This window comes from Lentzea sp. NBRC 105346, from assembly GCF_030269605.1.
Taxonomy (GTDB): Bacteria; Actinomycetota; Actinomycetes; order Mycobacteriales; family Pseudonocardiaceae; genus Lentzea.
In genome coordinates this window covers 113133-169428 of record NZ_BSTQ01000018.1, presented here as the reverse complement: position 1 = coordinate 169428, position 56296 = coordinate 113133, and the positions used below count along the sequence as shown (strand labels likewise).

Annotated in this window: 58 protein-coding genes and 2 tRNA genes (2 of these 60 only partly in view); 21 read left to right on the top strand and 39 right to left on the bottom strand. The window is 68.3% G+C overall.

What is annotated here, in order from left to right:
- The 12 genes from QSK35_RS33080 to QSK35_RS33025 form a co-directional block, all read right to left on the bottom strand.
- Positions 1-118, bottom strand: the start of a protein-coding gene (locus QSK35_RS33080; RefSeq protein ID WP_285751583.1) for a DUF4407 domain-containing protein. The gene continues 1175 nt to the left of window position 1, outside the view; the window shows 118 of its 1293 coding nt (coding positions 1-118); the start codon lies at positions 116-118; the stop codon falls past the left edge of the window.
- On the bottom strand, positions 115-2445 hold the full coding sequence (locus QSK35_RS33075) for a hypothetical protein (protein ID WP_285751581.1): 2331 nt from the start codon (positions 2443-2445) through the stop codon (positions 115-117). The genes QSK35_RS33080 and QSK35_RS33075 overlap by 4 nt, the downstream gene beginning before the upstream one ends.
- Positions 2432-3124 (bottom strand): nucleotidyl cyclase domain-containing protein, encoded by a 693-nt coding sequence (locus QSK35_RS33070; RefSeq protein WP_285751580.1) that lies wholly within the window; start codon positions 3122-3124, stop codon positions 2432-2434. Before QSK35_RS33070 ends, QSK35_RS33075 begins: the two co-directional genes overlap by 14 nt.
- Before the next feature lie 64 nt (positions 3125-3188).
- Positions 3189-3896, bottom strand: a complete 708-nt coding sequence (locus tag QSK35_RS33065) for a Crp/Fnr family transcriptional regulator (protein ID WP_285751579.1) — start codon at positions 3894-3896, stop codon at positions 3189-3191.
- A 97-nt stretch (positions 3897-3993) separates the two neighbouring features.
- On the bottom strand, positions 3994-4695 hold the full coding sequence (locus QSK35_RS33060) for a Crp/Fnr family transcriptional regulator (RefSeq protein ID WP_285751578.1): 702 nt from the start codon (positions 4693-4695) through the stop codon (positions 3994-3996).
- Between the two features lie 115 nt (positions 4696-4810).
- The gene (locus QSK35_RS33055) at positions 4811-7654 is read right to left on the bottom strand and encodes a UvrD-helicase domain-containing protein (protein WP_285751577.1); all 2844 of its coding nucleotides are present in this window, start codon (positions 7652-7654) and stop codon (positions 4811-4813) included.
- A 37-nt stretch (positions 7655-7691) separates the two neighbouring features.
- On the bottom strand, positions 7692-8030 hold the full coding sequence (locus QSK35_RS33050) for an SH3 domain-containing protein (protein ID WP_285751576.1): 339 nt from the start codon (positions 8028-8030) through the stop codon (positions 7692-7694).
- A 280-nt stretch (positions 8031-8310) separates the two neighbouring features.
- Positions 8311-8383 (bottom strand) — tRNA-Ala (locus tag QSK35_RS33045).
- 58 nt (positions 8384-8441) lie between these two features.
- The gene (sepX, locus tag QSK35_RS33040; protein WP_285751575.1) at positions 8442-9119 is read right to left on the bottom strand and encodes a divisome protein SepX/GlpR; all 678 of its coding nucleotides are present in this window, start codon (positions 9117-9119) and stop codon (positions 8442-8444) included.
- Positions 9120-9261: 142 nt separating this feature from the next.
- Positions 9262-9918 (bottom strand): GNAT family N-acetyltransferase, encoded by a 657-nt coding sequence (locus tag QSK35_RS33035; RefSeq protein WP_285751574.1) that lies wholly within the window; start codon positions 9916-9918, stop codon positions 9262-9264.
- Positions 9915-11138 (bottom strand): molybdotransferase-like divisome protein Glp, encoded by a 1224-nt coding sequence (glp, locus tag QSK35_RS33030; protein ID WP_285751573.1) that lies wholly within the window; start codon positions 11136-11138, stop codon positions 9915-9917. Before glp ends, QSK35_RS33035 begins: the two co-directional genes overlap by 4 nt.
- A 17-nt stretch (positions 11139-11155) precedes the next feature.
- Entirely contained in the window at positions 11156-12040 is an 885-nt protein-coding gene (locus QSK35_RS33025) for a UTP--glucose-1-phosphate uridylyltransferase (RefSeq protein ID WP_285751572.1), read from the bottom strand.
- Positions 12041-12078: 38 nt separating this feature from the next.
- Between QSK35_RS33025 and QSK35_RS33020 the strand changes: the two genes are divergently transcribed.
- The 4 genes from QSK35_RS33020 (at position 12079) to mscL (ending at position 14075) form a co-directional block, all read left to right on the top strand.
- On the top strand, positions 12079-12645 hold the full coding sequence (locus QSK35_RS33020; RefSeq protein ID WP_285751571.1) for a 5-formyltetrahydrofolate cyclo-ligase: 567 nt from the start codon (positions 12079-12081) through the stop codon (positions 12643-12645).
- A 94-nt stretch (positions 12646-12739) separates the two neighbouring features.
- Complete coding sequence (locus QSK35_RS33015; RefSeq protein ID WP_285751570.1) at positions 12740-13015, top strand: FmdB family zinc ribbon protein; 276 nt, start codon at positions 12740-12742, stop codon at positions 13013-13015.
- A 63-nt stretch (positions 13016-13078) separates the two neighbouring features.
- Positions 13079-13639, top strand: a complete 561-nt coding sequence (locus QSK35_RS33010; RefSeq protein WP_285751569.1) for an SAF domain-containing protein — start codon at positions 13079-13081, stop codon at positions 13637-13639.
- Between the two features lie 34 nt (positions 13640-13673).
- Complete coding sequence (gene mscL, locus QSK35_RS33005) at positions 13674-14075, top strand: large-conductance mechanosensitive channel protein MscL (RefSeq protein WP_285751568.1); 402 nt, start codon at positions 13674-13676, stop codon at positions 14073-14075.
- A gap of 157 nt (positions 14076-14232) precedes the next feature.
- On the opposite strand, the gene QSK35_RS33000 is transcribed toward mscL, so the two are convergent.
- The 5 genes from QSK35_RS33000 to QSK35_RS32980 form a co-directional block, all read right to left on the bottom strand.
- Positions 14233-14733, bottom strand: a complete 501-nt coding sequence (locus tag QSK35_RS33000) for a MogA/MoaB family molybdenum cofactor biosynthesis protein (RefSeq protein ID WP_285751567.1) — start codon at positions 14731-14733, stop codon at positions 14233-14235.
- A 154-nt stretch (positions 14734-14887) separates the two neighbouring features.
- Positions 14888-16285 carry a S1C family serine protease gene (locus QSK35_RS32995; RefSeq protein WP_285751566.1) on the bottom strand — a complete coding sequence of 466 codons (1398 nt, stop codon included), beginning with the start codon at positions 16283-16285 and terminating at the stop codon, positions 14888-14890.
- A gap of 51 nt (positions 16286-16336) precedes the next feature.
- Positions 16337-17422: a galactose-1-phosphate uridylyltransferase gene (gene galT / locus QSK35_RS32990; protein WP_285751565.1), complete on the bottom strand. Its 1086-nt coding sequence runs from the start codon at positions 17420-17422 to the stop codon at positions 16337-16339.
- Entirely contained in the window at positions 17419-18216 is a 798-nt protein-coding gene (locus QSK35_RS32985) for a DeoR/GlpR family DNA-binding transcription regulator (RefSeq protein WP_285751564.1), read from the bottom strand. The genes galT and QSK35_RS32985 overlap by 4 nt, the downstream gene beginning before the upstream one ends.
- Position 18217: 1 nt before the next feature.
- A complete protein-coding gene (locus tag QSK35_RS32980) occupies positions 18218-20212 on the bottom strand; it encodes a beta-galactosidase (protein ID WP_285751563.1) in 1995 nt (664 codons plus the stop codon).
- A 241-nt stretch (positions 20213-20453) separates the two neighbouring features.
- Here QSK35_RS32980 and QSK35_RS32975 point away from each other — a divergent pair, with 241 nt between their 5' ends.
- Genes QSK35_RS32975 through QSK35_RS32960 form a run of 4 tightly spaced genes read left to right on the top strand, consistent with a single transcriptional unit; the run spans position 20454 to position 24942 of the window.
- Complete coding sequence (locus tag QSK35_RS32975) at positions 20454-21764, top strand: ABC transporter substrate-binding protein (protein WP_285751562.1); 1311 nt, start codon at positions 20454-20456, stop codon at positions 21762-21764.
- On the top strand, positions 21761-22726 hold the full coding sequence (locus QSK35_RS32970; protein WP_285751560.1) for a carbohydrate ABC transporter permease: 966 nt from the start codon (positions 21761-21763) through the stop codon (positions 22724-22726). The genes QSK35_RS32975 and QSK35_RS32970 overlap by 4 nt, the downstream gene beginning before the upstream one ends.
- Positions 22723-23610, top strand: a complete 888-nt coding sequence (locus QSK35_RS32965) for a carbohydrate ABC transporter permease (RefSeq protein ID WP_285751559.1) — start codon at positions 22723-22725, stop codon at positions 23608-23610. The genes QSK35_RS32970 and QSK35_RS32965 overlap by 4 nt, the downstream gene beginning before the upstream one ends.
- Before the next feature lie 3 nt (positions 23611-23613).
- On the top strand, positions 23614-24942 hold the full coding sequence (locus tag QSK35_RS32960; RefSeq protein ID WP_285751558.1) for a glycoside hydrolase family 36 protein: 1329 nt from the start codon (positions 23614-23616) through the stop codon (positions 24940-24942).
- Positions 24943-25416: 474 nt separating this feature from the next.
- Here QSK35_RS32960 and lepB read toward each other — a convergent pair whose 3' ends face one another.
- The 8 genes from lepB to QSK35_RS32920 form a co-directional block, all read right to left on the bottom strand.
- A complete protein-coding gene (gene lepB / locus QSK35_RS32955) occupies positions 25417-26250 on the bottom strand; it encodes a signal peptidase I (RefSeq protein ID WP_285751557.1) in 834 nt (277 codons plus the stop codon).
- Positions 26251-26260: 10 nt separating this feature from the next.
- Entirely contained in the window at positions 26261-27637 is a 1377-nt protein-coding gene (locus QSK35_RS32950; RefSeq protein WP_285751556.1) for a sensor histidine kinase, read from the bottom strand.
- On the bottom strand, positions 27634-28332 hold the full coding sequence (locus QSK35_RS32945) for a response regulator transcription factor (protein ID WP_285751555.1): 699 nt from the start codon (positions 28330-28332) through the stop codon (positions 27634-27636). The genes QSK35_RS32950 and QSK35_RS32945 overlap by 4 nt, the downstream gene beginning before the upstream one ends.
- A gap of 95 nt (positions 28333-28427) precedes the next feature.
- On the bottom strand, positions 28428-29039 hold the full coding sequence (locus QSK35_RS32940) for a trimeric intracellular cation channel family protein (RefSeq protein WP_285751554.1): 612 nt from the start codon (positions 29037-29039) through the stop codon (positions 28428-28430).
- Between the two features lie 11 nt (positions 29040-29050).
- Entirely contained in the window at positions 29051-31060 is a 2010-nt protein-coding gene (locus QSK35_RS32935; RefSeq protein WP_285751553.1) for a cytochrome P450, read from the bottom strand.
- 82 nt (positions 31061-31142) lie between these two features.
- Positions 31143-32297, bottom strand: coding sequence for a GNAT family N-acetyltransferase (locus QSK35_RS32930; protein ID WP_285751552.1), 1155 nt, complete (start codon positions 32295-32297; stop codon positions 31143-31145).
- Positions 32291-33103 (bottom strand): 3-hydroxyacyl-CoA dehydrogenase family protein, encoded by an 813-nt coding sequence (locus QSK35_RS32925; protein ID WP_285751551.1) that lies wholly within the window; start codon positions 33101-33103, stop codon positions 32291-32293. The genes QSK35_RS32930 and QSK35_RS32925 overlap by 7 nt, the downstream gene beginning before the upstream one ends.
- Entirely contained in the window at positions 33100-33417 is a 318-nt protein-coding gene (locus QSK35_RS32920) for an EthD family reductase (RefSeq protein ID WP_285751550.1), read from the bottom strand. Before QSK35_RS32920 ends, QSK35_RS32925 begins: the two co-directional genes overlap by 4 nt.
- 74 nt (positions 33418-33491) lie before the next feature.
- Here QSK35_RS32920 and QSK35_RS32915 point away from each other — a divergent pair, with 74 nt between their 5' ends.
- Positions 33492-34148 carry a histidine phosphatase family protein gene (locus QSK35_RS32915; RefSeq protein WP_285751549.1) on the top strand — a complete coding sequence of 219 codons (657 nt, stop codon included), beginning with the start codon at positions 33492-33494 and terminating at the stop codon, positions 34146-34148.
- 252 nt (positions 34149-34400) lie between these two features.
- Here the strand turns inward: QSK35_RS32915 and rpmF are convergent, their stop codons facing one another.
- The 3 genes from rpmF to QSK35_RS32900 are packed head-to-tail and all read right to left on the bottom strand — an operon-like array spanning position 34401 to position 35685.
- Positions 34401-34562, bottom strand: coding sequence for a 50S ribosomal protein L32 (gene rpmF / locus QSK35_RS32910; RefSeq protein ID WP_285751548.1), 162 nt, complete (start codon positions 34560-34562; stop codon positions 34401-34403).
- Positions 34562-34813 carry a type B 50S ribosomal protein L31 gene (locus QSK35_RS32905; protein WP_285751547.1) on the bottom strand — a complete coding sequence of 84 codons (252 nt, stop codon included), beginning with the start codon at positions 34811-34813 and terminating at the stop codon, positions 34562-34564. Before QSK35_RS32905 ends, rpmF begins: the two co-directional genes overlap by 1 nt.
- Positions 34810-35685 (bottom strand): GTP-binding protein, encoded by an 876-nt coding sequence (locus QSK35_RS32900; RefSeq protein ID WP_285751546.1) that lies wholly within the window; start codon positions 35683-35685, stop codon positions 34810-34812. Before QSK35_RS32900 ends, QSK35_RS32905 begins: the two co-directional genes overlap by 4 nt.
- Positions 35686-35731: 46 nt before the next feature.
- On the opposite strand from QSK35_RS32900, the gene rpmB reads away from it, so the two are divergent.
- Together rpmB and rpsR are read left to right on the top strand one after the other, a co-directional pair.
- Positions 35732-35965, top strand: coding sequence for a 50S ribosomal protein L28 (gene rpmB, locus QSK35_RS32895; protein WP_502881754.1), 234 nt, complete (start codon positions 35732-35734; stop codon positions 35963-35965).
- Complete coding sequence (gene rpsR / locus QSK35_RS32890) at positions 35962-36189, top strand: 30S ribosomal protein S18 (RefSeq protein WP_285751544.1); 228 nt, start codon at positions 35962-35964, stop codon at positions 36187-36189. The genes rpmB and rpsR overlap by 4 nt, the downstream gene beginning before the upstream one ends.
- Positions 36190-36320: 131 nt before the next feature.
- Here rpsR and QSK35_RS32885 read toward each other — a convergent pair whose 3' ends face one another.
- On the bottom strand, positions 36321-36671 hold the full coding sequence (locus QSK35_RS32885; protein ID WP_285751543.1) for a hypothetical protein: 351 nt from the start codon (positions 36669-36671) through the stop codon (positions 36321-36323).
- An 84-nt stretch (positions 36672-36755) separates the two neighbouring features.
- Here QSK35_RS32885 and bluB point away from each other — a divergent pair, with 84 nt between their 5' ends.
- Positions 36756-37394 carry a 5,6-dimethylbenzimidazole synthase gene (bluB, locus tag QSK35_RS32880; RefSeq protein WP_285751542.1) on the top strand — a complete coding sequence of 213 codons (639 nt, stop codon included), beginning with the start codon at positions 36756-36758 and terminating at the stop codon, positions 37392-37394.
- A 53-nt stretch (positions 37395-37447) separates the two neighbouring features.
- On the top strand, positions 37448-38947 hold the full coding sequence (locus QSK35_RS32875) for a tetratricopeptide repeat-containing diguanylate cyclase (protein ID WP_285751541.1): 1500 nt from the start codon (positions 37448-37450) through the stop codon (positions 38945-38947).
- Between the two features lie 162 nt (positions 38948-39109).
- Here QSK35_RS32875 and QSK35_RS32870 read toward each other — a convergent pair whose 3' ends face one another.
- Positions 39110-39757 (bottom strand): response regulator, encoded by a 648-nt coding sequence (locus tag QSK35_RS32870; RefSeq protein WP_285751654.1) that lies wholly within the window; start codon positions 39755-39757, stop codon positions 39110-39112.
- Between the two features lie 132 nt (positions 39758-39889).
- Complete coding sequence (locus tag QSK35_RS32865; RefSeq protein WP_285751540.1) at positions 39890-40486, bottom strand: peptidoglycan recognition protein family protein; 597 nt, start codon at positions 40484-40486, stop codon at positions 39890-39892.
- 131 nt (positions 40487-40617) lie between these two features.
- Between QSK35_RS32865 and QSK35_RS32860 the strand changes: the two genes are divergently transcribed.
- The gene (locus tag QSK35_RS32860) at positions 40618-43818 is read left to right on the top strand and encodes a penicillin acylase family protein (protein WP_502881753.1); all 3201 of its coding nucleotides are present in this window, start codon (positions 40618-40620) and stop codon (positions 43816-43818) included.
- A gap of 58 nt (positions 43819-43876) precedes the next feature.
- Here QSK35_RS32860 and QSK35_RS32855 read toward each other — a convergent pair whose 3' ends face one another.
- The 4 genes from QSK35_RS32855 to QSK35_RS32840 all read right to left on the bottom strand — a co-directional run bounded on the left by QSK35_RS32855 (position 43877) and on the right by QSK35_RS32840 (position 46919).
- Complete coding sequence (locus tag QSK35_RS32855; protein WP_285751539.1) at positions 43877-44650, bottom strand: hypothetical protein; 774 nt, start codon at positions 44648-44650, stop codon at positions 43877-43879.
- A 62-nt stretch (positions 44651-44712) separates the two neighbouring features.
- Positions 44713-45309 (bottom strand): Crp/Fnr family transcriptional regulator, encoded by a 597-nt coding sequence (locus QSK35_RS32850; protein WP_285751538.1) that lies wholly within the window; start codon positions 45307-45309, stop codon positions 44713-44715.
- A gap of 20 nt (positions 45310-45329) precedes the next feature.
- Positions 45330-46064 (bottom strand): FkbM family methyltransferase, encoded by a 735-nt coding sequence (locus QSK35_RS32845; RefSeq protein ID WP_285751537.1) that lies wholly within the window; start codon positions 46062-46064, stop codon positions 45330-45332.
- A gap of 9 nt (positions 46065-46073) precedes the next feature.
- Positions 46074-46919, bottom strand: a complete 846-nt coding sequence (locus tag QSK35_RS32840) for a hypothetical protein (protein WP_285751536.1) — start codon at positions 46917-46919, stop codon at positions 46074-46076.
- Positions 46920-47069: 150 nt separating this feature from the next.
- On the opposite strand from QSK35_RS32840, the gene QSK35_RS32835 reads away from it, so the two are divergent.
- From QSK35_RS32835 to QSK35_RS32825, 3 genes are all read left to right on the top strand, one after another.
- A tRNA-Arg gene (locus QSK35_RS32835) sits at positions 47070-47145 on the top strand.
- Between the two features lie 87 nt (positions 47146-47232).
- Complete coding sequence (locus tag QSK35_RS32830) at positions 47233-47541, top strand: hypothetical protein (protein WP_285751535.1); 309 nt, start codon at positions 47233-47235, stop codon at positions 47539-47541.
- A 190-nt stretch (positions 47542-47731) separates the two neighbouring features.
- On the top strand, positions 47732-48526 hold the full coding sequence (locus QSK35_RS32825; protein ID WP_285751534.1) for a hypothetical protein: 795 nt from the start codon (positions 47732-47734) through the stop codon (positions 48524-48526).
- Positions 48527-48588: 62 nt separating this feature from the next.
- Here QSK35_RS32825 and QSK35_RS32820 read toward each other — a convergent pair whose 3' ends face one another.
- Entirely contained in the window at positions 48589-49650 is a 1062-nt protein-coding gene (locus tag QSK35_RS32820) for a glycosyltransferase (RefSeq protein WP_285751533.1), read from the bottom strand.
- Positions 49651-49794: 144 nt separating this feature from the next.
- Here QSK35_RS32820 and QSK35_RS32815 point away from each other — a divergent pair, with 144 nt between their 5' ends.
- Complete coding sequence (locus tag QSK35_RS32815) at positions 49795-50316, top strand: dihydrofolate reductase family protein (RefSeq protein ID WP_285751532.1); 522 nt, start codon at positions 49795-49797, stop codon at positions 50314-50316.
- A gap of 126 nt (positions 50317-50442) precedes the next feature.
- On the top strand, positions 50443-52686 hold the full coding sequence (locus tag QSK35_RS32810; protein ID WP_285751531.1) for an SdrD B-like domain-containing protein: 2244 nt from the start codon (positions 50443-50445) through the stop codon (positions 52684-52686).
- Positions 52687-52712: 26 nt separating this feature from the next.
- Here QSK35_RS32810 and QSK35_RS32805 read toward each other — a convergent pair whose 3' ends face one another.
- From QSK35_RS32805 to QSK35_RS32795, 3 genes are read right to left on the bottom strand one after another with little or no spacing between them, the layout of a single operon-like run.
- Positions 52713-53213, bottom strand: a complete 501-nt coding sequence (locus QSK35_RS32805) for a GNAT family N-acetyltransferase (protein WP_285751530.1) — start codon at positions 53211-53213, stop codon at positions 52713-52715.
- A 45-nt stretch (positions 53214-53258) separates the two neighbouring features.
- Entirely contained in the window at positions 53259-54065 is an 807-nt protein-coding gene (locus tag QSK35_RS32800) for a S1 family peptidase (protein ID WP_285751529.1), read from the bottom strand.
- A complete protein-coding gene (locus tag QSK35_RS32795; protein ID WP_285751528.1) occupies positions 54062-54835 on the bottom strand; it encodes a zinc-dependent metalloprotease family protein in 774 nt (257 codons plus the stop codon). Before QSK35_RS32795 ends, QSK35_RS32800 begins: the two co-directional genes overlap by 4 nt.
- Before the next feature lie 134 nt (positions 54836-54969).
- On the opposite strand from QSK35_RS32795, the gene QSK35_RS32790 reads away from it, so the two are divergent.
- Positions 54970-55935, top strand: a complete 966-nt coding sequence (locus QSK35_RS32790) for a nucleoside hydrolase (RefSeq protein ID WP_285751527.1) — start codon at positions 54970-54972, stop codon at positions 55933-55935.
- 46 nt (positions 55936-55981) lie between these two features.
- Positions 55982-56296, top strand: the beginning of a protein-coding gene (locus QSK35_RS32785; RefSeq protein WP_285751526.1) for an LCP family protein. The gene runs 603 nt beyond the window's last position; only the first 315 of its 918 coding nucleotides appear in the window; its start codon is at positions 55982-55984; its stop codon lies beyond the right edge, outside the window.

The following is a 56296-nucleotide window of genomic DNA, read 5'->3' as shown; positions in this document are numbered from 1 at the left end:
GCACCCAGTCGAGAACGTCCTCCCGGACGCCGATGACCCTGCGGGCTCGCCGTCCGAGGACGCTGTCGGGCCGAGCGGGGCGGGATGGTTCGAGGTCGGGCTGCAGCGTGCGGGTCATTCGTTTTCCTTGAGTTGAACGCTCGGTGTCACCAGCTCGACGCCCGCCAGGGCGGCCCGCATGCCGGGCAGCACGACCGGGCTGACCTCGAACAGGGCCCGAAGCTGGGCGGACACGGCCCGGCGCACCTCGGCGCGACGCGACAGCGGGTGGCAGAGCCCGAGCTCGAACAGGGGCTGATGGTGGGAGATGCCGGCGTGCAGGCGTTTCCGCGCGTCGAGCCCGTCCTTCACGACGAGGGCCGGGTCTTCGACGGAGCACGTGAACCGGATGAGGGCGATGAACGGATCGGCCTGTGCGGACCTGATCGCGACCCGCACCTCGATCGGCGTGTCCGGCCGCACGTCCACGACGCTGACGTGCGTGGCGCGCACGACCACGTCGTCGTCCGGACCGAGCCGCCCGGTGTCGGCCACGTGGTCGCCGTCCACGTGGAAGACGAGTGCCTCGTGCGCCGCGGGCCGCGGCAGCTCGTCCCGGACACGACGGCCTTTGCCGAACCGGAACCGGCGCGGCCGCACGGGATCGAGCGTCCGCTGGGTGACGACCGGGTACGGTCGCGGTTCCTCCTCGGGCGGAGGCGGGGGGACGTCCCGCGGGACGTCCGGCGCACGTCCCACGACCGAATCCGGGGTGGCGAGCCCGCCCTGGACCCGTCCCTTCTGCTCCGGCGTCAGCGGACCGAGGCCGTCCAGCAACGCGTTCATGGCTTCGTGCCGGAACCGGTCGTCGTCCATCAGCTCGCGCCACAGACCGCCGACCAGGTCGGCGTGCTCGGGCTGGTCCCGCAGGAGCCCGCTGATCGACGGCTCGCCGTCCGGTCCATTGTGGATGTTCAGCACGGCCAGCGCGCACCGCAGCGCCTGATCCCGATCGCCCTGCTCGGCCAGGTCCCGCAACTGGCCGAACACGATCGCACCGTCTTCGTTCTCCTGCTGGAGCACGGCGAACAAGGCCGCCAGCGCGTCCGCGTAGGTCTTCTCGTCGGCCTCGGGTCCCTGCTCGAGCAACGCCAGGATGCCGCGCACGGCCTCGCCGGGAAACCGCACGCCCAGCTCACCGCTCAGCGCGAGTGCGGCGGTCCGGCGCTGCTCCCTCGACCCGTGGCTCGCCCAGCCGCGGACGACGCGCAGCGCGACCGGCACCAAGGCGGGGGTGAAACACATGTGCCACAACGTGAACACGGCGGTGACCTGCCCGCTGCGGCCGAGCGTGCCTTGAGACCAGGGCTCCAGGTACGACCGTTCGACGACCGCCACGTCGCTCTCCGCGAGCAGGGCGAGTGCGCCCGCGATCGAGAGGTTCTCCTCCTGGCGCACGGTGTCCGCGAGCCACGCACGCACGTCTCGCCACCAGACCTCGGGCTGCCGGTCGTTCAGTTCGGCGAGTACCCGCTTGCGGTACTTGGCCTCGATCAGCAGGTGGGTCCCGGTCTCTGGGTCCATCACGACGATGTCCGGACCGGGGCCGCGCTGCATGTCCGCGGCACCGGGGAACCGGGCCAGGAGGCCGGCCGTCACCGAGTCGAACTCGATCCGCGTGCAGCCCGAGTGGAAGGCCGCCGCGGTGATCTCCAGGATCTCCCGCTCCGAGGGACCGGTGTCGAACCAGGCGCGCACGCGGTCCGCCGGCGCGATGCCCAGGTACTGCAGGGCGACCGCCACGGGGTCACCCGCCACGATCCGTTCGGCCAGCCGCGCGATGTCGCGCAGGGCGCAGTCGGCGGGCAGCGCGGCGAGGAGCTCGTCCACCGCCTGCTCCGCGCCGGCCAGGTGTGCCCGCACGACCTCGTCCAGCGGCGGTCGTTCCCACCGCACCGACGGAATGTCCTCGACCCGTGCGCCCGTTGGGCGAGTGACGACGAGGTACGCCCCGGCATCCCGCACCGCGTTGCGTACGACGAGCCAGCCGTGCTCGGTGCCCGGCTCGCGGCCCGTGTCCACGTGGCCGCTCACCAGATATCCGGTGCCCGCCTGGTACTCGTGCGTGGCCAGGTCCCTCGGCGTGCACATCGGGTCCAGCACGACGAGCGGTCCCGTCGTCCGGTCGCGCAGGGCCACCACCGCCCCGGCGCGTTTACCGATGCCGCGCGGCCCTTCGATGATGATGACGTGGTGGATGGCGAGTGCCTGCACGGCCTCCGCCTGACAGGCGGGCGCCACGTTGTGCTCGCGGATCCGCTCGATGTCGGGTTCGGTCAGCCGGCCGGTGATCCGGCGCGGACGTTCGGGACCACCTGTCCCGCCGGCACCGAACCCGGCGTGGTTCGCGTGAACATCCGCGTGGAACTCGTTGTGGACGGTGATGCAGTGGTTAGTGTCGGCCACTTTGCACGACTCCGAACACCGCGTGATTGGCGTGGACCTCGGCGTGGAACGTGTTGTGCACCGTCGTGTTCCCGGGCTCTGGCGGGTCGGCCGGAGCCGGGGCGGGCGGAGGCGCCGGCTCACCCTCCGGAACGTGGATCCAGCCCTGTCCGCGGAAGGGCTTGACCGACACCGGAACCGGGTCGAACCGCTTCGCGCCGAGCCCGCGTTCGCCATGACTGACCACGTCCTGGTAGACGCGATCGGACACGATCAGGCCGAGATTTCGCTGTGGGGCAGCGGACATCGCGTCGCGGAGCGCCTGCGAGTCGCGCAGCCGGGCGGCCAGCACCACCGCGTCGCCCGCGACGTGCGGCGGGTCGAGCACGACCTCACCGGCCGCCACCGCCATCCGCAGCCGGAGCCGGTAGCCGGCGGCCCTCGACCGGTTCTCGTCCTCCAGGGCGACGAGAACCTCGCGAAGAATGAAGTCGGCGATGAGCCGCGAGCTCGCCACCGCGGCCTCGGCGACGATCGTCACGCTGTCGCCGTCGACGCGCAGAAACGAGGCCGCCATCGACGGTTCCACGGCGTGGATCGCGTCGAACGCCCTGCGCAGGACTTTGTCGTGGGCTTGGTCGAGGTGCAGCTGGCGGTGCCGGTCACCCGAGCTCGAAGCGACCACATCGGAGCTGATCACGGTACGGAAATGGGCTAGGTTCAAGGGAAACCCCAATGAGTACGGGTTGGTTGGTCGTCAACGATCAGTCCTCGCCTGAACTTCCACCACATCCCAGAACGGCTTCTGTCCCATTTGGCTCAGCCGCGGCCCGGCGCAGGCAGTCGACGCAGTCGACGACGACGCACCCGTACTCCGTCCTCACGAGACGGCGGTCGCGCAACGACCGCAGCGATCGCTGCACCGTGACCTCCGCTGCCCAGACGAGCTGAGCGAGCTCGCGCTGACAGAGCGGGATCACCGCCTCCCCGTCACCGCCGAACCGGCCGGCCAGGCTCACCAACTCGCGCAGCACCCGGACGTCGACGCTGTCGGACGCCGCAGCCTCCTGTTTCGACTCCGCTTCCCGCAGCCGCAGACTCCCCTGCCGGAGGACCTCGTAAGCGACCTTCGAGCGGTCCCGGAGGAACTCGAGGAACGAGTTGCGCGCGATCTTGATCCCGATCACCAGGGTGTGGGCCAGTACCGAGGCCGATCTCGGCCGGTCGTCGATGCACGCCATCTCACCGACCAACTCTCCCGGCCCGCGGATACCCAGCAGCCGCTCGTCACCGGTGTGGTCGGAGCGGACGATCTTCACGAGGCCGCTCACGATCAGCACGATGCAGTCGCCGGGCTCGCCCTGGCGCATCAGGTAGTACCCAGGGCCGATTCGCACCTGCCGCCCGCGGCCCCCCAACTCCGCCAGTTCCGATTCGGACAGTCGAGCCGCGAAGTTCATCTCGTCACTCATGACTCACCTCCGCACGCACCGAATTCCCGGTGAAACGGAATTCGAGGATGCACTGCAGCCTTAGACTCCTACGAACAAAACACGCTCGCGATGTCGGTCAACACGGTTCTTCTGTGTCGAATTGCACGTCCGCGGCCATCGACTCGAGAACGTGCGGAGCGGTGATCACCAGCCGCCGCCTGCGGGTGATCACGACCTCGCGTTCGCGCAGGATGCGCAACCCGCGGGCCACGGCTTCACGGGAGGCACCGATCGCGCCCGCGATCTCCTGCTGCGACAGTCGCACCGAGATCTCCACACCCTCGGCGACCACGGCGCCCTGCTGGTCCGCGAGCCGCAGCAGGAACGCGGCGAGCCGCTCGGTCGCGCTGTGCGCGGCCTGCTCGACTCGCCGGTTGTCCGACCTGCGCAGACGACCGGCCAGGTGGGACAACAACGCGATCGCGATACGAGGCCGCGCCTCGAGCGCGTGGAGGAAGCGATCCGCGGCGAGCAGCACGACCCTGGTCTCGCACAACGTCCGGACGTTGGCCGACCGCGCCCGGCCGTCCAGCACCGCCAGCTCCCCCAGCACGTCGCCGCACCCGCGAATGGCGAGGACGGCCTCGTACCCGGACGGCGCGTTGATCGTGATCTTCACCCAGCCGTCGACGACCAGCAGGACGTGTCCGGCCGGGTCTCCGTGCCGGAACAGCATTTCGTTGGGTTCACACGACCTCGCCACACCGGATTCGACGAGGTATTTCCAGTCATCGGCACCGATGTGGGTGAGGAAGGAGCCCGGTGTTGCTGCGTTCACGGTTATTCCCCAGCGGTTGAGCCTTGAGCGATACAGACACAATGCTCCCGCTGATCACAACGGTGAATGCTTTTCTCGGCGAGCGGTCGTGGTTCATCGTCGAACGGCAGGGCACCTACATGAGGGTGAGCTGCGTGCCCGCCTTCTTCTTTCGCGGCACCGCCGGCCCGATCCGCTCATACCCACTGAGATCCGCGAGGAACGGCGACGGCCGAGCCGACCGCCCGAACCGCTCAGCCGCATGACTGACGTACAGAAACCGCTGCGCCCGCGTAATACCGACGAACATCAGCCTGCGCTCCTCGTCGATCTCATCCGCGTCGGAGGCGCCCCAGTGCATGGGCAGCAGCCCGTCCTCGCAGCCGATGATGAACACCACGGGGAACTCGAGCCCCTTGGCCGCATGCAGCGTGAGCAGCGAAACGCGGTCGGCGCGCGGATCCCACTCGTCCACCTCGACACCCACCGAGAGCTCGGTGAGGAACCGCGCCAGGTCGTCGCCACACCGCGTGGCCAGCGGCATCAGCAGCTCGACGGCCTCGGGTGCGAGTGCGGCCGAAGCGCGCACGCGTTCCGCCACCGAGCCCGGCAGGTGCGGCACCTCGGTCAGGATTCTTTGCACACCAGGACGATCGGCCAGGCGGTCGTGCGACCGCTTCTGCACGGGCAGACCCGCCGCGGTCAGCGCGTCCACGATCGCGCGGGCTTGGCGGTCGGTCCGGTAGAGCACGGCGAAGTCGGAGAAGCCGAGCCCGTGCGCGCCGTCGTCGAGGACGCGGCCGGTGTCGCGGGAGTGGAAGGAAGCGCCGCCGAGGAGTTGCTCGATCGTGCGTGCGACGAACGCCGCCTCCGCCTGTTCGGACGCCGCGTGGTGCACGCCCACGGGTGCTTCGCCGTGGGCGCCCATCGGCTTCAGCTCGCGGCCCGGCACCAGGGTCGACGGCGAGATGGCCTGCAGGGCCGCGTCGACGATTCGCGGGCTCGAGCGGTAGTTGCGGGTGAGCTGCACGGTGCGCGCGGACGGGAAATCCTGTTGGAACCGCAGGAAGAACCGCACATCCGCGCCGCGGAACCGGTAGATCGCCTGGTCCGGGTCACCGATCGCGGTGAGGTTGCCGTCCGGCGGCGCGAGCAGGCGCAGCAGCCGGTACTGCTGCTCGTCGACGTCCTGGTACTCGTCGACCGAGATCCACCGGTACTGACGGCGATAGGCCTCCACCAGCTCCGGGTTCTCCTCCAGCAACCGGACGGGCAGGTTCACCAGGTCGTCGAAGCCGACCTCGCCCGGTCCCGGCTCCTCCGCGACCTGGAAGTCCTTTGAGAGCCCCACTTTCTCGTGGTGCTCGCGCAGAATCCGGACACCGAGCGAGTGGAACGTCGCGACGGTGATCTCGTTGCCGGGCACCAGCGCCGCCAGCCGTTCGGACATCTCCTCGGCGGCGCGGCGCGTGAACGTGATGGCGAGGCAGTGTTCCGCCGCGACACCCCGTTCGGTGATCAGGTGCGCGATGCGGTGCGTCAGCGTGCGCGTCTTCCCGGTCCCCGGCCCCGCGATGATCAGCAGCGGACCCTCGCCGGCCTCCGCCGCCACGCTCTGCTCCGGGTCGAGCCCGGCGACGACCGGAACCTGTTGCGGCTCTTCGGTTTTCACCTCGACCGGCTGGTAGGCAGGCTTCGCGGGCACCGGCGCCTCGACCGCGAACAACGACGGCGCGCTGAGCTCCCCAGGCTCGAACAACCGGATCACGCCGTACTCGCCGTCGTAGCCGGAGTCACGGATCACCTGCCCGCGCCGCAACCGTTCGACCGCCTCGGCGAGCCGGGTGGACTGCGCCCTGATGTCGTCGAGCGGAACATGTTGCAGCACATCGAGTTCCGGCCCGAGCACCGCGGTCAGCCGGTCGATCTCGGTGAGCACCTTCTTGCTCTTCGGCCCGGTGCCGACGATCTCGCTCATGATCTCCGGCAACGGCACGAGGCTCGTGAAGTCCGCGGCGCCGGCGGGCCGGACGGGCTGGTCGCGGTCGGCCAGCTCCTCGACACGGCTGAGCACCCCGACCGTCAACGGCTTGGCGCACTCCGGGCAGATCCCGTTGTGCGCCAGCGTTTCCTTCGGCTCCATCCGCACACCGCACTTGCGGTGCCCGTCGACGTGGTACTTCCCCTCCTCGGGAAAGAACTCGATCGACCCGGCGTGCCCCTCCCGCGTCTCCAGCGCCTTCTTGACGGCGAAGTAGTCGAGCTCCGTGTCGAACACCGTCGCCTCGCGGCCGAGCGCGGGCGGCGAGTGCGCGTCGGAGTTGCTGACGAGCGTGTACTTGTCGAGGCTGGAGACGCGCCAGTTCATCTCGGGATCGCTGGACAACCCGGTCTCCACCGCGAACACGTGGTCGGCGAGATCGGCGTAGCAGTCCTCGATCGCGTCGAAGCCGGACTTCGAGCCCAGCACGGCGAACCACGGCGTCCACACGTGCGCGGGCACCAGATATCCGCCGTGCTCCAGCGTGATCTCCAGCAGGTCGCGGCTGTCGAGGCCGAGAATCGGCCGCCCGTCCGACCCGATGTTGCCGATCTTCGCGAGCGCCCGGTTGATCCCCGCGGCCTTCTCGAGGTCCGGCACGTAGAGCAGGTGGTGCACCTTGCGGGTGGCGCCGTCGCGCTTGTAGATCGTCGAGATCTCCACCGACAGCATGAACCGCACGGGCGCTTCGCGCAGTCGCGGCGGCAACGTGCGGCTGATGTCGCGGTCCAGGTCGTCGCGCAGCCGGTACAGCCCCGGTTCGGCCGGCACGAGGGCGTCGCGCAGGTGTTCGTGCCACGCGGGATGCGTGAAGTCGCCGGTGCCGACCAGCGTGATTCCCTTGCGGCGGGCCCACCACGTCAGGTGCTCGAGGTCGCAGTCCTTGCTACACGCCCTGGAATACTTCGAATGAATGTGCAGATCCGCGATAAAGCGCACCGCGGGATCTTGTCACAAGATCCCGCGGTGCCCGCGATCAGTCGAGCGGCGTCGAGTAGCAACCCGAGATGTAGCCGACCACGCCGGTGCGGTCCAGCCTCATCCGCACCCACGAGGCGGTCCGGGAGCCCCAGTCACACTCGATCATCTGACCCTGGATGTACCCACCGTCCAGCATCACGAAAGAGTCGCCGCCCTGCGCCTGGCCCACGATCGCTCCGCCAAGGTTCGGCTGCGTGCGGATGTTGACCCCGTCGTAGGTGACCACTCCGCAGCACTGCGGCTTCGGGGCGGCCTGTGCGGTCCCCGCCCCCATGACCGCCGTCCCACTGACCAGCGCGGCGGCCGCGAGGCCGGTGCCGATCATCTTGCTCATACCCATCTGGTCTCGTCCTTCCACTGACTCACGCAGTGGAGCCCCCCAGTAGAGCTCCCCCAGTAGAGCCCAGTGGTGATCACTGTATAGAGATCCGGCCAGAGCCTGCGAGCAATTGAGAGGGCAACGACTGATTACCAGTTGTCCGAACAGGACAGAGCAACTTACGGGGTCCGGGGGCTTGCCCCCGGCGCGGGGTCTGGGGGCTCGGCCCCCAGAAAACACTAGGAGCGAGGTAGGTCGGCGCTTTCTGCCGACATACCTCGCTCCTGAGCGGATATGGAGCTGAGGGGAATCGAACCCCTGACCTTCTCGATGCGAACGAGACGCGCTACCAACTGTGCTACAGCCCCTTGCGGTGTTACGGGAGAACTATAGCAGTGCAGAGAGGGGCGGTTTGACCACCCCCCTCTAGGCGCCGACGGCACCCCGGTAGGGCAACTTCTCCGGTCCGTCTAACTCGACGAACATCGGGTCCTCGTCGTCCGCGTCGACCGGGATGGTGCCCGGCCGCACGTAGTGCTCGAACCGCGGCTGCGGCGGCAGCACCGACGCGACCTCCTCCTCGAACACCGGCTCGGGAGCAACGGGAGCAGGAGCGACCTCCTCCTCGACGACACCAGCCTCAGGCTCGGGCCGGCGACGCCGCACCTGCTGCAGGCGGGCCTGCCGCCGGGCGCGGATCTCCTCCTCGATGCGCACCTGGCGGCGCAGGTAGGTCAGGTAGCCGACGAGCAGCACGTCGACGGCCGCGTGACCCCACCACACCACCGGGTACAGGAAGCCCGCGACGAGGCCGGTGGCCAGCGCCGCGACCAGCAGGAACGCGACCACGCGGCGGCGGAACGCGTATCTGGCCTGGGCGATTACGGCCGCGGTCTCCGGGTCGTACCCGCCTCGGCCGGGGCGGTAGGGGCGCTCGTCGAACTCGTCGAAGTCTTCCTCGAAGTCCTCGTACTCGGCGTCAGGCATGGGGTCGTAGTCCTCCTCCACGCTGCGCGCGTTGTCCTGGCGCTTGCGGGCAACCATGGGAACGAGGACGACCAGCCATGCGACGACCAGTGCAACGATGATCAGTGAGCTCGGCATCCCCGTTCACCTCCCCTGAACCAGTGCCACGCTAGTCACAACAGTCACACCAGTGTCGGAGGCACGCCGAACGCGGTGCGTACCAAAGTGTGGTGTATCACCCACTTTCGGGTGAACTGATTACTGCGGCCAGCCGCAGCCGTCAGGGAATCCGGGCCTCTCCGCGAGCGACCAAACGGCGCACTAGGCCGTCCGGTACCTCCTCTGCGGTGAGCGCGAAACAGAGGTGGTCGCGCCACTGTCCGGCAACATCGAGATAACGTTTGAACAGGCCTTCTTCGCGGAACGAAGATTTCTTCAGCACGCGCAGGCTCGCCACGTTCTCCGGCCGGACGGTCGCCTCGACGCGGTGCAGGCCGCCGACCGAAAACGCGTGGTCAACCAGCATGGCGACGGACGCGGTGGCGACGCCGCCGCCCGCCCGGTCGGCCGCGACCCAGTAACCAATCCACGCCGAACGCAGCGAGCCGCGCACGATGTTGCCGACGGTGATCTGGCCGGCCACCTCGCCGTCCACGACGATCATGAACGGCAGGGCGAGGCCGCGGCGGGCCATCGAGCGCAGGGACGACCACTGCGCGGGCCACGAGAGCACGGCGTTGCGCTCCGACCAGCCCTCGGTGGCGGTGGGCTCCCAGTTCTCGAGGTACTCGCGGTCCTTGATCCGGATGCGCGACCACGCGGAGGCGTCGAACAGACGAGGCCCACGCAGCACGACGGTCCCGGCGGGCACGACCAGCGGTCCCAGCCGCGCGGGCCAGCCCGGATGCCTGCCGGGTTCCCCGGCGACCTTGTTCATCCCCGTTGGGCGAGGAAGCTGACCAGCACCTCTTCGCCGACGGAGACCTCGGTGACGTCCTCGTCGATCATGATCAGGCAGTTCGCCTCGGCGAGCGACGCCAGCAGGTGCGAACCGGACGTGCCGAGCGGCTGGACCAGGTACTCGCCGTTGTCCGCGTCGCGCAGCAGCTGGCCGCGCAGGAAACCGCGCCGGCTCTTGGTCGACGACAACGGCGACAGCAGCCGCGCGGAGACGGCCCGGCGGTAGGGGTTCTTCTTGCCCAGCGCGGCCCTGATCAACGGCCGGACCAGCACCTCGAACACGACCAGCGCGCTCATCGGGTTGGCGGGCAGCAGGAACGTCGGCACGGCGTCCGGCCCGAGCCGGCCGAACCCCTGCGCCGAGCCGGGGTGCATGGCGATCCGCGTGGTGTCCAGGTCGCCGAGGTCGGCCAGCGCGGCCTTGACCTCGTCGCCGACCACGCCGCCCACACCACCGGCGATCACAACGATCTCGGACAGCAGCAGCCGGCCTTCGACCACCTCGCGCAGCCTGCGCGGGTCCGACGACTGGATGCCGACCCGGCTGACCTCGGCGCCGGCATCCCGCGCGGCGGCGGCCAGGGCGTAGGAGTTGACGTCGTAGACCTGCCCCTGGCCTGGCGTGCGGTCGACGTCGACGAGCTCCTCGCCGACGGAGATCACCGAGACGCGGGGACGCGGGTGCACGAGCACCTTGTTGCGGCCGACGGCGGCCAGCAGACCCACCTGAGCTGCGCCGATGGACGCACCGCGGCGCACGGCGACGTCACCGGTCTGCACGTCCTCGCCGGTGCGGCGGACGAACCCGGCGGACGGCACGCCGCGGTTGATCGTGACCTTGGCGTGGTGGCCGTCGGTGTAGCCGAGCGGCACGACGGCGTCGGCCAGCGTGGGCAGCGGGGCTCCGGTCGCGACGCGCACGGCCTGGCCCGGCTGGAGTCTGCGCGGCTGGCGGGACCCGGCCGCGATCTCACCGACGACCGGCAGCTGCACCGGTCCGGCCGCGGCGCCGTTCACGTCGACGCTGCGCACCGCGTAACCGTCGACGGCAGCCTGGTCGAAGCCGGGCAACGCGCGCTCGGCGACGACCTCCTCGGCGCAGAGCAGGCCCTGCGACTCGGAGATCGCGACTCGCACGGGTGCCGGCCGCACCGCGGCGGCGATCACCCGAGCGAGCTGCTCGTCCACTGACCTCATGTCGTGAGTCCTCGGCGTCAGGAGTTGTCGAGGCGTTCCCGCAACCACTCGCGCAGGTCGGGTCCGTACTCCGGGTTGTTGAGTGCGAAGTCAACCGCAGCTCGGAGGAAACCTCCGGGATTGCCGAGGTCGTGTCGTCCACCTTCGTGTACGACGACGTGCACCGGGTGCCCCTCGGCGATCAACAGCGCGATGGCGTCGGTCAGCTGGAGCTCACCGCCCGCACCAGGCGTGATGCGCTTCAACGCGTCGAAGATCGCCCGGTCGAGCAGGTAGCGGCCGGCCGCGGCGAACGTCGACGGCGCGTCCTCCGGCTTGGGCTTCTCCACCATGCCGACGACCTGCTTGACGTCGTCCTGACCGGTTTCGCGCACGTCGAACACGCCGTAGGCGGAGATCTGCTCGCGCGGGATGTCGAACGCCAGCAGGACGCTGCCGCCCCGCTCCTGGCGCACCTCGGCCATCCGCTTGAGCACGCCGGTGGGCAGCACGATGTCGTCCGGCAGCAGCACGGCGACGGCCTCATCGTCCCCGGTGAGGTTGCCTTCGGCGCAGCCGACGGCGTGACCGAGGCCGAGCGCCTTCTCCTGGATCGCGGTCTCCGCCTTCAGCAGCTGCGGAGCACGCCGGATCTTCTCGACCAGGTCCGCCTTGCCGCGCTCGGTGAGCGTGGCCTCCAGCTCCGGCTGAGGATCGAAGTAGCTCGCGACGGACGCCTTCTCCGGCGACGTCACGATGACCAGCTTCGTGGCGCCCGCCTCGGCCGCCTCACGGGCGACGTACTCGATCGCCGGGGTGTCGACCAGAGGCAGCAGTTCCTTCGGCACGGCCTTGGTCGTGGGGAGGAAGCGGGTGCCCAGCCCGGCAGCGGGCACGATTGCGGTCTGGAAGGCGCTGCTCATGGGCAGCGATGCTAACGACACAACCGGGGATACCCACCATGACGTCCGATCTTCGTGACCGGAAAGCCACCGAGCGTGCTCGCCTGCTGGCCGCCCGTCGCGCCGTGCCCGCCTCCGTGCGCTCGCTGGAGGCCACCATGCTCGCCCGCCACGTCGCCGCGTTGGACGTTTCCGCAGACCAGACGGTATGCGCCTATGTGCCGGTCGGGTCCGAGCCGGGGTCGGTCGAGATGCTCAGCGCCCTGCCGGGCCGGGTGCTCCTGCCCGTCGTGACGGGCCTGGAACCGCTGGAGTGGGCGCTGTTCACCGGTGTGGACAGCCTGCGTCCGGGCCCGCTCAAGCTGCTCGAACCGACCGGCCCACGCCTTGGCCCGTCGGCCATCCGGGAGGCCTCGCTGATCCTGGTGCCCGCACTCGCGGTCGACCGTTCGGGCGTGCGCCTCGGCCGCGGCGCCGGGCACTACGACCGGTCGTTGGCGCAGGTCAAGGCACCGCTGGTGGCCGTCATCCGGGACTCGGAGTTCGTCGACTCGCTGCCCGGCGAGCCGCACGACGTGCGGATGACGGGGGTGCTGACGCCCTCGGTCGGCCTGCGCTGGCTGTGACTTCGACCAGTGAGGTTTGCGCTCGGGGAATGTCGTGCCGCAAAATCGTGTTGGCACTCACACCGGTCGAGTGCCAGATTGAGGAGCGAACACAGTGCCTACGTACCAGTACGCCTGCACCGCTTGTGAGCACCGGTTCGAGGCCGTGCAGTCGTTCAGCGACGCCTCCCTCACCGAGTGCCCCGAGTGCCAGGGCAAGCTGCGCAAGCTCTTCGGTGCCGTCGGTGTCGTCTTCAAGGGCAGCGGTTTCTACCGCACCGACAACCGGTCCTCGTCGAGCAAGAGCTCCTCGTCGGAGTCGAAGCCGGCCGCCAAGACCGAGACCAAGAGCGAGTCGAAGAGCAGCACTCCGGCGGCGAAGGCCTCCTGAGGTTGTCCACAGGCTGTGGATTACGGCGGTTCATGCCTCTGACGCGCCCCTAGCGTCGGGGGCATGACTCTTTCCGCCACCCCGCTCGACCGCGTCCGCGCCCTGTTCCGCTACCGCCCCAAGCACTCCGCCCGCCTGCGCAGACTCCTCGCCGGCGCCCTCGCGCTGCTCGCGATCACCCTCGGGTTCTGGCCCGATCCCGGCCACCGCGTGGTCACCGCCGCCCGCGACCTTCCGCCGGGAATCGTCCTCTCGTTGAACGATCTGACTGTAGTTTCGTTCAACAATGCCATCGTCGGATCGTTCAACAATCCCGCAATGCTACAAGGTCGATTGTTGAACAATCCCACAAGACAAGGCGAACCGATCACGGACGTCCGGCTGGGCCCGGCCGAGCCGGACCTGGCGGCGGTGCCGGTGAAGCTCGCCGACGAGAGCGTGGCGGGCCTGGTCCGGCCGGGTAACCGGGTGGACGTGATCGCCCAGGACGGTCAGGTGCTCGCCGAGAACGCCGCGGTCCGAGAGACTCGCGACCGGGTCGTAGTGGTGGCGTTGCCGAGACGCAATGCAACACGACTGGCGGCGCTGTCACTGGAACAACCGGTAGCCGTTACTCTCCGCTAGCCCCCCGGTAAGAACTGCATAGAGGAGCAAGACAGTGCTGAAGGGATTCAAGGACTTCCTGATGCGCGGGAACGTCGTGGACCTGGCGGTCGCCGTGGTCATCGGCACCGCGTTCACCGCGATCGTCACCGCCTTCACCGGAAGCATCATCAAGCCGCTGCTCAACGCCTTCGGCGGCACCGAGACCAAGGGCCTCGGGTTCAACATCATCCCCAGCAAGGACGCGACGTACGTCGACATCAGCGGCCTGCTCAACGCGATCATCAACTTCGTGATCATCGCGGCGGTGGTGTACTTCGTCCTGGTGCTGCCGTTGCAGAAGATCCAGGAGCGCCGCAAGCGGGGCGAGGAGCCCGGCCCGAAGGAGCCGACGGACGTCGAGGTGCTCAAGGAGATCCGGGACCTGCTGGCCGCGCAGCAGAAGAGCGAGCGCTAGTCAGTCCCCGTGGTGAGGGGGTTTGTTCTCCTTGTACCAGGACTCGCGGTCATCCGAGTCCGCACCGCGTTCGTCCGACGTGGTCTCGGGCAGCACCTCACCGAACACCTCAGCCAGCCGACGGCGCCGAGCGGCGTCGTCGGCAGGCTGAGACCGATCATTCTTCGTCAAGGCCGGACAGCTGTTCGATGACGTAGGGCACCAGTGCCGAGAGGGTCGCCATGCCGTCGCGAACGGCGGCGCGCGACCCGGCCAGGTTCACCACGAGCGTGCTGCCGGAAACACCGACCAGCCCGCGCGAGATGCCCGCGTCGACCGCGCCCGCGGCGAGGCCGGAGGCGCGCAAGGCCTCCGCGATGCCGTGGATGGGGCGGTCCAGCACGCCCTGTGTGGCGTCCGGGGTGACGTCACGCGGCGAGACGCCGGTGCCGCCAACGGTCACCACGAGGTCGACGCCGCCGATGACCGCGGTGTTGAGAGCGGCGCGGATGTCGACCACCTCACCCTCGACCGCAACGGTGCCGTCGACGATGAAGCCTGCTTCCTCGAGCAGTTCGGTGACGAGTGGGCCTGAGTTGTCGTCCTGCTCGCCATGCGCCACCCGGTCGTCCACGATCACGACCAGGGCGCGTCCGAGGCGCTGCGCGCTGCGTTCCATACCGATCACCTTAGGGGCAGTTGGGTTTCGAAGTGGCGGCGAGTCCACACTGAACGAGCAGAGACCGCGTCCCGCGTGTGGGGCAGTACCCGCAGGACACGGCCTCGTGTCGTCACGTCCGGCCCCGGCGGCGGCCGGGCCGGACGTCCCCCGACTACTCCACCTCGACACCGCCGAGGGTGGCTTCCACGGTCTTGCCGTCGGACAACGTGATGGTCACGCGGTCACCGGGCGCCTTGGAGCGCACCGCGGCGACGAGCGTGTCCGAGGAGTCGATCCGGCGGTTCCCGAACTTGGTGATCACGTCACCGACCTTCAGGCCGGCCTTCTCGGCGGCCCCGCCGCCGGTGACCTTCCCGATCTTCGCGCCACCACCGTCCGCGGGCGTGACCTCCACGCCGAGCACGGTCTGCTTGGCCTTGCCGGTCTTCACGATCTCGTCGGCCGTGCGGCGGGCCTGGTCGATGGGAATCGCGAACCCGATGCCGACCGAACCGGCCTGGCCGGAACCGTTGTTGGGGCTGTAGATCGCGGAGTTGATGCCCACGACCTGGCCCTGCATGTTCACCAGCGGCCCGCCGGAGTTGCCGGGGTTGATGGCCGCGTCGGTCTGGATCGCGTTCAGCACGGTGGCCTGCGAACGGTTGGTGCCCTCGCCGGCGGACACGGGCCGGTCGAGCGAGCTGACGATGCCGGACGTCACCGTGCCGGACAGTTCGAACGGCGAGCCGATCGCCACGACCTGCTGGCCGATCTTCAGGTCGGACGAGCTACCCAGCTGCACGATCGGCAGGCCGGACACCCCGTTGGCCTTGATGACGGCCACGTCGGAGCTCGGGTCGCGGCCGAGGATCTTGGCGTCGGCGGTCCTGCCGTCCTGGAAGACGACCTTGATCTCACCGGCACCGCCCGCGGCGCCCTCGATGACGTGGTTGTTCGTGACGATCTGGCCGTCGGCGCTGGTGATGAAGCCCGAGCCCTCGCCCGCGCCACGACTGGTCGTGACCTGGATCTGGACCACGGACGGCAGCACGGCCTGGGCGACGGCCTCGATCGAGCCGGACGACACGTTGCCGGTCTGCTGGATCGGCTTGGGCTGGTTCAGCGCGTTCGCCGACGAGCTGGTCTCGGTCGCGAACCGGTGGCCGAGGTAGCCGCCCAGCGCGCCGGAGAGGCCGCCCACGGCGAGCACGAGGGCCGCCACGCCCGCGACCACCTTGGCGCGGCCGTTGCCACGTGCGGCGGGGCCCGCGAGCGGGGCGGGCGGGGGCTGGTAGCCGGGCGGGGCGTAGTACTGGCCGGAGAACTGCTGTGTCCGGCCATGGCCTTCGGCACTGAACTGGCTATCTGTACCCGGCTGAGCCGGCGTTCCCGCCGCCGGCTCAGCCGGGGTTTCGGGCTGCTGCCCCGGCTGGCCGGATCCCCCCTGCAAAGGATCCGGCTGGCCGGGTTCCGGAGACGCGGGACCCTGCTTCCCGGCACCGGAGTCCGCTTGACCGGCGTCTCGCTCCCACGGGTTGGGCTGCGGCGCTGGCTCGTTGCTCTCGGTCATGCCCATAGTGTGTTGTGCACGCCTGAGAGCAGCCTTAAACACACCTGGGTTTCAGTTGTGCGTTCGAAGCCGGTCCGCGATCTGCTCCGGGGTCACGTCGTTGATCCACACCTCCATGCCGGACTCGGAGCCGGCGAGGTACTTCAGCTTGTCCGCCGTGCGCAGCACGGAGAACACCTGCAGGTGCAGCCACAGCTCGTCACGGCCCACGTCGACCGGCGCCTGGTGCCACGCCGCGATGTAGGGCAACGGCCGGTCGTACAGCGCGTCCAGCCTGCCGAGCACGGTCAAATACAACGTGGCGAAGTCGTCACGCTCCACATCGGACAGACCGGTTAGGTCCGGCACGTGGCGGCGCGGCACGACGTGCACCTCGACCGGCCACTTCGCGGCGGCGGGCACGTAAGCCACCCAGTGCGTGCTCTCCGCCACGATCCGGCGGCCGGCCGCCAGCTCCGCGGCCAGCAGGTCGCCCATCAACGGACGGCCGTGCTCGGCGAAGTACTCGGACGCCACTGCGAGCATCTGTGTGGTGCGCGGCGTGACGAACGGGTAGGCGTAGATCTGGCCATGCGGGTGGTGCAGCGTGACGCCGATCTCCTCGCCGCGGTTCTCGAACGGGAAAACCTGTGCCACACCGGGAATCTCGGACAGCGCGGCCGTGCGGTCCGCCCACGCGTCGACGACCGTGCGCACACGCGAGGGCGACAGCTGACCGAACGACGTGTTGTGGTCGGAGGTGAAGCACACGACCTCGCAGCGGCCGTGACCGGCGGCGCGGGCGACCAGCGGCATGTCGTCCACAGTGGACGGCAGCTCGGGCACGCCCTGCGCGAGCGAGGGAAAGCGGTTCTCGAAGACGACGACGTCGTAGTCGGCCTCGGGGATCTCCGTGGGGCGGCCCGGTGTCGACGGGCACAACGGGCAGAGGTCGGCGGGCGGTTTGTAGGTGCGGGTCTGCCGGTGCGCGGCCATCGCCACCCATTCGCCCGTCAGCGGGTCGCGCCGCACCTCGGACAGCGGCTGGGTCACCGGGAGGTCCCGTGTGTCCACCGCGACCCGAGGGGGTGCGTCCTGCGTGTCGTCGAAATAGATGATCTCCCGGCCGTCCGCCAATTTCCCCGCGGTACGCCTCACGCCAGCTCCTCGCCACTCCCCGGTACGTGGGCCAGCACCAACTCACCGACCTGCTCGCCGAGCACCGCGCGCGCGTCGGCCGACAGACCCTCGTCGGTCACGAGCACGTCGGCCTCGTCGAGGTCGGCGATCGTGGAGATGCCCACGGTTCCCCACTTCGTGTGATCAGCGACGACGACCACGCGCCCGGCGGCGTCTACCAGCGCGCGGTCGGTCTCGCTCTCGTTCAGGTTCGGCGTGGTGAAACCCGAGCGTTCGGCCATGCCGTGCACGCCGAGGAACACCACGTCCAGGTGCAGCGAGCGCAGCGCCTGCACGGCGACCGGGCCCACCAGCGCGTCGGACGGCGTACGCACGCCGCCGGTCAGCACCACGGTCCGGTCGGTGCGGCCGCTCTGCTGCAGCACGTCGGCGACGCGGATCGAGTTCGTCACGACCGTTAAGTCGGGGATGTCGTCGAGGAACCGCGCGAGCGTCCACGTGGTCGTTCCCGCGGACAGGCCGATCGCGGTCCCGGGACGCACGAGGCCCGCCGCCTGTGCGGCGATCGCCTCCTTCTCCGGCAGCTGGCGCACGGACTTCGCCTCGAAGCCCGGCTCGTCGGTGCTGCGGCCGACGACGGAGGTCGCGCCGCCGTAAACCTTTTCCACCAGTCCGCGGGAGGCCAGCACGTCGAGGTCCCGGCGCACGGTCATGTCCGAGACGCCCAGCCGCACCACCAGGTCGCTGACGCGCACCGCCCCGGTCCGCCGGACCTCCTCCAGAATCACCGCTTGCCGTTGCCGTGCCAGCACCTCACACCTCTTCCCTGAGGACGACCACGTCCCCGGCCCGCACGGTGAGGCGTCCGGAGACTCGCTCGCCGGACAACACCTCGACACCGGACGCGGCGATCTCCGCGTCGGTGTCGGTGTGGTTGACGGCGAAGAGCCACGATACGTCTCCACGACGTCGCACGAGCTCCACTCCGGACTTCACGACGGAGTTCATCGGGGTGATTCCCGCCTCGGCCAAGGCAGATTCCGCCGTCCGGGCGAAACCGCTCTCATCGAGCCCGCACGCGACGTACCACGCGACGCCGTCGCCGAACTCGTTGCGCGTCACCGCGGGCACGCCGGGCAACGGCCCGTCCAGGTACGAGGCGATCACCGACGCGCCGCGCGCGTGCAGGTGCTCGGTCCACACGGTGGCGGCCGAACCGTCGTCCAGCGCGACGGTTTCGCCCTCGTGCAACGGGTAGAACTCCTCGGTCCAGACGCCCAGGACGTCCCGGAACGCGCCGGGGTAACCGCCGAGCCGCACGCGGGAGTGCTCGTCCGCGACGCCGGACAGGTACGTCATCAGCACGTGCCCGCCGCCCGCCACGTAGTCGGCGACCAGTTGGGCGTGAGCGTCGCGCACCGCGTACAACGCGGGCACCACCACGAGCTTGTACTTCGACAGATCCTGGCCCGGTGCCACGAAGTCGACCATGACCCCGGCCTGCCACAACGCCTGATAGCAGTCGAACACGCACTGCTGGTACTCGAAGGCGGAAGTCGGATGGGCGGGCTGCCGCAGTGCGAACCGCGACTCGTAGTCGTAGATCACCGCGACATCGGCGTCCACAGTGGACCCGACGACGCCGGCGATCCGTTTGTACTCGTCGCCGACCTGACAGACCTCGCGGTACACCTTCGTCTCGGTGCCCGCGTGCGGCACCATCGCCGAGTGGTAGCGCTCGCTGCCGCCGCGCGACTGCCGCCACTGGAAGAACAGCGTGCCGTCGGCCCCGTGTGCCACGTGCGCGAACGAGTGCCGCCGCATCTCCCCCGGCTGCTTCGCGATGTTGCGCGGCTGCCAGTTGACCGCGGAAGTCGAGTGCTCCATCAGCAGCCACGGCCGTCCGCCCGCGAAGCCGCGCGTCATGTCCGCGGCCATCGCGAGGTCGATGTGCCGGCGGGGCCAGTCCTGCCGCGTGTAGTGGTCGGTGGACACGAAGTCGACCTCGCGCGCCCACTTCCAGCAGTCCATGTCGTCGGACGACCAGTAGGACATGAAGTTCGTGGTGATCGGCACTTCCGGTGTGATCATCCGCAGCACGTCGCGCTCGGCCTTGAACAGCTCCAGCAGCGCGTCGTCGGCGAACCGGTCGAAGTCGAGCAGCTGGCCGGGGTTGCTGAACGTCGGCGTGACGCGCGGCGGCAGGATCTGCGCCCAGTCCGTGTAGCCCTGGCTCCAGAACGCCGTCGACCAGGCGTCGTTGAGCTCGTCGAGCGTGTACCGCGCGCGCAGCCATTCGCGGAACGACGCGGCGCACGTGTCGCAGTAGCACTTGGGGATGTGGCAGCCGTACTCGTTGCCGACGTGCCACGCCGCGAGCGCGGGGTGGTCGCGGTAGTGCGCGGCCATCTCGCCGGCGAGCGCGGTGGCCCGGTCGCGGTAGATCGGGGAGGTCGGGCAGTACGCCTGGCGCGAGCCGTGGCTGAACCGCACGCCGTCCGCCCGCACCGGCAGCATCTCCGGGTACTGGGCGGTGAGCCACGGCGGCGGCGCGGCCGTCGCGGTGGCGAGGTCGACGCGGATGCCGCCCGCGTGCAGCAGGTCCATCACTCGATCGAGCCAGTCGAACCGGTACTCGCCCTTCGACACCTCGATGCGGGCCCAGCTGAAGATGCCGACGCTGACCAGGTTCACGCCGGCCCGCCGCATGAGCTCGACGTCCTCCGCCCACACGTGCTCAGGCCACTGCTCGGGGTTGTAATCGGCACCCCAGCCGAGGCCGGGCATGCCGGTAGGCCAACTGGTCACGGCCGCAAGGGTGGCTGACAAACCCCCACAACGTCAACACAAGCAAACAGGACTTCCCGTTTGGGTCTGTTCGGCGGTATCAGCTGGCGGATCACCGTGGTGGGCCCGAATGCGCCCTGTACCCACGATTAACAGCTGCGTAACGGGGCTTGACAGGATGTGTGGCTGGGGACACATTGTGCGCAACTTTGTTTGAGTCAGTGTTCGGTTGGCACAGCCGACGTCACCCGTAGGAGCGATGATGGATCGGTACACGCCCAGTTCCACCCCGTTACCGCTGCTCGGCAGGCGGGCCATGCTCAAGGTGATGCTGGCGGGCGCCGGCGTCGCCGCGATGCCCGGTCTCGCGGCCTGTGGTGGCGGCGGTTCGGGCTCGGGCTCCTCGGCCAACACGGTCAGCTTCGGCAACAACCTGTCCGACCAGGTGCCGAAGGACGCGATCACCGCGGCCGTGAAGGGCTTCGAGGCGAAGTCCGGCGGGCTGACCGTCGCCATCAACACCAAGCAGCACGAGCAGTACCAGGAGCAGATCAACAACTATCTGCAGGGCAAGCCGGACGACGTGCTCGCCTGGTTCGCCGGGTACCGCATGCGGTTCTTCGCGGGCAAGGGCCTCACCGGTGACCTGACCGACCTGTGGGGCAAGATCGGCTCCTCCTACTCGAGCGCGCTCAAGGAGGCGTCCACGGGTTCGGACGGCAAGCAGTACTTCGTGCCGTTCACGCAGTACCCGTGGGGCATCTTCTACCGCAAGAGCCTCTGGCAGGAGAAGGGCTACGCGGTCCCGAAGACGCTCGACGAGCTCGTCGCGCTGGCCACGAAGATGAAGGCCGACGGCCTGGTTCCGATCGCGCACGCCCAGAAGCAGGGCTGGCCGAGCATGGGCACGTTCGACCAGATCAACTTCCGGCAGAACGGCTACCAGTTCCACGTCGACCTCATGGCCGGCAAGGAGGACTGGCAGGACAAGCGGGTCAAGGACGTCTTCGACACCTGGAAGCGGCTGCTGCCGTTCCACCAGGAGAACGCGCTGGGCCGCGAGTGGCAGGAGGCCGCGCAGTCGTTGCAGCAGAAGAAGTCCGGCATGTACCTGCTCGGTTCCTTCGTGGGGCAGCAGTTCCCGAAGGCGGAGCAGGACGACCTCGACTTCTTCCCGTTCCCGGAGATCAACCCGCAGTTCGGCACGGACACGGTCGAGGCGCCGATCGACGGCTACATGATGGCGAAGAAGCCGGCGAACAAGGACGGCGCGCTCAAGCTGCTCGAGTACCTGTCGACGGGTGAGCCCCAGGTGGCGTACCTGAAGGCGGACCCGACGGCGGTCGCGACCAACTCCTCCGCCGACACGTCGGGCTACACGCCGCTGCAGAAGAAGGCGGCCGAGGTCATCAAGAGCGCCAAGCACATCACGCAGTTCCTCGACCGCGACACCGACCCCGGTTTCGCGTCGGACGCGGCCACTAACGGCATCAACGCGTTCATCAAGAACCCCAATGATATCGACTCCGTGCTGAAGGGCATGGCCGACCAAGCGAAGTCCATCTTCAAATGACCGTTCTGCAACAGCGAGCGGACGACAGGCGGGCGGCGGACCAACCGGGTTCGCCGCCCCGTCGGCGTGGTCCCAGGGCCACCGCGCTCGCCAAGACCGACAAACTGGTGCTGGGCCTCATGCTCGGCATCCCCACGCTCGTGCACGTGCTGTTCGTGTGGGTGCCGACATTCGGGTCGATCGCGCTGTCGTTCAGTTCCTGGGACGGCATCGGCGGGTTCGAGGACATCGAGTGGATCGGGGTCGGCAACTACGTCGACATCTTCACGAGCTACCCGCGCTTCTGGCCAGCGGTGCAGCACAACCTGATCTGGCTGGTGTTCCTGATCGCCGTGCCGACGTCGATCGGCCTGCTGCTGGCCGTGCTGCTCGACCGGCAGCTGCGGTTCAGCCGGATCTACCAGTCCGCGCTGTACCTGCCGATGGTGCTGTCGCTGGCGTTGATCGGCTTCATCTGGCAGCTGATCTACCGTCCGGACGACGGTCTGCTGAACAGCCTGCTGGGCCTGTCCGACAAGCCGATCGACTGGCTCGGCGACACGGACATCAACCTGTACGCGGTGCTCGTCGCCGCCGCGTGGCGGCACACCGGCTACATCATGTTGCTGTACTTGGCGGGCTTGAAGTCCGTGGACCCCGCGTTGAAGGAGGCCGCCGCGCTCGACGGCGCCAACGCGTGGCAGACGTTCTTCCGCGTCACGTTCCCCGTGATGAAGCCGGTGAACATCGTCGTGCTCGTGGTGACGGTCATCGAGGCGCTGCGCGCGTTCGACATCGTCTACGTCATCAACAAGGGGCGCAACGGACTCGAGCTGCTCTCCGTGCTGGTGACGGACAACATCATCGGTGAGGCCTCGCGCATCGGCCGCGGTTCCGCGGTCGCGGTGATCCTGCTGACGATCTCGCTCGGCTTCATCATCACGTACCTGTACCAGACCTTCAGCAAGGAGAACCGGCCGTGACCGCCGCGGTGGCTGTGAAGCGCAAGCGACCGATCAGCCTGGGCACGGTCGCCACGCACGCCTTCCTGGTACTCGCCTGCCTCGGCACGCTGGCGCCGCTGCTGTGGGCCGTGTACGCATCGCTGCGCACGTACGAGGACACGTCGATCAACGGCTACTTCTCGATCGCGAAGTCGTTGACGTTCGAGAACTTCAGCAACGCCTGGGAGATCGGCAACCTGCCGCACTTCTACTGGAACACGTTCCTCATCACGGTTCCGGCTTTGGTGATCACGCTGCTGCTGTCGTCGATGGTGGCGTTCGGCGTCTCGCGGTTCAGCTTCAAGTTCAACCTGCTGCTGTTGATGGTGTTCACGGCGGGCAACCTGTTGCCGCAGCAGGTGATCGTGACGCCACTGTGGCGGCTGTACCGGCTGATCGAGGTGCCGTTGTGGGTGAGCGACAGCGAGTCGCTGATCGACTCCCCGGTCGGTGTGGTGCTGATCCACATCGCGTTCCAGTCGGGCTTCTGCACGTTCGTGCTGTCGAACTACATGAAGACGATCCCGTACGAGCTGACCGAAGCGGCCCGCGTGGACGGTGCGTCGGTGTGGCGTCAGTACTGGCAGTTGACGTTGCCCTTGTGCCGTCCTGTTTTGGCGGCCTTGGCGACGCTTGAGTTCACCTGGATCTACAACGACTTCCTGTGGGCGTTGGTGCTGATCCAGACCGGCGACAAGATGCCGATCACCTCGGCGTTGCAGAACCTCAAGGGCGCGTTCTTCACCAACAACAACCTGATCGCCGCTGGCTCGCTGCTGGTCGCGCTGCCGACGCTGGTCGTGTTCTTCGTGCTGCAGCGCCAGTTCGTCGGCGGGCTCACCCTCGGATCCACGAAAGGCTAGTTCATGCGCACGGTTGCCGAGATCACCGTCGACCCGGCTCGCGCCCGCGTGCACGAGCAAGGTTGGCAGTCCTGGTCACCGTCGACCGGCTACGCGCTTTCCGATGTGCCGCACCGTTGGGTGGACAAGCCGCACCGGATCAGTTCGTATCGCTACGAGAACTCCCAGGGCACGGACGTGTTCTGGGGCGAGGGCCTGCTGGCCGTCGATCCCGGTGACGGTTCGCCCGTTTCTCTCGTGGTCGCCGTCTCTCCAACCGTTTCCGTCCCGTCGATCCGCGCGCACTTCGTCGGCAACAAGGTGATCGTGTCCGCCAACGGCGATGTCTCCGTGCGCACTGACTCTTCCGTTTCTCTGGCTTTGGCGCACTGGGCGGACGAGGTGGTCGACAAGCTGGGCCTGCCGGTGCCGCGGCCGGCGCCCACGATCTGGTGCTCCTGGTACCAGTACTTCACCGATGTCACCGAGTCCGATGTGGACTCGAATTTGGCTTTGCTGGATTCCCTTTCGCTGCCCGTGGATGTCGTACAGGTCGACGACGGGTATCAGGCGGAGATCGGCGACTGGCTCGTCCCGTCCGGCCGTTTCGCTGACGTGCCAGGGCTTTTCTCGCGAATCCGGTCCCGTGGGCGGCGGGCCGGCATCTGGACCGCCCCCTTCCTGGTGGCCGAGAATTCCCGCCTGCGTTTTGAACACCCCGACTGGCTCGTGCGTTCGCCTGACGGCACACCGGTTTCCGCGGGCTACAACTGGTTCCAGTCTTTGTACGCCCTGGACACGACTCACCCTGGGGCTCGCGACTACCTGCGAACCGTCTTCGAAACGTTCGGGTCGTGGGGCATCGACTTCCACAAGATCGACTTCATCTACGCGGGCGCGATTCCCGGGGTTCGCTACGAGGACGTCAGCCCGATCGAGGCTTACCGCAGCGGTGTGTCACTGATCCGCTCGGCGATCGGCGACGCGTACCTCCTCGGGTGCGGGGCCCCGCAGCTGCCGTCGATCGGACTGTTCGACGCCATGCGGGTCTCGCCGGACATCGCGCCCACCTACGAGTCCTTCAACGGCGACGCCTCCATGCCCAGCCAGTTCGGCGCCACCATGAACGGCGTGTCCCGCGCGTTCCAGCACGGGCGGTTCTGGGTGAACGATCCCGACTGCATCGTCGCGCGCCCGGAGATCGAGCGGCGCGAGGAGTGGGCCGAGCACGTGTCGCGGTACGGCGGGCTGCGCGGCAGCTCCGACGGCCTCGACCAGCTCGACGACTGGGGGCTGGCCACCACCCGCCGCCTGCTCAGCGAACCGATCCCGCGCTACTTCGTGGAGTCGTGAGCCCCCCGCGCGCTTCCGATTGCACTCAGCGTACCGGCGGGGTCTGACAATTCCGGGGGCTGCGGCCCTGGTCGCCTCTTTCAAGCTATCGAACTTCCCCCGAACGGCCCTGCCGGCCTCGACCAGTCACACCGACCCAGCAAGACCCGCCCGGTCAGTGTCCCAGCAAGACCCGACCGGTCACCACCTCAGCCGAACCTGACCGGTCACCACCCCTGCAGGACCCGACCGGTCGCCATCCCAACAGCCGCGCCCCCACCGAACCCAGCCGGTCACCGGCCCAGCCGAACCCGCCGGTCACAGCGCCTGCAGAACTCGATCAGTCACCGCACCAGCAGGCCGCGCTCCAGCCCAATCCGGCCAGTCACCGCCCGAGCAGGACCCGGCCAGTCACCGCACTTACAGGCCCCGGTCACGCCCCCAGCAGAGCCCGCCCCAGCAGAACCCCGGCCAGTCACCGCCCAGCGGAACCGGTCACCGCCCCTGCGGATTGTGATCGGTAATCGTCTGCCACCGCGAGAACGGCATCACGATCACCCGAGCCTTACCCACCACGTTGTCGATCGGAATCGCCCCATCGGCCGGCGTCGGGTCACCGTGCTTACGCGAGTCCGCCGAGTTGTTGCGGTTATCGCCCATCACCCAAAGCCGCCCAGCAGGCACGGTCACCTTCTCGAACGGCTGCTGCTGCTGACCACCGGCCAGATTCAGATAGGGCTCGTCGAGCGGCTTGCCGTCGACCAGCACGCGCCCCTTGTCGTCGCAGCACTCGACGGTCTGCCCGCCGACGGCGATGACGCGCTTGATGAAGTCCGTTCCGGACGGTTCCGACAGGCCGACGATCGAGCCGATGTCCTGCGCGGTGCCGACGAAGAAGTTCGGCGGCTCCTGGCCACCGGTCCAGTTGGGCGGACCGCGGAACACGATCACGTCACCGGGCTGCGGGTCGCGGAACAGGAAGGTGACCTTGTCGACCAGCACCTTGTCGTTCACGCAGCCGTAGCACCCGTGCAGCGTCGTCTCCATGGAGCCCGACGGAATCACGAACACCTTGGCGATGAACGTCTGGATGACCGTGGTCAGCGCGAGCGCGACGACGGCGATGACGAGCACCTCACGCCAGAACGGCTGCTTCTTCTTCGTCTTGGCCGTAGGCAGGCGCCCAGACGAACCCGAAGATCCCGACGGCGCGTCGAGCGACTCCCAGGAGCCCGAGGTCTCCGAGGGGGAAGAAGCGGACGGACTGGACGAATCCGACGAGCGGAAGCGCCGTGTCCTGCCCGGCTCGTCGTTCACACGATGACTCACGCTCGCCACCTTACGGACGTCCCGGTAGGCGCAACGTGAACAGGGCGCCGCCTTCGGGCGCTCGGCCCGCGTACGCCGTGCCGCCGTGTCGCGCCGCTGCCTGCTTGACGATCGCCAGCCCGAGCCCGGATCCCGGCAGGGTCCGCGCCTCGGACGAGCGGTAGAAACGTTCGAAAACGTGAGGTAGATCGGCGTCCGCGATCCCCGGACCGGAGTCCGCGACCTCGACCACCGCGCTGCCGTCACCGAGCTGCCTGAGCTCCAGCCGGACCACGGAACCGTCCGGGCTGAACTTCACCGCGTTGTCCAACAGGTTCAACACGGCCCGCTCCAGCGCACTGGAATCACCCAAAAGTGTCCACGGTTGGAGCCGCACGTCAAAGGACAGCGAGGCGGCACGCCGACGCGCTCGATCCAAAGCCCTTTCGACGACCTCGACCAGGTCGACCGGCTCCTGCACCATCTGGGGCGCGTCCTCGCGCGCGAGCTCCACCAGGTCGCCGATCAGCGTGGTCAGCTCGTCGAGCTGGCCGCGGATGTCGGCGTTGATCTCGGCCTTGTCCTCGTCGGACAGGGTCGGCTGGTTCGGGTTCTCGGACGCGAGCAGCAGCTCCAGGTTCGTCCGCATCGAGGTCAACGGCGTGCGCAGCTCGTGTCCCGCGTCCGCGACGAGCCTGCGTTGCCGTTCCTGCGACTCGGCGACCGCGCCGAGCATGGCGTTGAAGCTGTGCGTCAACCGCGCGAGCTCGTCGTCCCCGGACACCGGGATCGGCGTCAGGTCACCGGTGTTCGCGACGCGCTCGGTCGCCTCGGTCAGCCGCTGCACCGGCCGCAGACCCGTGCGCGCGACGGCCGTGCCCGCGATCGCCGCGAACAGCACGCCGGCGCCGCCGATCAGGAACAGCACCAGGCTGAGCTTCGCCAACGTCGTGCGCTGCGGTTTCAACGACTGCGCGAGCACCATCGCCGACCCGTCGCGGTACTTCACCGAGATCACGCGGGTGTCGGTCGCCTGGTCAGTCCACAGGTTCTCCGCGAGCTCGCCTTTGGCCACCCGCAGGTCGTCCGAGTTGGTCGGCGGACGCGGCGTGTACTTCGGCCACACGAGCTTGCCCTCGGCGTCCAGCAGGCCGATCCGCAGATCGCCCGCGCCGAGGAAGGCGGCGGGCAGGCTCGTCACATCGTCGGTGACGGTCGGCGACGCCACCGCCGCCGCGGCACGGGTGTGCAGGTTCTCGTCGACCGAGTTGTAGAGGCTGTTGTAGACGAGCATGTACGCGCCCAGCGACACCAGCGCGACGGCACCGGCCACGCAGAACGCGGCCAGCAACGTGACGCGGACGCGCAGGGAGGCGCGCTGGAACCGGCCCCGTGGAGCCAGGGTCACGGAGGCGTCTCCCGCAGCACGTAGCCCACTCCACGCACCGTGTGGATCAGCCGGTTCTCGCCGTCCGCCTCCGTCTTGCGGCGCAAGTAGCCGACGTAGACCTCCAGCGCGTTGCCGGATGTCGGGAAGTCGTACCCCCACACGTCCTCCAGGATCCGGCTGCGCGTGAGCACCTGTCGCGGGTGCGCCAGCAGCAGCTCGAGCAGTGCGAACTCGGTGCGCGTCAGGCTGATCTGACGCTCGCCGCGACGCACCTCCCTGGTGGACGGGTCGAGCTCGAGATCGGCGAACTTCAGTACGGTGCCGGGTCCGGAGGCCCCGGCGGCGGCGTCGGTCGTCGCCCTGCGCAGCAGTGCGCGCAGCCTGGCCAGCAGTTCCTCCAGCGCGAAGGGCTTGGGCAGGTAGTCGTCGGCGCCCGCGTCCAGTCCGGACACCCGGTCGCTCACGGCGTCACGCGCGGTCAGCACGAGGATCGGCAGGTCGTCGCCGGTGCTGCGCAGCCGCCGGCACACCTCCAGCCCGTCCAGCCTCGGCATCATGACGTCGAGGACCATCGCATCCGGCCGCTGGGACGTCACCGACTCCAGCGCCTGCAGGCCGTCGCCGGCGCATTCGACCTGGTATCCGTTGAACTGCAGCGAGCGGCGCAGCGACTCACGGATCTGCCGGTCGTCATCGACAACGAGGATGCGCATGCCGTCAGTGTTGCTCGTCCCCCTGAGAGGCGCCTGAGAAGGTCCTCAAGTGCGGATGTGAGTTGTGTGTTAACCCGCGAGATCAACCCACGGGATCAACCCCCGAGCCCCCTCGCCACGGGAGCGTTCCACTTCCGCCACAGCGCGACCAGGCGCAACGTCACGATCAGCGCGGACGCGAGCAGCGCCACCGGGTCGGCGGGCAGGCCCAGCACGAACCCGAGTGCGACGACCACCGCGCCGACCAGCGCCGCGACCGCGTAGATCTCCCGGCGCAGCACCAGCGGGATCTCCCGCAGCAGCACGTCACGCAGCGCGCCACCGCCGATTCCGCAGGTCATGCCGATCAGGCAGGCCGTGTAGGGCGGGGCGCCCAGCCGCAGCGCGGTCGACGTGCCGGACGTCACGAACAGGCCGAGCCCGACCGCGTCCAGCAGCAACACGCTGCGGCGCAGCCGGGCGACCTGCGGGTGGAACCGGAACACGATCAGTCCGGTCAGAGCGGGAACCAGCAGTGAGGGCCAGTTCCGCAGGCTCGTGGGCGGGTGGACGCCGAGCAGCACGTCCCGGATGATCCCGCCGCCGAGCGCGGTCGTCAGGGCGACCACGATCACGCCGAACACGTCGAGCCTCGCGCGCACCGCCGCGACCGCGCCGGACGCCGCGAACACCGCGATACCGATCATTTCCAGCGCGATGAGCAGCACGAACGGGCAGGCTACGCGGTTCGGGCAACTGCCACGAGATATCCCCACTCGGGGAGTGACGCGATCGGCGAGAGCAGCACGTCCAGGTGCGCCTTGGCCTCGTCGCCGAACTGCGCGACAAGCTCGTCGTAGTGCTTGGTCGCGCCCTCGACGAGCCGGGGCATGGTCTTCTTCGTGTAGTCGCTGACGTTGAGCAGCTCGAGGACTTCCAGACCGGCCTCGGCCAGCAGCGCCGGGTACTCGTGCAGCATCGGCACCGGGCTGAGCGCGAACGTCTCCAGCGCCGGTCCGAGCGCGGCCTTGCTCTCCTCGCTCAACGGTCCGCGCTGCACGATGTCCGCGACCACGATCAGCCCGCCGGGCCGCACCACGCGGGCCAGCTCGCGCAACGCCTTGGGCCGGTCCATGTGCAGCAGCGACTCGAACGCCCACGCGGAGTCGAAGTGGTGGTCGCCGAACGGGAGGTCCAGCGCGTCCGCGCACACGAAGTAGGCGCGGCCGTTGGCGCGGCGGTTGGCCTCGTCGACCTGGGCCTGGTTGATCGAGATGCCGATGACGTCGGCACCGGTCGCGCCGGCCAGCGCCAGCGCGGGTTCGCCGAGCCCGCAGCCGAGGTCGAGGACGCGGTCGCCGGGCACGGCGTCGATCTTCTCGATCATCAGGTCGGTGAGCCGCAGCGCGGCGACGCCGTTGGAGCTCTCGTCCTCGTCGGAAAGCCAGTAGCCGTAGTGGAAGTTGCTGTCCCAGATCTTGAGCAGGACCTGGCTGTAGACGTCGTAGAACCTGTCGACGGCGTGCTGTTCCCGCGCTTCCCGCACGGGCTCGGTGGTCAGGGGCTCGGTGTGCAAGGGAAGGGCCTCCAGTCCGCGGGTGAGCAACGACATCCGCCACTGCAGCTCCTCGGCCGGGACGGCCAGGCTCAGGTGCGGGAACCGGGCGAGCAGGCCGCCCAGTGCGACCTCGGTTTCCAGGCGGGCCAGCGCGGCCCCGATGCAGAAGTGGATGCCGTGCCCGAACGCGAGGTGCGCGCGGCTGTCCCGTCGCACGTCGAGCCGGTCGCCGTCCGGGAACGCGCGCTCGTCGCGGTTGGCGGAGATGAGCGACGCGAAAACGATCTCACCGGCGGGGATCACCGTGCCGCCGATCTCGACATCCTCGGTGGTGTAGCGGAACGTCGAGGTGTGCGTGGGACCGTCGAAGCGGATCAGCTCCTCGACGGCACCGCGGATCAGGTCGGGGTTCTCCCGCAGGTCGCGCAGCTGCTCGGGGTGTTGCAGCAGCGCGAGCACGGCATTGCCGAGGAGGTTCGAAGTGGTTTCGAAGCCACCGATGATCATCACCGCGATCAGCGAGATGAGCTCGTCCTCGGTCGTCTCACCGACCGCGATGAGTGAGGTGATCAGGTCGTCGGCGGGGTTGGCCCGCTTGGCCGCGATCAGGCCCACGATGTACTCGTGCAGCGCTTTGCTGTCCGCCGCAACGGTTTCCGCGGGCGCGACCGACAGCGACACCATGGTCTGCGTCCACCCGAGCAGCGCCGGACTGTCCGATTCGGGCACCCCGAGCAGCGCGCAGATCACCTTGACCGGCAGCTGCGTCGAGAACGAGGACATCAGGTCGAAGGTGCCGGACATCCGGTCCAGCAAATCGTTCACGATGCGTTCGATGCTCGGTCTCAACGCCTCGACCTGACGAACTGTGCACGCGCGGCTGACGAGCCGGCGCAGTCGCGTGTGGTCGGGCGGGTCGATACTGAGCAGGTTGTCGCGCAACGAAGGCGGCAGGCACATGAGGTTGCGCGCTTCCACCGTGTCCGGGTCGAAAAGGTGAGCCGCGTCACGCACTGACTTGCTGAACCGCGGGTCGGCGAGAACGACTTTGGCGTCCTCGTAGCGGCTGACGACCCAGATCTTCATCCCGTTCGGCGTGATCGTGGGGAAGACCGGGGCGTGGGCACGCAGTTGGGCGTATGTCGGGTAGGGGTCGCGGAGAAACTCGGGTCCGAGTGTCTCTCCGTCCATAGTGGCCTGTTGTTCCATGGCCACTCGCACGTCCGCTTGTTACGTCTCAGTTCGATTGAGACGGAAGGTTCACGCTACGCGGTCAGAAGAAGTCAGCGAGTCGCGGAACCCCTGGCGTGCCAACGAGTTGATCAAGGCCGGCGGCGTCGGCCGGATCCGCGTCGAGCAGGTTCGCCCTGCGCAACGCATGCGTGTCGTACATGCCCGAGTACCACGGCCCGAGGGCGCGAGCGTGCATCCGGACCGCTCCGGAGCCGCCCGGTTCGCACCGAATCTCCCCGTTTCTGCTGACAATCCGGTGCCTGCCCGCGTTCCAGGGCGCAGTGTCGTCGGTCACATCGATGTCGACGACGAAGTCGCGGAGGTGCGTCGGCCACCCTCTCGCGGCGATGGCGGCGGGGAGGTCGACCACGCGGAGCATCCACAGCCACGTCGACACCTCGTGCCGCATCTGCTGCGACGTGAACAACGCGAGCAGCGCAGGGTCGGTGATCCGCACCTCGAGGTTCTCGATGGTGCCTTGCCACGACTTGAGCTCGGCGAGCAACGAAAGTTGCGCGTCGGCGTCGGTGCCAACGACGTCGAACACCTTGAGCGCGGAGTTGGGCAGGCGCATCGCGGTCAGGTAGCCGCGCAGCTCGCCGTCCGCGCCGGGCAGGACACTGACGACGTCCAGCCCGAGCACTTTGGACAGGTCGATGCGCGGCGGGCGGCGGTCGAGCATGCCGTTCACCGTGCGCGCCAGACCCAGGTAGCACTCGTGCAGCGCCTTGAGCATGTCCGGTGTGGCCGGTTGGGCCACGAGCCGGTTCGCGGGCTTCGGCGCGGCGAGCAGCCGGTCGATCGGCAGCCTCGTGAACTCGTAGACGCCGGCGCGTTCGTAGCCGCGCGTGCGATACAGCTCGGGCACCGTCGCGTACAGCACCGACAGGCTCTGGCCGTGTTCACGCATGTCCCGCAACGCCGCGTCGAGCAGGCCGGACGCGACGCCGCGGCCCCGTGCGTACGGGTCGACGGCCACGCCGCCGACGCCGCCCATCGGCACCGCCCTGCCGCCGAAGAACTGCGCGTACTCGCCGATGCCGAGCACGCCCGCGATCCGGCCGTCGATCTCGGCGACCAGCCCGCGCACGCCGGGTTCGATGGGCGGTTCGTCCTCGCTGACGGAGCTGAACGCGACCTTCCGGAGGCGCTGTACCTCGGCATAGTCGTCGGCGGTCTGCTCGCGGATCACCATGCGAAGAAGCCCTGCCCGGACTTCTGGCCCAGCTCGCCCTTCGCCACCTTGTCCCGCAACAGTTGCGGCGGCTCGAACCGCGGGCCGAGCTCGCGCGCCAGGTGTTCGGCGATCGCGAGGCGCACGTCGAGCCCGACCAGGTCGGTGAGCTTGAGCGGGCCCATCGGCCAGCGGTAGCCGAGCGTCATGCCGGTGTCGATGTCCTCGGCGGACGCGACGCCCTCCTCGAGCATGCGGATCGCTTCCATGCCGACCGCGACGCCCAGCCGTGACGTGGCGAACCCCGGCGAGTCGCGCACCTCGATGACGGTCTTGCCCAGCTCCTCCGCGATGGTGCGGGCCTTGGCGAGGTTGGCCGGGTCGAGCCCCTTGTGGTGGACGAGCTCCACCAGCTGCTGGACCGGCACGGGGTTGAAGAAGTGCATGCCGAGCACGCGCTCGCCCGGCAGCCCTTCGGCGATCTCCGCGATCGACAGGCTGGACGTGTTCGACGCCAGCAGAGCATTCGGGCAAGCGTTTGCGGCCTCACCCAGGATGGTGCGCTTGAGCGCTACTTTTTCGGGCACAGCCTCGATGACCAGCTCGGCATCCTGCGGCAGGTCACCGGTCCGGACGTGCGCGAACGCCTCGTCGGCGCTCGCCAGCTTGCCCTTCTCCTCGGCCTTGCCGAGCGAGGCCCGGACGTTGCGCAGCGCGTGCTCCAGCCGGCTGGGCTCCTCGCGCAACGTCACCTCGTGGCCGTGCGCGACCAGCACGTGCACGATGCCCGCACCCATCGTGCCGCCGCCGATGACGACGGCCTTCACGCCACGACCTCGGCGGTGAACATCGCGACGAGCTCCATGCCGCCGATCTCGGTGAGGTTGGCGCCCGACGACGCCCACTCGGGCGTCTTGAACGCGGCCTTCATCGCGGCCTCGTTCTCGAAGTAGAGCTCCGCGATGAGGTGCAGCTCGGTGTCGCCGAGGAAGCCGGGGACGGGCACGCGGCTGACCTTCGCGACCTCGGCGCGGACGAGTCCGGGCACCGACTCGGCGATCGGAATGTGCGTCTCGAAGTACTTCCGGTCGAAGCCCTCCGGGTCGGCCGGCTTGCGGTACAAAGCGATGTACTTGATCACGTTGGCACTCCCCGATGTCGACTCGCCCAGCACTCTAACGCTGCTCCGGTTGGGTCTACCGGCACGATGGAGGTGTGCGGATCATCCTCCTGCGGCACGGGCAGAGCCTCGGTAACGTCGACGAGCTGGCGTACTGCCGGGTGCCGGACCACGCGTTGCCGCTGACTCCACTGGGCGAGCGGCAGGCGCGCGCGGTCGGCCCCCAGGTGCGTGCCCTGATCGGCTCGTCGCCGGTCGCGGTGTACGTGTCGCCGTACAAGCGCACGCGCCGCACCCTGGAGCTCCTGGAGGTATCGGCCGAACGGATCGTCGCCGAGCCGCGGCTGCGCGAGCAGGACTGGGGCAACCTCCAGGACCCGGTGCAGCAGGAGATGCTGAAGCACCAGCGGCACGCGTTCGGGCACTTCTTCTTCCGGCTGCCGAACGGCGAGTCAGGTGCGGACGTCGACGACCGCATCGCTGCGTTTCTCAGCGAGCTGCAGGTGCGGCTGCTGCTGGAGGAACCGCATCCGAAGACCGTGCTGATCGTGTCGCACGGGCTGACGATCCGGTTGCTGTGCCGGCGGCTGTTCGCGTGGTCGGTGGACCTCTTCGAGTCTCTGTCCAATTTGGACACGTGCGAGACTCGCGTGCTGGACTGGGACGGCTCGGCGTGGAAGCTGGATCGCCCGTTCGTCCAGTGGCGCGACTCACCGGACGGGGCGACCCAGCTGGGCCCGCCGGTCCCCTAGACCACGCCCGTTCCCTCGGCGACGTTCAGCCCGCCGGTCCTCGCCCACCTTCGAACAGGTGTCCCCCGCGAAGGGGGACCCCTTGCTTTGATTCTTCCAGAAGGGTCTGACAATTCCGGGCCGTCAGACCACGTTCAGCCTCGCCGGCCCCCAGGCAGCGCCGGCCCCTTAGAGCAACCTCAAACGGGCGTCCCCCGCCAAGGGGGACCCCCTGCTTTCAATTCTCCCAGAAGGGTCTGACAATTCCGGCCCTCAGAGCAGCCCGCGCCGATACGCGGCGACCAACCGCCGCGGCACCAGCAACTCGCGCCCGTCCAACGCCCGCACCGGCACGAGATCCGGCGCGACCGTCTTCCACCGCGCCCGCCGATGCCGAGTGTTCGACCGGGACGTCCGCCGCTTCGGCACGGCCATCAGCGCACCCGCTTCCCGTAGCGGCGGTTGAACTTCTCCACCCGCCCGGCGGTGTCGACGAGCCGCTGCGAGCCCGTCCAGAACGGGTGTGAGTCGGCCGTGACGTCCACCGCGATCAGCGGGTAGGTGTTGCCGTCGGACCACTCGACCGTCCGGTCGGACGTCGCGGTCGAGCGCGTCAGGAACGCCGTGCCCGTCGCCGCGTCCTGGAAGACCACCGGGTGATAGTCGGGGTGAATGCCCTGCTTCATGAGACCTTCCTGATCGACTCCACGAACGACAGCTCGTCGTCCGTCAACAGCGCTTCCTCGAACGTCGCGACCAGCGAGTCGGGACACCCGAGCGTGATCGCGACGATCTGCTGACCGGGCATCCCGCCCCACGGCCCGGCCTCGCCGACGTGCAGCCCGCATCCCGCGGACTCCAGCCGCATCGCGACGTCCGGCTCGTCGGCAACCCATAGACACCCGCGCGCCCGCACGACGGAGCCGTCGAGCAACACGTCGAGCGCGTCGTTGAGCCGCACGGGATGAAACGGCCGATCGGCGGTGAACACCGCGGTCGACACGCCGTCCGACGGCACGAGCGGAATCAGCTTCGGCCGCGAAGCCCGTTGCACCACAACGGTTTCAGGCGTGCACCGCACGGCGTTGGGCGCGAGCCGGTCAAGCACGGCGAGCGTGCGGTCGTCGGCTTCCCCTTGCAGCACCAGCACATCGGCCGCCTCGACCTGCGCGACGACCACCTGCGCGACCGTGCGCTGATCCGTCACCATCGAGGCGTCGCTCAACGCGTCCTCAAGCCAGCTCTCCGCGTCGAGCACGGTGATGACGCACTCGACGCGCACGCCGCTCTCCTCGAGAGCGCGCCGCACGACCGCGGGTTCGAGCAACGGGTCGAGGTGCCACACGATCCGGCCGCCGATCCGCAACATGTCCTCGCGAATCGCGCAGGACACGCAGCCGGCCTCCAGCTCGGTGACCACACCGTCGAGCCACCGGCGAACCACGCCCTCCTCGCTCAGGTCGTGCCTGACCAGCACGGATCCAGGCAGGTCGAACCAGACCCGCGCGGCCACGTCGTGGTCTGCCAACCCCGACACCATGACGACAACGGTTTCCATGTGCGTTACTGTAGATGAAAATGAATGTCATCTTCAAGGAGGTCTTGTGCGTCACTGCCAGCTGACCGGCCGCGCGCCGGGCTACGGCAACCGCGTCTCGCACTCGCAACGCAGGACGCGCCGGCGTTGGCTGCCCAACACGCAGCGCCGCCGCTACTGGCTGCCGTCGGAACGCCGGTACGTCGTGCTTACGTTGTCCGCCAAGGGAATGAAGACCGTGGACCGCCGCGGCATCGAGTCGGTGGTGGCGCAGCTGCGCCGAGACGGGGTGCGGGTGTGACCGACCGCAGGCCGAAGCGCAGGCAGAACCTGCTCGCGAAGGAAGGCATCACGCACGTGGACTGGAAGGACGCCACGCTGCTGCGCAAGTTCATCTCGGACCGCGGCAAGATCCGATCCCGCCGCGTCACAGGCCTGACACCGCAACAACAACGCCAGATCGCCACCGCCATCAAGAACGCGCGCGAAATGGCCCTGCTGCCCTACCCGTCCCAAGGCCGCTGACCCAAGCAGTCCCGCACACGAACGCGGGAACTGTCAGACCTGCTCGCTAGCCTGGAATCCGGGAGCCCACCCACCACCAAGGCGGACACCCAGGAGCGCCCGGATCCGACGCTAGCAGGCAGGTCTGACAGTCAGGGCCGAACGGGAGTGGGCTGCACGGCCAGCACAACGGACATCACCCGCACCGCCGCACTGGCGAGCGTCGCCAGCACGGCCAGCTGCACCATGATCGCCAGCAGCCACCGCATCTCGGCGGAGAAGGTGAGCTCCCCGGCTGGCCCAACGAGAAACGTGGCGTACAAACCCCAGCACTGGAGCGCGGCGAGCACGGCACCCACGATCGTCGTGTGCAGTGAGACCACCAGCACGACCGCGACGAGCAGGATGAGCGCCAGCACCGGCCACATCCCCGTCGCGACGGTCACGGCGACGCCGCATCCGAATCCGAGTGCCGAGCCGTATCCACCACCGATTCTTCGCATCACACCGGTCTATCGCCTGAGATGAGATTTGCGCCACCTCACCGGCATGAAGTTACTGCTTTCGCGTGAGGCACGATCGTACGAATGAGCCCAGACCTCTACCAGGTGTTGCACCGCCGCCGAGACACCAGGGGCGAGTTCACCGGCGAGGAAATCGCCGACGACGTGCTGCGCCGCATCCTCGACGCCGCCCACGCGGCCCCCAGCGTCGGGCTTTCCCAGCCGTGGGACTTCGTGCTCGTGCGCAACCCGGACACGCGCCGCGCGTTCCGCGACCACGTGCAGGCCGAACGGAGCGTCTTCGCCGCCCAACTCGAGGGTGAACGCGCTGAGCTGTTCGCTCGTATCAAAGTCGAGGGTGTCATGGAGTCGACCCTCGGCATCGTCGTCACCTACGACCCGGACCGCGGTTCGCCGGCCGTGCTCGGGCGTCACGCCATCGCCGATGCGGGGCTCTACTCCGTGTGCCTGGCAATCCAGAACCTGTGGCTCGCGGCCACCGCCGAGGGCCTCGGGGTCGGTTGGGTGAGCTTCTACAAGGAGGACGTACTGCGCCGTCTGCTCGACATCCCGTCCCGGCTGCGTCCGGTCGCCTGGCTCTGCGTCGGACCGGTCAGGCACCTGCCCGAAACGCCGGATCTGGAACGTCACGGTTGGCGCAATCGTCTACCTCTTGATGACGTCCTGCACCACGATCGGTACAGGGCGCGACCGTCCCGGTAGCCTGTGGGGGCTCAACCGGCTGCTAGGCGAGTCGGAACGGAGTCGAGAACAGAGTGGAACAGCGCGATCCGCTGGTGGCGGGCCAGATTCCGCGACTGGACCGTGAGGTCCGCGCGCTGCTGAACGCTGGGCGCCTACCGGAGGCGAACAGCCTGTTCGACGAGGTCGTCACAAAGGTGTCGCCCGGCGTGGACCGCTGGGTGCGCTCCGCCGTACTGGTGAACCGCGCGGTTCTGGCCTGGCGTTTGGGCCGCATCCCGCTGGCCCTGGAACTGGCCGCCGAAGGGTGGACCGACCTGGAGGCCGACCGCGTGGACAGTCCTGCGGTAGCCCAGACCCTGGGCTCCCTCGGCTATCTACTGGAAGGAATCGGCAACCGCCGAGCGGCCCTGGACATGGTCCGCCTCTCAGTCCAGGTAGGCCGCCGCGCGGGCAACACCGACACCCTCGCCCAGTGCCTGCAACGAGTGGGCGGCCTCCTCAACTTCCGCGCGTGCTCCGGCCCGGCCGAGGCCGCCCCAGCGATCTTCGAAGAGGCCCGCGGCTACCTGGAAGAGGGCCTGGCGCTTGTCAAGGACGAGATCCTGCACCGAGCCCTGCTGGGCGCCTTCGGCCGCTCACTGGCCGGCGTAGGCGAACTGGAAAAGTCCGAACAGGTAGCCCGCGAAACCCTCCACCTGGCGACCGTGGCGGACGACCTGTGGGGCATCTCGGTAGGCAACTGGGTCCTGGCAGTAGTACGCCGCGAACAGGGCAACCTGGCCGAGGCCCGCACCTACGCCTCACGCGCGGTGACGAACGCGGAACGCATCAACGACACCTCTCTTCTCCTCCGTTTCTCCACCGAACTGGCCGACATCTGCGCCGCCCTGGGCGACTCGGTAGGCGAAGCCGCCGCACTACGCCGTTCCGTGGCAGCGAGCCGAACCGCCACCGAAACCCTCCAGGAGGGCCTGGGCCAGGCCTTGGAACAACGCCGGGTCGCGGTGCAGGCCCAACGACTGGCTGTAGCGGCCCAGGAAGCAGCAGCCCGCGACCCACTGACCGGCCTGGCCAACCGCCTGGGCCTGGAGCGCGCCGCGCAGGCACTACTCGAATCCACCGCCGCCCGCGGCCGAGTGCCGTGGCTGGTCCTGGTCGACGTCGACTGGTTCAAGGGAGTCAACGACGACGCGGGCCACGCGGCGGGCGACGCGGCCCTACGGGAAATCGCCCAACTACTACGCCGCGAGTGCCGGGCCGACGACCTGGTAGCGCGCTGGGCTGGCGACGAGTTCGTAGTACTGCTGGGCGACGCCTCCAACGACCGCGACATCGGCCCCATGGTCGCGGAACGCATCCGCGCGGCGGTGGACGGCCACGACTGGACGATGGTGCTGGGCACGGCCCGCCGCCCCACCGTGTCGATCGGCGTGGCAGCGGGTCCGGCAAAGCTGGACCAGCTGTTCGCAGCGGCGGACATGGCCCTGTACCGAGCAAAACGCCACGGCCGCAACAGAGTCGAGGTCGAACCCTCCTGCGAGGAAGTCCCAGAGATCGTCAGCGGGAACTAGCACCCGCCCGCACGAAACGGCAGCAAAAGCACCAAGGGGTCCCCCCGTCCGGGGCACCCCTTGCGCATATCCTACCGATCAAAACCGCAGGTCACGCCCGCAATCCACAACCTGTGGACAACTCCCCATCCCTGTGGATAACCCCACAAGCAGGGCGCGGGATCAGGCGATCAACCCGCCGCGATAAGCCACCAACGCAGCCTGAACCCGATTAACAGCCCCGATCTTCCCCAGCACCGAGGACACATACCCCTTAACGGTCGCCTCGGACAGATGAAGAGTCCCGCCGATCTCGGCGTTCGACATCCCCTGCCCGATGAGCACGAGCACCTCACGCTCCCGCTCCGAAAGCGAGGACAGCAACCGCCGAGCAGGCTCAGCCATCCGCTCTCCGTCAGCGACCGCGGCAAGCACCCGAGCCGCAACCCCGGGGTCGAGCACCGCGCCCCCGCGAGCCAGATCCCGCACCGCCTTGACCAGCTGCTCAGGCTCGGTGTCCTTCAACAGGAACCCGGAAGCCCCTAGCCGCAAGGCCTCGGAAACGTACTCGTCAACGTCGAACGTGGTCAGGATGCACACCCGAGGCTGATCGGGCAGCGTCCGCAGCCGCCGCAGTGCCGCAAGCCCGTCCGAGGTGCGCATACGGATGTCCAACAGCACGACATGAGGACGGTGCTGGCGCGCCAGGTCGGCCACCAGGTGCCCGTCGTCGCATTCGGCGACCACTTCGATGTCACCGACGCTGCTCAGGATCATGCGGAGGCCCGAGCGAACGAGATCCTCGTCGTCGGCCAGCAAAACCTTGATCACGACGCCTCCCGCATTGGCGTTCCGTGCTCCCACATGGCGCAAGCTTCGCGTACGAACACGCAAGCTCGCGTTAATTCTCAGTTATCTCATCATGTGGTAGGAGATTTGCCGGGAGATCGTCCACGTTCACAGTTACCGGAATTGCGCGGCAACTTCGCTGCGTAAGCGCGGGAGCATGGCATAGAGGGCGTCACCGGGACACTGAGTGACGAAGAAGTCTCGATGTCCAAAAATCTCAGTGGTTGGAATGTTGTACCGATCACACACGTGTGCGCAGAACTGAACGAGTGAATCCCACTGTTGTTGTGGCGGCACCGTGTCCATGTAGATGCCTTCGTTCTCGATTCCGATCGCACGGTCGTTCTGGCCCGGACAGTGGGCGCCCACGACCATGCGATCACCGGCCTCCAGGGCGTCCCGGCTGCCGTGCCGGCCCTCCATCAGCACGCCGCCGCGACTGATCGTGAAGTGCTGACCGGAGTCGGCCCAGCCGTTGGTGTCCATGTGCAGGTCCTGGATCCACCGCGCCAGCTCGTACGCGTGCCCGATCGACAGGTCGTCGGAGTTCGCGGTCGCCGTGTGGTGGATCAGGATCCGGACCGGCCGCCCGACGAGAACGAGCGGCTCCTGAGGCGGCCGCGCACCCCAGTCTTCGCAGGTCCGGATGGGTGGCGAGCCGCCCGCTACCGGGAGCGCCGCCACACCGATGAGGAACGTTCGCCTCCGCATCCGATCTTGATGCCACACCTGATCGATTCAGCGCCCGATCAGACGATTAGAACGTGAAAGGCTTTCGCAAAGTGCCGTACCGAAAGTAACGTGCGCCACACCAGCCCTGCATGGAGAGGAGCTCTGCGGTCATGCGGAGAGCCGCCAACAGGCGTGCCGTGGTCACCCTGCTCGCCACGGCCGCCGTCACCGCTTCGATGATCAGTTCCGCGCAGGCCGAGGACACGAGAGAAGCCGCGTTCACCGCCGACGACTACTGCCTCGGGCAGTGCGGCGATGTGCTGCCACCCGGTCAGAACGGCAACGCGACGCTCGCCGAGATCCTGGCGCACAAGGCGTTCGGCACCCGGCCCGCGCACGCCGCGGACCAGCTCGGCAAGTACGACGCGATGTCGTCCGGGTTCACCGGCCTGACGAACGAGCAGCTCAGCGACTTCTACAACGACGCCTCCTTCGGTGTGCCCGCCGACCAGGTCGAGAGCACGATCAAGCCACGTTCGGACGTGACGATCGTGCGCGACAAGAAGATCGGCATGGCGCACATCAACGGCACCACCCGGTCCGGTACCGAGTTCGGCGCGGGATACGCCGCCGCCCAGGACCGGTTGTGGCTGATGGACCTGTTCCGCCACCTCGGTCGCGGCACGCTCAGCGGGTTCGCCGGCGGCGCACCCGGCAACCGCGCGCTGGAACAGGGTTTCTACAGCCAGATCGCCTACACCGAAGCAGACCTGCAGGCCCAGATCGACCGCGTCGCGAACAGCGGTCCGCGCGGTCAGCAGGCGCTGCAGGACGTGAAGGACTACATCGACGGCATCAACGCCTACCTGACGAAGTCCGTCCACGACCGCAACTTCCCCGGCGAGTACGTCCTGACCGGGCACGCGGACTCCATCACGAACTGGAACGACATCCAGCCGTTCAAGGCGACCGACATGGTCGCGATCGCCTCCGTCGTCGGCGGTCTGTTCGGCGCGGGCGGCGGCGGCGAAGTCCAGTCGGCGCTGGTGAAGCTCGCCGCGCAGAACAAGTACGGCGCCACCATGGGCGACCAGGTGTGGCGCGCGTTCCGCGCGCAGAACGACCCGGAGGCCGTGCACACCGTCCACAACGGACAGTCGTTCCCCTACTCCTCCTCACCGGCGAACCCGCAGGGGGTCGCGCTGCCGGACGCGGGCAGCGTGACTCCCGAGCGCATGGTCTACGACGAGGTCGGCGGCCAGGGCACCACGGCCGTAGCCGCGCCGGCGGACCAGGAGAAGGTGCGCGGCCTGTTCGAGGACGGCGTCCTGCCCGCCGACCTGGCGACGCGGCACGGCATGTCCAACGCGCTCGCGGTCTCCGGCGCCTACACCGACACCGGCAACCCGGTCGCCGTGTGGGGCCCGCAGACCGGCTACTTCGCGCCGCAGCTGCTGATGCTGCAGGAGCTCAACGGTCCGGGCCTGCGGTCGCGCGGCGTCTCGTTCGCGGGCGTCAGCATGTACGTGCAGCTCGGCCGCGGCGTCGACTACTCGTGGAGCGCGACGTCGGCCGGTCAGGACATCATCGACTCGTACGCCGTCGAGCTGTGCGAGCCGAACGGTGGCACGCCGACGAAGGCGTCGCAGTCCTACAAGTGGCGCGACCAGTGCCTGCCGCTGGAACGGCTGGAGCGCAAGAACTCCTGGAAGCCGACCGTCGCGGACGGCACGAAGGAGGGCTCGTACACGCTGGTCATGTGGCGCACGAAGTACGGCCTCGTGACGCACCGCGGCACGATCGGCGGCAAGCCGGTCGCGTACACCACGCTGCGTTCCACGTACCTGCACGAGGTCGACTCGATCATCGGGTTTCAGGAGCTGAACGACCCGGCCGCGGTGAGGTCCGCACAGGACTTCCAGCGCACGGTGGCCAAGATCGGCTACACGTTCAACTGGCTCTACGTCGACTCGAAGGACGCCGCGTACTACAACTCGGGCCTCAACCCGGTGCGCAAGTCCACTGTGGACCCCAACCTGCCGATCTGGGGCCAGCAGGCCTACGAGTGGGAGGGCTGGAACGCCGACCTCAACACGGCGCAGTACACGGGGTACGCCCAGCACCCGAACGCGCTCAACCAGGACTACTTCATCTCCTGGAACAACAAGCCGGCGCCCGGCTACACCGCGGGCGGGTTCAACTACACGTCGGTGCACCGCGGCGACCTCCTCGACACGCGAGTGAAAGCTCTCGTCACGAGCGGCAAGAAGGTGACCCGCGCATCGCTGACCAAGGCGATGGCCGAGGCCGGCGTCGCGGACCTGCGCGGCGAACAGGTGCTGCCGCACCTGTTGCGGGTCATCAAGACCGCGGCCGTGTCCGACCCGGCCCTCGCGTCGACCGTCCAGAAACTGGACGACTGGGTGCGGTCCGGCGCGCTGCGCAAGGAGACGGCCAAGGGCAGCAAGGCCTACGCCAACGCAGAGGCGATCCGCGTGCTCGACGCATGGTGGCCGCTGCTGGTGCAGGCCGAGTTCCAGCCGATGGGCACGGACCTCTACACCGCGCTGGCCGGTGCCATGCAGATCGACGAGTCCCCCTCGGACGCCCATGGCGGTCCGAACGCCACGCCGCACAAGGGATCCGCGTTCCAGTACGGCTGGTGGGGCTACGTCGACAAGGACATCCGCAAGGTCCTCGGCGACCAGGTGCAGAGCCCGTTCCCGCAGACCTACTGCGGCAACGGCGTGCTGACCGCGTGCCGCCAGGTCCTGCTGGACACGCTGAAGCAGGCCGCCGCGAAGCCCGCCAACCAGGTCTACCCCGGTGACGCGGACTGCGCCGCGGGCGACCAGTGGTGCGCGGACACGATCATCCACCGCGCGATGGGCGGCATCACGCAGGACAAGATGACCTGGCAGAACCGCCCGACCTACCAGCAGGTCGTGCAGTTCCCGTCCCGGCGTGGAGCGTCACTGACGAATGTCGCCCGAGGTCGGACGGCCACGGCGTCCAGCTACGAGAAGGGCTGGAACACCCTGCCACCACTGAACGTCCTGGACGGCAACACCGGCTCGCGGTGGGCGTCGGACTGGAGCGACGACCAGTGGATCCAAATAGACCTCGGCAGCGTGCAACGGATCGGTCGCGCGGTGTTGCGATGGGAATCCGCGTACGCCAAGGGATACCGCGTCGAGGTCTCTTCGGACGGCACGAACTGGCGCCAGGTCTACGTCACCACAACGGGTAACGGCGGGGACGACGTTGTGTCATTCGTACCAACGGACGCGCGATACCTCCGAATGACGGGTACCGAGCGCGCCACTCGTTACGGATACTCTCTGTACGAACTTGAGGTCTACGGCTCGTAGACCCCACGAGAGAGGACCTCGGTCCACCCCCAGGGGCCGAGGTCCTCTTCTATTTCCCCTACTTGTCGTGGTTCACGCGGCCGATGCGGCCGGCCTGGATCACCGTGCCGTGGGCCGTGCCGGAGAACTCGTTGTGGTTGCTGTACTTCGGCGTGCGATCCTTCTTCTTCTCGGGCATCTTGGGCTGTTCGGCCTCGGCGTAACCGGTCGACAGAACGTCGCCGGAAGGCTTGGGACAGTGCAGGTATGCGTTACCGCTATAGGTCTTCACGCTGGCCGGCGCAGCGACGTACTGGGTCACGGGCTTCGGTGAGTACCCAGCCTCGACGACGTCGCGGTACACCCGGTCGGACAGGATCGCGGCGACGAACGTGACGTCCGGATCGGAGCTGTCGAGCAGGCGCCGCACCGGTTCCGCGTCGACCAGCCGATGCGCCTCGACCCGCGCGTTCCCCGTGCCGTCGCCGTCGCCGTCCGCCCGCTCCAGTGGCCCGACCGTGATCGCGACTCGCATGCGCAGCCGCGTCTTGCGGTCGCCCGCGCGCAGCACCTGGTCCTGGTACTCCAGTTCCTGCTGCAGCTTGTCGAGGAACGGACCGATCAACGTCGGCAGTACCTGGGGCGGGAAGCCGATCGCGTAGCCATCGCCGGTGCTGTCGGGGAACTCGCGGTTCTCCCAGATGTCCAGGCGGCCGATCAGCGCGAACGTGCGCTCCAGCACCACCGGGATCAGCTCGGTCAGCATGCGGTGGTCAGCGCCCTTGTGGCCGCTGTAGTCCTTCATGTCGACGACCACGACGGCGCTGTACGGGGGCAGGTCGGGGATTGTCATGCCGACACCGTGGCACTGTGGCGTGTTTCGGAGTGCCCACAAAGTGGCAGCACGACTGTGACTCAGGTCACAAGATGTCGAAGACCTTCGAGATCGGCGACGCGGATCGGGTTGGTGTCGCTGAGGAATCCGCGTTCGTACAACTCGTGCACGGCCTTGCCGATCGCGTTGCGGGACAGGCCGAACGCCCCGGCGATCCAGGACTGCGACATCGGGACCACGTCGTGGTCCGGCCCGGCCAGGTCGACGACCCTGACGATCAGGTCGGCGGTACGCCACAACGGCGGCTCCGCCCTGGTCGTGGCGAGCCCGGCGGACTGCCGGACCTTGCCGGCCAGGTAGGTGCTGAGCGCGTTGCCGGCGTGATGCCGCGCGAGCAACCGTTGGAACGGATCGGCCGCGATCTCGTACGCCACACAGGGTTCGAGCGCGACGACCGCGGCGGACCGGGGGCTGCCGTCCAGCGCCGCCATCTCGCCGACCAACTCCCCCGGCCCGCGCAACGCCACGAGCCGCTCGCTCTTGAGCACCGCGACCCGCCCCTCCTGCAGCGCCAGCAGGAACGAGCCGCGCGCGCCTTCGCGCAGCAGCGGCTCGTTGGCCTTGAAGTCGCGTCGTCGCGCGGTCTCCAGCAGCTCGTACCAGACCTCGGTGGGCACGAGCGCCCGGAAACCCCGCACTAGACCTGGAAGAGGTAGTTGCGCACCCGGTCGTTCACGCGAACCTCGGGCCGCCACGCGCCGTCGTGCCAGATGCTCATCCGGTACCCGCGGTCGACGAGCCAGTCGGCGACGTCCTGCGCCCGATAGCCGAACCGCTCGACGTGCCGTTCCTCGATCTCGAGCAGGATCGCCGGCTTGAACCGTTCGATGGTCTGCTCGCCGCCCTTGAGCACCTTCAGCTCGGCGCCCTCGACGTCGGCCTTGACGAAGTCCAGCCGGTTGATCGAGTTAGTCTTCACGAACCGGTCGAGCGTGTCCGTCCGCACGAACACCTCGATGTGGTCGCTGAACTCCTCGTTGGACCCAAGCCCGTTGGCGCCGGCCGTGAGGAAGCTGCGCCCGGTGACCGGACTCCCGTGCCGCACGGGCACGCTCATCACGTCGCGCCCGTCCTCCTGCTCGCCGAGCGCGACGGCGTGCCGCTTGATGTTCCGCCCTTCGCGCGGCCGCAGAATCTGACTGAGCGCGGGGTGCGCGAACACGAGCGGCTCGATGCTGTGCACAGTCCCTTGTGGACCGACGAGCTGCGCGAGCGTGACCGTGTACAACCCCAGCGCGGCCCCGATGTCGATGCACACGGCCCCCGGCTTGACGACTCTGCCGAGGCCGAGCAGCTCCGGTTCGGCGAACGGGGTGTACTTGGCGAGCACGCGGAGGCCGGCGGCGACGGCGGCGCCACGAAGGTCGGTCATCGCCTCAGCCTAGACGTGCCCGTTCAGGTGCTGTTCCCCCGCGGGCAACCCCACCTGGTCGGCGAACTCGGCCGCGACAGAGCTCCCGCCGTACACGCTCAGCGCCTTGGCGAGGTGCTGCCGCAGGTCCCGGCGATGCCCTTCCTCCAGCCGCGGCAAGGCTTTCTCGAAGCTGCTGACCAGGCTCTCGGCCCAGTGCGGGTCGCTGGTCTGCTGCGCGATGCGCACCAGTTCCTTGATCGTCCCCGCGAGCTCCACCGCCCGTTCGACCTGGTACCCGTTGCGCTGCAACCACCAGATCGTGGCGGTCCCCACGTCGGTCAGCACCTCATCGCGCAGATACCGGATCTCGGTCCGTTCAAGCTCCCGCTCGGCGTGCCTGATCGTGGAATTCCGCAGCAACTCGACATGCTTGCGCGCCATCTCGAGGTCACCCTCGTCGACGCTGACCTTGACGCTTTCCGCGCGCGCCCACACATGCGTGTCGGGCACCTGCCGCTCGTCGGCGAGCTCGTCCCCGAGCTGATGCTGCAACGAGGCGTGATGCACCAGCATCGCCTGCGAACTGATCGCCCGCGCCCGCTGCATGATGCTGTTGATCGCGGCGCTGCGCGGCGCGTGATGCCGCAGCCCGGTGTGCAGATCCAGCCGGTAGACGACGGTGAACTTCACCTGGAAGTCCAGCCCGTACACCGCACTCGGCAACGGCGTCTCGAACTCCTGCTGGTGCGACGACTGCGGCATCGCGTACGTGAAGTCCTCAACCCTGCGCGCGTCGCTGCGCCGGCGCCACCATGCGCCGAACGCGCCCATCGGGCCAGGTCGGATGTCAGGCCAAGGTCTGCCGCTGCTCACGGCACCTCCCTACCTCACGCCCCGGCCTGCGGGAAGGTGGGCCGTCTCACTTCCCTCCAACGGCGGCAGCGCGTCTCGATCGTTCTCACGGACGGTGAGCGGACCCGCTCGGGTCCCGGCGCTGGCAGGCCCGCTAGACTGGGCCGGTCCGCCCTAGTAGCTCAGGGGATAGAGCATCGGTTTCCTAAACCGTGTGTCGCAGGTTCGAATCCTGCCTGGGGCACCACCTTTCGCCGGGTGAATTTACAGCCGCTGACCTGCGCAAACAGGTCAGCGGCTGTAGTTTTCAGGCGTGGTTGTGGAGGGGGATCCGGTGACCCCGGAGCTGAGCGACCTTGCTCAGACCTGGGAGCGCTTCGTTCTTGGACTTCGACGTCGTGACGGCCTCGACGCAGACGCCTTGAACGCACTCAAGGAGGCGCTCGGTGCGTGCGCGGCGGCATGGGCGGGCCGAGACTCGATCCCACGGCTCGGCGCGAACATCCTCGTCGACATCGTGCCTGCGACCGACTCGAACTCGCACCTATACGAGGGCGAAGTTCAGCAGCAGATCATCGAAGTCATGTACGAGCTTCAGGATCTCGTCTGGGACTGCGTCGCAATCCACGAACCCTTCAAATGAGACGCCGGCCGGGCCAATTCATCGGCGATTGATCTTCACCGAACCGACGGCGGAGGTCGGCGCACCCCATGTATCGCTCCAGGCGTCGCAAGTGTTTCTCCAAGACCACAAAAGTATTGTGCTGTCCGCCACTACGCGACAAGATGGCGACACTTTGCATGGCTGATTAGACAGATGGGGGCAGCCAGTAATGCGTTTCAAGCATGCAGTCAAGGCCGTTCTGGGCCTCGCGGCGACGCTTGCCGTCGCGACCGCGGTGCCCGCGAGTGCGGAGGGCACCGACTTCGCCAAGCCGATCAACGGTGTCAAGCGCGAGCAGGGCTTCCAGGCGCAGACGACCGACGGGAACTCGTTCCTCGAGGTCAACGGCGCGGGCAACCTGGTCTACTGGACGCGGTCCGGCGGGAGCTTCTCGGGCGAGGTTCGTGGCTGGGGCTGGGGCGGCACGCGGATCGTGTCGTCGCTGAACTCGACGAGCTTTGTCGAGGTCAAGGGTGACGGCCGGCTCTCGAAGTGGTCGTGGAACGGTGGCGGGTACGTCGAGCAGGTCGTCGGCTGGGGCTGGGGCAACGCCCGGCTGCTGAGCGCCGTGTCCAGCAACCAGTTCATCGAGATCAACCAGCAGGGTGACCTCGCGCTCTGGACGTTCGACGCCAACAACGTCCTCAGCAAGAGCACCATCGGCTGGGGCTGGGGCGGCACTCGCGTCATCTCCGGGCTGGGCGGCACGCCGCTCGACTTCCTCGAGATCAAGGGTGACGGCCGGTTCTCCGAGTGGTACGACGAGGGTGGCCTGAAGGAGTTCCCGTTCAACGACACGAACTTCTCGCAGGTCCGACTGCTGGCGGGTACCGACATCAATCACTTCCTGTTGATCGACGCCGTCGAGGGCGGGCTGTACGAGTTCACCCTCAACACCTCCACCAACCAGTGGGAACCGGCTCAGCGCGGCTGGGGCTGGGGCGGCACGCGGCTGATCGGCTGATCTGAAGAATTGTTCTACTGATCCATAGAAAAAGAGCCTCGGCCAACGCCGGGGCTCTTTTTCTATGTGAAAGCCGTGTCCGTGCTGGGGTGGGTGGCGATCCCGGCCGCGACCGCGCGCGCAGCCGTAGCGAACGACGGATCGGCCATCACCTCACGCAAGGCGGGGCCGATGTCCGAAGGGCCGACGGACAAGCCGGCGCCGAGAGCGGCGACCCGGCGCGCGTTCACGTACTGGTCCTCCGCGAACAGCGGCACGACGACCAGAGGTACGCCGGCCGCCAGAGCGCCCAGGGTCGAGCCGCCTCCGCCGTGGCACACGACCGCGGTGGCCCGCGACAGCACGGCGGTCTGGTCGACCCAGGTCGATACCCGCACGTTGGGAGGCGCAGACGAAACGTCGGCACCACCGGTGGTCAGCAACGCCGGGGCATCGACGGATCCCAAGGCAGCCAACGCCTTGTCAAAGGCCTCAGCGACATGCGGGAGGCCGCCGGCGACGCTGCCGAACGTCGCATAGACGAACGGAGAGGTGGCCGTGGAGCGCACCCACGCCGGGTCGCGGAACCGGACGGCGGAAGACGGGGTCTCCTCCAAAGAAGAGGGGAACAGCGTGTAGTACGGCGTCTCCGGCAGACCGGCCGGCAGCCCGTACGACAGGCGCAGCAGGTCCACGTTGGACGATGCCATGGAGAGCATCTGGTCCTCGACGACGGTCAGGCCCGAGTTGACCCGGATGCACGGCACTCCATGTACTTCCGCGGCGACCAGTGAGCCGTACTCGGCCGACTCGCGGATCACCAGATCCGGGCGCCACGACGCGATGGCCTCCAGCAGCCTGGGCACGGCCGCGGCGGCGTCCAGGCGCGCGAAGATCTCCGCTACGACCGTGCGGTTGGCCTCCTCGTGCGACATCTCGGGCAGGCTGCCGAACACGGCGGCCATCGCCTCCGGTGGTGGAGCGCCGAACGGCCAGAAAGCAGCCCCACTAGAGGAAACGGAAGACTCGAAGGAGGCCGGGGCGGCGACCATCGCCTCGTGACCGGCTGCAAGGCACGAGCGGACGAACGGCACCAGCGGGCCGAAGTGGCCGGCTCCCGCGGTGGTCGAGAACAGGACCCGCACGTCAGGAACGGTAACCGACCACCAACGCACCTCGCTTGGTCACGGTCAACGGCACTGAAGCGGCCACCCAGGAAGACTGTGCCGCAGGTCACAGATGAGTTCGCAACGCTGTTCCGGTCTACCTCGGCAAACCCAGGAGGAGACATGATCACTCACTTCGTGCACCAGTCCGTCGACGGCTTCATCGAGGGACCGAACGGCGAGTTCGACTGGCCCCTGATGGGCCCGGAGATGTCCGCCTACTCGCACCAGCTCACCGAGAGCGCCGACGTGTTCCTCTACGGGCGCAAGGTCTGGGACATGATGTCGTGGTTCTGGCCCAAGGCCGAGGAGATGTCCCAGGACCCGCACGACCTGCGCTTCGCCCCGATCTGGCGGAAGTACCCGAAGCTCGTCGTCTCCCGGACGCTCACGGAGGCCGGCTGGAACGCCGAGATCGTCAAGAGCCCGGAGGACCTGCCGAGGGACAAGAACCTTCTGCTGTTCGGCGGTTCCGAGCTGGCGGCCGCGCTCACCGAGCGGGACATGATCGACGAGTACCAGGTGTTCGTGCATCCGGTCGTGCTGGGCGGCGGCCGGCCGACGTTCCCGAACCCGGTCAAGTTCGACCTCGTCGAGACCAGGACGCTCGACGGTCAGGTCGTGCTGTTGAAGTACCGGCGGTAGCACTATTCGGATTCCCGTTGGCCCGGCGGGGTGATCGGGTAACGGCCCCGAACGAGGGGCTCGATATGGCCTGCACCAGGTCAACCAGCGGACGGCGGCCGCTCCCGAGCCCTAAGGGGGCGCAGGGTGAAAATCGCACGACTACTCACCATCGCGGCAGCCGCCGCCATACCGATCCTGGGTCTCGCCACGCCCGCGCAGGCTGTCGGCCCGTGCTGGACGAACGGCGCTCAGATGATCAACTCGGACTGCGGGCGGAACACCTACATCCTGGACCCCGGCAAGGGATACCTGCTGAGCCGGGACGTCATCTGGCAACACCGGGACTACTACGGAGATCGCGGATTCAGCCCGAACTTCATCTGGTACGCGTACGAGACCGACCGCGTGTTCCACCCGAACAGCGACGAGCGGTGGTCCGGAATCTGTGTGGACGCGACCAAATGCGTTGTGGGCAGCGAAGTCTTCCACAACGTCGTCGACGCGTTCTCCGACGACGAGCGCGAGCTCGACATCCTGTTGCCGAGCCTGACGTTCGGGAACGGCTTCATCGCCCGCACGTGCGGGAACTACTCGCAACGCAAGGACAATCCCGTTCCGGTGATCAGCGGACACAAGTTCCACGACCGCGACCGCGACGGCGTGCGTGACCCCGACGAGCCGGGTCTCGCCGGCTGGACCATGACGCTGCACCGCGACCGCTCCGACGCCGGTCAAAGCCTGGGCGACGTGGCCACGACGACCACGGACGCCAACGGGTACTACGAGTTCCGGCTCGACGGACACCTTCCCGGCGACTACGCCGTCACCGAGGAGAACCGGACCGACTGGACCCGCACCACCGCGGAACGGCGTGCTGTCCATGTCGGCATCGGCATCGGCAACCCCGCCTTCGGCGGTAACGACTTCGGCAACGTGGAGACGAAGGCCGACGCGGTGAAGGTGTCGTTCGAGGTGCTCGACCCGCCCGTCGACATGACCGCCGACACGGAACACCCGTTGCGCGTGCGGGCGGTGCTAGAGAACCGCGGTCCGGCTCCCGTGATCGACGTGCAGGACACGATCACGGCGAGCGGCCCGGCGGACTGCACGTTCAGACCGGCGCAGCAGGCGGTGACGCGTCGGCTGGTGCTGGGACAGCCGATCGAGGTCGTCTTCGACGTCGGCGTCACCTGCCTCGACCCGAGCGATCATCCGATGCGGTTCGACAACGCGCTGACCGTGACCACGCCGGGTGTGACGGATCCCGACACGTCCAGCAACCAGCGAACGACGACCGTCAGCATCGCCGTGATCGACGAAGCGGATGTGCGGATCGACAGCACGAACACCGTTTGCGCACAACGGACCTACGTCCGGGATCACTTCGAATGCACGGTCACGACCGTGGTGTCCAACGCGGGCGACTACGGTCCGGCGAAGACCGACGTCACACTCGGCCTGACCGGTCCGCAGGACTGCGTGCTCACGCCGATCGGCAGCCCGAGACACGATGACGTCGTGATCGGCGAACCGACGACAGTCGTGAGCAAGTGGGACGTGGCGTGTGACAAGCGCAGCTTCCACGACTTCGCGGCCACCTCTGAGGTGACGCTGGACCACAAGCACGTAATTGATCCCAATGACGCCAACAACAAGGGCACGGCGGAGAAGTACACCGTCGAGGTGTTCGAACGCGTCGACCTGAAGATCGCCGACATCCGGATCACCTGCTCCGAGCGGCAGTACCAGATGCAGAACTTCAACTGCACCACGAAGGTGACGGTCGCGAACGCCGGTCCCGCCGACGCTGTCGCAACCATCACGACGATCGGGTTCACCGCGCCCGCCGACTGCACCTTCACGCCGGCGGGAACCCAGCAGGACGAACGGACCCTCAACGCGGGCACGAGTGCCACGTTCACCAAGGACTGGACCGTGTCCTGCAGCGAGGCCCGCAGGCACACGGTGAGCACATCGGCCACGATCAAGGCGAACGAACCGCACCCGGAGGACACCGACCGCGCCAACGACACGGCGTCGATCAGCTGGCAGCCGATCGATGTCAAGCCGCGCAGCTTCCCGAGCTCGATCAACCTCAAGAAGGAGGGCGCGGTTCCGGTCGCGATCCTGTCCACGGCCGAGTTCAACGCGTTGACTCAGGTCGATCGGCAGAGTCTCACCTTCGGTGTCATCGGCACCGAGGCGAGTCTCGTCCGCTGCGGCAGCGGCGAGGACGTCAATGATGACGGTCTCGTTGACCTCGTTTGCCAGTTCGACACCAAGAAGACCGGTCTGACGTGCGGTTCGACGACCGCGACCCTGATGGGCCGCACCGTCGACGGCCTGCGCTTCGAGGGGCAGGACGACGTCAAGATCACCGGCTGCTGAAGACGCCGGGTTCCCTCGTCACGCGACTAACGCTCCGCGACGAGGGAACCCGGTGCGGAAGCCCGGCGATAGCGGACCACCGGGACCTCTCGCCCACCGAACTCCAGGTTCTGGGTGCCGCCGTCGAACGCGAACCCGTGCCGCTCGTAGAACCGCCGCGCCCGCGGGTTGTCCGCGAGCGTCCACAACACGGTCATGCGCGAGTCAACGGCGGCGTCCAGCAGCTCGGCGGCCGCGCCGGAGCCCCAGTGCGACGGCAAGACGTAGATGGCGAACAGCTGGAGGCAGTCCTCGTCGGGGGAAGGACCGACCGCGATGAAACCGACGACCGATTCCTCCTCCACCGCAACGAAAACCGTGCCGACGCCCGCAGTCAGCCGCTCGCGCCACGCGACGGCACGCTCGCCAGAATCGAGCGCGTCGAGGTATTCGTCCGCGATCACACCGCGGTACGCCACCTGCCACGTGGTCACGTGGACGCGAGCGATCCCGTCCGCGTCCTCGACCGAAGCTCGTCGCACGCTCATGGGCACCTCCAGGACTCGAGTGTCCTGAAGGCGCCCACAAGAGCACTACCCAATTTGCGATGAGATCCACGAGCGGTAGGCCGTGGCGTCGGTGTAGATGTTCGGACCGTCGCCCTTGCCGTTGATCGCGTCCGCACCCTGCTGCACCGGGCCGGACGCCACACCGATGACCAGCCAGTCCGAGCCGCAGCGGATCAGCATCGGGCTGCCCGAGTCGTGCGGCCGCACGGTCTCACCGCGGGCCGTCGCCGCCTGGCAGAGCTCCTTGTCCGCGATGCTGCTGTCCCCAGGCTTCGTCGAGACGCAGCCCTCGCGCGGCAACGTGACGGTGTCCAGTTCACGCAGCCGCTCGGGGATCGGGGCGCACCCGTGCCCGCGCGGGTGCTGGCAGTTGTACCCCCAGCCCAGCAGCCGGACATCGGGACCACCCGGCGAGGAAGCGATCCGGGCTGGTTGGACGGAAACCGGATGCGCGAGCTTGAGCAACGCGATGTCGGTGCCGCGGATCTCCTGGCCGTCGGTCGGCTTCGGCTGGATCGGCAGACCGTGCACGCGGAACTCGGTCACGCCGACCAGCTCACCGCCGGAAGACCGGTCGAGGCTGCCGACGCGGACCGTCACGTCGGACGGCTGCGCCTGCCGGTAGGGCTCATCGGGTACGTAGATCAGGCAGTGCTTCGCGGTCATCACCCACTGCGGCGCGATCAAGGTGCCGCCACACCAATGACCCGTCTTGAACTGCACGGACGCCATGAACGGGTACGGCTGCGAAGCCTCCTGCCCGCCATAGATCGCCCACGCCTGTGCGGGGAAGGCAAGCAGCAACGCGAGGGCGAGCAGCGCGCGCCTCACCGGTACGCCGCCACGATCGGAGCGGACTCGTCGAGCATCGACACCTCGTCGGCCTCCTCGGGTGAGCCCTTCGGCTGACCGAGGCGTTCACCCTGGTACGTCAGCGAGGGATTGGAGAAATAGGGGATGTCCGGGCACTCGACGCCCGCGTCGCGGCACTTGTCCTCGTACGCCATGACCGTGCGCCACTTCATCGACGGCGCCACATAGCCGCGCGCCCACTCGTAGCCGGGGAACCGGCCGCCGCCGACGTACTTGTCGTGGTCCAGGCCGAGCAGGTGGCCGAGCTCGTGCGTGAAACCGAGCACCAGGTAGGGCCGGTCGTAGCCGACCAGCATCATCTTCCCCGCGCCGGGGCTGGTCTTCGCCACGGGCGCCGTCTGGGAGTTGGAGAACCCGCCGACGTCGGCGGCGAGCAGGTGCATGACGTCCGCCTTGTACTTGTCACGCAAGGCCGCGGCCGACTCGGGCTTGTGGAACAGGTAGTCGTACGCCGCGTCGGCCTCGGGCTTGCCGTCCAGGTTGTAGTCCGGCGCGGGCTCCAGGCCGACGACGCGGACGCGCACCTTCGCCTTGCTGTTGCGGAACGACTCGTTGGTGATGGCCTCGTTCTTGGCGGAGATCTCCCGCAACCGCGCCAGGCCACCGTAGGTCTCGACGGATTTCGGGGTGTACAGGACCAAGACGTCGACAACGGGCAGCGGCTTGGCGGACGCGGACGGCACGGCCGTCGCGAGCAGCGCCACCACTGCCAGCAGGATTCGGGTCATGCCCAGCAGGCTGCCGGGAACTTTTGAAGATCCTGTGTGGTTCGTGTCCGCGTTCTTCAACAGTCCGATCAGGACCTTTGGGACATGGCCAAATGACGCGACGGCACCGGTCGGCCGGAGGCAGACTGGGCGGCATGCGGATCATCGTGGACACGGACCCCGGCGTCGACGACGCCTTGGCGCTCTTCAACCTGGCCGCATCACCCGAGGCCGAGATCGTCGCGATCGGCACCGTGCACGGCAACGTGCCCGCCCCACAGGCCACGGCGAACACGCTGCGCCTGCTCGAACTGCTCGGCCTGACGCACATCCCCGTCGCGGGCGGCGCGCAACGGCCGCTCGCCCAGCCGCTCATGACCGCCGAGTCGGTGCACGGTGACGACGGCCTCGGCGGGTTCGCCGGCCCCGAGCCCGTCACGCGACCGACGAACGAGTCGGCCGCCGAACAGATCGTGCGGCTGGCCCGCGCGAACCCTGGTGAGCTGACGCTGCTCGCGCTCGGACCGCTGACGAACGTGGCACTCGCGCTCCAGCTGGAGCCGGAGCTGCCGAAACTGCTGGAGCGGATCGTCGTCATGGGTGGCGCGCTCAACGCGCCGGGCAACATCACCTCGTACGCCGAGGCGAACTTCTGGCACGACCCGGAGGCCGCCGACCACGTGCTCGGCGCGGGTTTCCCGGACCTCACGGTCGTCGGGCTCGACGTCACCATGGAGGCGCACGCCGACGACCGGTGGCTCGCCCGGCTCGCGGCGCTGAACAACCCGATCGCCGCGTACGCGACCAGCATCGTGGGCTTCTACGCGGCGTTCTACGAGAGCTTCCTGGGCAAGCCGGGGTTCGTGCCGCACGACTCGCTGGCCGTCGCGATCATGCTGGACCCGGACCTCGCGACGTACCGCGAGGAGCGGTTCGCGATCGAGCTGACCGGCCGGCACACGCGCGGCCAGCTGGTCGCCGACCTGCGGTACCTCGCGCCCGGATCGCCGTTCGACCGGGACATCGCGAAGGACCGCACGCCCGCGAAGTACGCGGTGACCGTGGACACCGAACGCTTCCTGGACTGGATGATCGACACGCTCACTGTTGCAGAACCATGACATCGCACGAACGTGTCCCGGACATCGCACCGGGACCGTCGGTGTCATGGCAACCGTCCACTTGAAACGCTGGCTTGGCGTCGCGGTCGTGGCAGGCGTCGTCTCGCTGGCGGGCGGCGTCGCTTACGGCTACTGGCGGCTCGACGGCAACCTGCAGACCGTCAACCTCGAGCACGAGATCGGGCCCGCCGAGGCGCGGCCGCCGAAGACTCCGGGCCAGACGCTCAACGTCCTGGTGCTCGGCAAGGACGACGGGCGGTCCGACACGGCGATGGTCGTCAACATCAACGCCGCCGGCGACCGCGCCAAGGTCATCAGCATCCCGCGCGACACCATGGTCGCGCGGCCGGCGTGCGGCACG

Bases quoted from the DNA above. Each gene is read 5' to 3' on its own strand.
- QSK35_RS32865 (WP_285751540.1), bottom strand. From the start codon at position 40,486: ATGCGGAGGCGAACGTTCCTCATCGGTGTGGCGGCGCTCCCGGTAGCG.
- QSK35_RS32805 (WP_285751530.1), bottom strand. From the start codon at position 53,213: ATGAGCGTGCGACGAGCTTCGGTCGAGGACGCGGACGGGATCGCTCGC.
- QSK35_RS33000 (WP_285751567.1), bottom strand. From the start codon at position 14,733: ATGGAACGCAGCGCGCAGCGCCTCGGACGCGCCCTGGTCGTGATCGTG.
- QSK35_RS32815 (WP_285751532.1), top strand. From the start codon at position 49,795: ATGATCACTCACTTCGTGCACCAGTCCGTCGACGGCTTCATCGAGGGA.
- QSK35_RS32825 (WP_285751534.1), top strand. From the start codon at position 47,732: ATGCGTTTCAAGCATGCAGTCAAGGCCGTTCTGGGCCTCGCGGCGACG.
- QSK35_RS33010 (WP_285751569.1), top strand. From the start codon at position 13,079: ATGACTCTTTCCGCCACCCCGCTCGACCGCGTCCGCGCCCTGTTCCGC.
- sepX (WP_285751575.1), bottom strand. From the start codon at position 9,119: ATGCCGAGCTCACTGATCATCGTTGCACTGGTCGTCGCATGGCTGGTC.
- QSK35_RS32995 (WP_285751566.1), bottom strand. From the start codon at position 16,285: ATGACCGAGAGCAACGAGCCAGCGCCGCAGCCCAACCCGTGGGAGCGA.
- QSK35_RS32930 (WP_285751552.1), bottom strand. From the start codon at position 32,297: ATGGTGATCCGCGAGCAGACCGCCGACGACTATGCCGAGGTACAGCGC.
- rpmF (WP_285751548.1), bottom strand. From the start codon at position 34,562: ATGGCCGTGCCGAAGCGGCGGACGTCCCGGTCGAACACTCGGCATCGG.
- QSK35_RS33025 (WP_285751572.1), bottom strand. From the start codon at position 12,040: ATGAGCAGCGCCTTCCAGACCGCAATCGTGCCCGCTGCCGGGCTGGGC.
- QSK35_RS32885 (WP_285751543.1), bottom strand. From the start codon at position 36,671: ATGCGAAGAATCGGTGGTGGATACGGCTCGGCACTCGGATTCGGATGC.
- QSK35_RS32935 (WP_285751553.1), bottom strand. From the start codon at position 31,060: ATGGACGGAGAGACACTCGGACCCGAGTTTCTCCGCGACCCCTACCCG.
- bluB (WP_285751542.1), top strand. From the start codon at position 36,756: ATGAGCCCAGACCTCTACCAGGTGTTGCACCGCCGCCGAGACACCAGG.
- QSK35_RS32855 (WP_285751539.1), bottom strand. From the start codon at position 44,650: ATGACAATCCCCGACCTGCCCCCGTACAGCGCCGTCGTGGTCGTCGAC.
- QSK35_RS32970 (WP_285751560.1), top strand. From the start codon at position 21,761: ATGACCGTTCTGCAACAGCGAGCGGACGACAGGCGGGCGGCGGACCAA.
- QSK35_RS32845 (WP_285751537.1), bottom strand. From the start codon at position 46,064: ATGACCGACCTTCGTGGCGCCGCCGTCGCCGCCGGCCTCCGCGTGCTC.
- QSK35_RS32960 (WP_285751558.1), top strand. From the start codon at position 23,614: ATGCGCACGGTTGCCGAGATCACCGTCGACCCGGCTCGCGCCCGCGTG.
- glp (WP_285751573.1), bottom strand. From the start codon at position 11,138: ATGAGGTCAGTGGACGAGCAGCTCGCTCGGGTGATCGCCGCCGCGGTG.
- QSK35_RS32860 (WP_502881753.1), top strand. From the start codon at position 40,618: ATGCGGAGAGCCGCCAACAGGCGTGCCGTGGTCACCCTGCTCGCCACG.
- QSK35_RS32900 (WP_285751546.1), bottom strand. From the start codon at position 35,685: ATGGAAACCGTTGTCGTCATGGTGTCGGGGTTGGCAGACCACGACGTG.
- QSK35_RS33050 (WP_285751576.1), bottom strand. From the start codon at position 8,030: ATGAGCAAGATGATCGGCACCGGCCTCGCGGCCGCCGCGCTGGTCAGT.
- QSK35_RS33035 (WP_285751574.1), bottom strand. From the start codon at position 9,918: ATGAACAAGGTCGCCGGGGAACCCGGCAGGCATCCGGGCTGGCCCGCG.
- QSK35_RS33065 (WP_285751579.1), bottom strand. From the start codon at position 3,896: ATGAGTGACGAGATGAACTTCGCGGCTCGACTGTCCGAATCGGAACTG.
- QSK35_RS33020 (WP_285751571.1), top strand. From the start codon at position 12,079: ATGACGTCCGATCTTCGTGACCGGAAAGCCACCGAGCGTGCTCGCCTG.
- QSK35_RS32790 (WP_285751527.1), top strand. From the start codon at position 54,970: ATGCGGATCATCGTGGACACGGACCCCGGCGTCGACGACGCCTTGGCG.
- QSK35_RS32945 (WP_285751555.1), bottom strand. From the start codon at position 28,332: ATGCGCATCCTCGTTGTCGATGACGACCGGCAGATCCGTGAGTCGCTG.
- QSK35_RS32795 (WP_285751528.1), bottom strand. From the start codon at position 54,835: ATGACCCGAATCCTGCTGGCAGTGGTGGCGCTGCTCGCGACGGCCGTG.
- QSK35_RS32975 (WP_285751562.1), top strand. From the start codon at position 20,454: ATGGATCGGTACACGCCCAGTTCCACCCCGTTACCGCTGCTCGGCAGG.
- QSK35_RS32905 (WP_285751547.1), bottom strand. From the start codon at position 34,813: ATGAAGCAGGGCATTCACCCCGACTATCACCCGGTGGTCTTCCAGGAC.